The sequence below is a fragment of the Thermaerobacillus caldiproteolyticus genome (genome assembly GCF_013761245.1).
Classification (GTDB): Bacteria; Bacillota; Bacilli; order Bacillales; family Anoxybacillaceae; genus Thermaerobacillus; species Thermaerobacillus caldiproteolyticus.
This window is the reverse complement of the sequence record NZ_JACDUT010000014.1, coordinates 1-57,671: the sequence shown is the minus strand read 5'-3', so window position 1 is coordinate 57,671 and position 57,671 is coordinate 1. Positions and strand designations below refer to the sequence as shown.

47 protein-coding genes and 2 pseudogenes (1 of these 49 running past the window's edge) are annotated in these 57,671 nt (G+C 40.2%); 5 read left to right on the top strand and 44 right to left on the bottom strand.

All coding sequences use genetic code 11. The features are described from left to right. From HNR31_RS16495 to HNR31_RS16460, 7 genes and pseudogenes are all read right to left on the bottom strand, one after another. Positions 1 to 1,203, bottom strand: the 5' portion of a protein-coding gene (locus HNR31_RS16495) for an MDR family MFS transporter (protein ID WP_181557283.1). It extends 336 nt beyond the left edge of the window; only the first 1,203 of its 1,539 coding nucleotides appear in the window; its start codon is at positions 1,201 to 1,203; its stop codon lies beyond the left edge, outside the window. 18 nt (positions 1,204 to 1,221) lie between these two features. After that, positions 1,222 to 1,953 carry a polymer-forming cytoskeletal protein gene (locus HNR31_RS16490; RefSeq protein ID WP_181557282.1) on the bottom strand — a complete coding sequence of 244 codons (732 nt, stop codon included), beginning with the start codon at positions 1,951 to 1,953 and terminating at the stop codon, positions 1,222 to 1,224. 13 nt (positions 1,954 to 1,966) lie between these two features. Further along, positions 1,967 to 2,671: a polymer-forming cytoskeletal protein gene (locus HNR31_RS16485; protein WP_181557281.1), complete on the bottom strand. Its 705-nt coding sequence runs from the start codon at positions 2,669 to 2,671 to the stop codon at positions 1,967 to 1,969. A 4-nt stretch (positions 2,672 to 2,675) separates the two neighbouring features. Further along, positions 2,676 to 3,305, bottom strand: coding sequence for a YhbD family protein (locus tag HNR31_RS16480; protein WP_181557280.1), 630 nt, complete (start codon positions 3,303 to 3,305; stop codon positions 2,676 to 2,678). A gap of 142 nt (positions 3,306 to 3,447) precedes the next feature. Continuing rightward, a complete protein-coding gene (locus tag HNR31_RS16475) occupies positions 3,448 to 3,942 on the bottom strand; it encodes a ferritin family protein (RefSeq protein ID WP_220129582.1) in 495 nt (164 codons plus the stop codon). A 459-nt stretch (positions 3,943 to 4,401) separates the two neighbouring features. Then, positions 4,402 to 4,959 carry a DJ-1/PfpI family protein gene (locus tag HNR31_RS16470; protein ID WP_181557279.1) on the bottom strand — a complete coding sequence of 186 codons (558 nt, stop codon included), beginning with the start codon at positions 4,957 to 4,959 and terminating at the stop codon, positions 4,402 to 4,404. A gap of 215 nt (positions 4,960 to 5,174) precedes the next feature. Next, a pseudogene (locus HNR31_RS16460) lies at positions 5,175 to 5,812 on the bottom strand (chloramphenicol acetyltransferase). Between the two features lie 920 nt (positions 5,813 to 6,732). Here HNR31_RS16460 and HNR31_RS16455 point away from each other — a divergent pair. Then, positions 6,733 to 7,524, top strand: a complete 792-nt coding sequence (locus HNR31_RS16455; RefSeq protein WP_181557277.1) for a GNAT family N-acetyltransferase — start codon at positions 6,733 to 6,735, stop codon at positions 7,522 to 7,524. A 588-nt stretch (positions 7,525 to 8,112) separates the two neighbouring features. Here HNR31_RS16455 and HNR31_RS16450 read toward each other — a convergent pair. Continuing rightward, complete coding sequence (locus HNR31_RS16450; protein WP_181557276.1) at positions 8,113 to 8,997, bottom strand: YitT family protein; 885 nt, start codon at positions 8,995 to 8,997, stop codon at positions 8,113 to 8,115. 1,233 nt (positions 8,998 to 10,230) lie between these two features. Here HNR31_RS16450 and HNR31_RS16445 point away from each other — a divergent pair. Beyond that, positions 10,231 to 11,202, top strand: coding sequence for an alpha/beta hydrolase (locus tag HNR31_RS16445; protein ID WP_181557275.1), 972 nt, complete (start codon positions 10,231 to 10,233; stop codon positions 11,200 to 11,202). Between the two features lie 20 nt (positions 11,203 to 11,222). Further along, positions 11,223 to 11,771 (top strand): helix-turn-helix domain-containing protein, encoded by a 549-nt coding sequence (locus tag HNR31_RS16440; RefSeq protein WP_181557274.1) that lies wholly within the window; start codon positions 11,223 to 11,225, stop codon positions 11,769 to 11,771. Between the two features lie 599 nt (positions 11,772 to 12,370). Here the strand turns inward: HNR31_RS16440 and HNR31_RS16435 are convergent. From HNR31_RS16435 to HNR31_RS16425, 3 genes are all read right to left on the bottom strand, one after another. Next, on the bottom strand, positions 12,371 to 13,345 hold the full coding sequence (locus HNR31_RS16435; protein ID WP_181557273.1) for a S8 family peptidase: 975 nt from the start codon (positions 13,343 to 13,345) through the stop codon (positions 12,371 to 12,373). 672 nt (positions 13,346 to 14,017) lie between these two features. After that, entirely contained in the window at positions 14,018 to 15,346 is a 1,329-nt protein-coding gene (locus HNR31_RS16430) for an HD domain-containing protein (RefSeq protein ID WP_181557272.1), read from the bottom strand. 136 nt (positions 15,347 to 15,482) lie between these two features. Beyond that, positions 15,483 to 15,710 carry a hypothetical protein gene (locus HNR31_RS16425; RefSeq protein ID WP_181557271.1) on the bottom strand — a complete coding sequence of 76 codons (228 nt, stop codon included), beginning with the start codon at positions 15,708 to 15,710 and terminating at the stop codon, positions 15,483 to 15,485. Positions 15,711 to 15,812: 102 nt separating this feature from the next. Between HNR31_RS16425 and HNR31_RS16420 the strand changes: the two genes are divergently transcribed. Together HNR31_RS16420 and HNR31_RS16415 are read left to right on the top strand one after the other, a co-directional pair. Beyond that, on the top strand, positions 15,813 to 16,940 hold the full coding sequence (locus HNR31_RS16420) for an IS110 family RNA-guided transposase (RefSeq protein WP_181557270.1): 1,128 nt from the start codon (positions 15,813 to 15,815) through the stop codon (positions 16,938 to 16,940). A gap of 369 nt (positions 16,941 to 17,309) precedes the next feature. Continuing rightward, on the top strand, positions 17,310 to 17,942 hold the full coding sequence (locus tag HNR31_RS16415) for a LysE family transporter (RefSeq protein WP_181557269.1): 633 nt from the start codon (positions 17,310 to 17,312) through the stop codon (positions 17,940 to 17,942). Positions 17,943 to 18,661: 719 nt separating this feature from the next. Here the strand turns inward: HNR31_RS16415 and HNR31_RS19010 are convergent. The 33 genes and pseudogenes from HNR31_RS19010 to HNR31_RS16250 form a co-directional block, all read right to left on the bottom strand. Continuing rightward, the gene (locus HNR31_RS19010) at positions 18,662 to 18,844 is read right to left on the bottom strand and encodes a hypothetical protein (protein ID WP_228485616.1); all 183 of its coding nucleotides are present in this window, start codon (positions 18,842 to 18,844) and stop codon (positions 18,662 to 18,664) included. 259 nt (positions 18,845 to 19,103) lie between these two features. Continuing rightward, on the bottom strand, positions 19,104 to 20,453 hold the full coding sequence (locus HNR31_RS16405; RefSeq protein WP_181557267.1) for a YeiH family protein: 1,350 nt from the start codon (positions 20,451 to 20,453) through the stop codon (positions 19,104 to 19,106). A gap of 894 nt (positions 20,454 to 21,347) precedes the next feature. Next, positions 21,348 to 23,171, bottom strand: a complete 1,824-nt coding sequence (mutL, locus tag HNR31_RS16400) for a DNA mismatch repair endonuclease MutL (RefSeq protein ID WP_181557266.1) — start codon at positions 23,169 to 23,171, stop codon at positions 21,348 to 21,350. 13 nt (positions 23,172 to 23,184) lie between these two features. After that, positions 23,185 to 25,770: a DNA mismatch repair protein MutS gene (gene mutS / locus HNR31_RS16395; protein ID WP_181557265.1), complete on the bottom strand. Its 2,586-nt coding sequence runs from the start codon at positions 25,768 to 25,770 to the stop codon at positions 23,185 to 23,187. 84 nt (positions 25,771 to 25,854) lie between these two features. Continuing rightward, positions 25,855 to 26,400, bottom strand: a complete 546-nt coding sequence (locus HNR31_RS16390) for an outer spore coat protein CotE (RefSeq protein WP_181557264.1) — start codon at positions 26,398 to 26,400, stop codon at positions 25,855 to 25,857. 377 nt (positions 26,401 to 26,777) lie between these two features. Next, positions 26,778 to 27,206 carry a RicAFT regulatory complex protein RicA family protein gene (locus HNR31_RS16385; RefSeq protein ID WP_181557263.1) on the bottom strand — a complete coding sequence of 143 codons (429 nt, stop codon included), beginning with the start codon at positions 27,204 to 27,206 and terminating at the stop codon, positions 26,778 to 26,780. Between the two features lies 1 nt (position 27,207). Next, on the bottom strand, positions 27,208 to 28,797 hold the full coding sequence (gene miaB / locus HNR31_RS16380) for a tRNA (N6-isopentenyl adenosine(37)-C2)-methylthiotransferase MiaB (RefSeq protein ID WP_181557262.1): 1,590 nt from the start codon (positions 28,795 to 28,797) through the stop codon (positions 27,208 to 27,210). A 175-nt stretch (positions 28,798 to 28,972) separates the two neighbouring features. Beyond that, entirely contained in the window at positions 28,973 to 29,839 is an 867-nt protein-coding gene (locus HNR31_RS16375) for a 2-oxoacid:ferredoxin oxidoreductase subunit beta (protein ID WP_181557261.1), read from the bottom strand. Further along, a complete protein-coding gene (locus HNR31_RS16370) occupies positions 29,839 to 31,578 on the bottom strand; it encodes a 2-oxoacid:acceptor oxidoreductase subunit alpha (protein WP_181557260.1) in 1,740 nt (579 codons plus the stop codon). The genes HNR31_RS16375 and HNR31_RS16370 overlap by 1 nt, the downstream gene beginning before the upstream one ends. Positions 31,579 to 31,797: 219 nt before the next feature. Continuing rightward, the gene (locus tag HNR31_RS16365) at positions 31,798 to 32,721 is read right to left on the bottom strand and encodes a dipeptidase (RefSeq protein WP_181557259.1); all 924 of its coding nucleotides are present in this window, start codon (positions 32,719 to 32,721) and stop codon (positions 31,798 to 31,800) included. A gap of 83 nt (positions 32,722 to 32,804) precedes the next feature. Continuing rightward, entirely contained in the window at positions 32,805 to 33,065 is a 261-nt protein-coding gene (gene spoVS / locus HNR31_RS16360; protein WP_027408762.1) for a stage V sporulation protein SpoVS, read from the bottom strand. A gap of 131 nt (positions 33,066 to 33,196) precedes the next feature. Then, positions 33,197 to 33,991, bottom strand: coding sequence for a TIGR00282 family metallophosphoesterase (locus HNR31_RS16355; protein WP_181557258.1), 795 nt, complete (start codon positions 33,989 to 33,991; stop codon positions 33,197 to 33,199). 84 nt (positions 33,992 to 34,075) lie between these two features. Beyond that, on the bottom strand, positions 34,076 to 35,641 hold the full coding sequence (gene rny / locus HNR31_RS16350) for a ribonuclease Y (RefSeq protein WP_181557257.1): 1,566 nt from the start codon (positions 35,639 to 35,641) through the stop codon (positions 34,076 to 34,078). 417 nt (positions 35,642 to 36,058) lie between these two features. Beyond that, positions 36,059 to 36,502, bottom strand: coding sequence for a recombinase RecA family protein (locus HNR31_RS16345; protein WP_373367366.1), 444 nt, complete (start codon positions 36,500 to 36,502; stop codon positions 36,059 to 36,061). A 406-nt stretch (positions 36,503 to 36,908) separates the two neighbouring features. Further along, positions 36,909 to 37,526 (bottom strand): annotated as a pseudogene (gene recA / locus HNR31_RS16340) (recombinase RecA); the annotation flags it as partial. 501 nt (positions 37,527 to 38,027) lie between these two features. Further along, entirely contained in the window at positions 38,028 to 39,272 is a 1,245-nt protein-coding gene (locus HNR31_RS16335; protein WP_181557256.1) for a competence/damage-inducible protein A, read from the bottom strand. A gap of 30 nt (positions 39,273 to 39,302) precedes the next feature. Next, on the bottom strand, positions 39,303 to 39,881 hold the full coding sequence (gene pgsA / locus HNR31_RS16330) for a CDP-diacylglycerol--glycerol-3-phosphate 3-phosphatidyltransferase (RefSeq protein WP_181557255.1): 579 nt from the start codon (positions 39,879 to 39,881) through the stop codon (positions 39,303 to 39,305). Between the two features lie 56 nt (positions 39,882 to 39,937). Next, positions 39,938 to 40,813 (bottom strand): helix-turn-helix domain-containing protein, encoded by an 876-nt coding sequence (locus tag HNR31_RS16325; protein ID WP_181557254.1) that lies wholly within the window; start codon positions 40,811 to 40,813, stop codon positions 39,938 to 39,940. Positions 40,814 to 40,849: 36 nt separating this feature from the next. Continuing rightward, on the bottom strand, positions 40,850 to 41,641 hold the full coding sequence (locus tag HNR31_RS16320) for a DUF3388 domain-containing protein (RefSeq protein ID WP_181557253.1): 792 nt from the start codon (positions 41,639 to 41,641) through the stop codon (positions 40,850 to 40,852). Between the two features lie 195 nt (positions 41,642 to 41,836). Next, positions 41,837 to 42,085, bottom strand: coding sequence for a DUF3243 domain-containing protein (locus HNR31_RS16315; protein WP_181557252.1), 249 nt, complete (start codon positions 42,083 to 42,085; stop codon positions 41,837 to 41,839). A 71-nt stretch (positions 42,086 to 42,156) separates the two neighbouring features. After that, complete coding sequence (gene ymfI, locus HNR31_RS16310) at positions 42,157 to 42,873, bottom strand: elongation factor P 5-aminopentanone reductase (protein WP_181557251.1); 717 nt, start codon at positions 42,871 to 42,873, stop codon at positions 42,157 to 42,159. A 40-nt stretch (positions 42,874 to 42,913) separates the two neighbouring features. Then, complete coding sequence (yfmH, locus tag HNR31_RS16305; protein WP_181557250.1) at positions 42,914 to 44,206, bottom strand: EF-P 5-aminopentanol modification-associated protein YfmH; 1,293 nt, start codon at positions 44,204 to 44,206, stop codon at positions 42,914 to 42,916. 1 nt (position 44,207) lies between these two features. Further along, complete coding sequence (gene yfmF / locus HNR31_RS16300) at positions 44,208 to 45,488, bottom strand: EF-P 5-aminopentanol modification-associated protein YfmF (protein WP_181557249.1); 1,281 nt, start codon at positions 45,486 to 45,488, stop codon at positions 44,208 to 44,210. 155 nt (positions 45,489 to 45,643) lie between these two features. Continuing rightward, positions 45,644 to 46,603, bottom strand: a complete 960-nt coding sequence (locus HNR31_RS16295) for an ABC transporter permease (protein WP_181557248.1) — start codon at positions 46,601 to 46,603, stop codon at positions 45,644 to 45,646. Then, positions 46,604 to 47,650 carry an ABC transporter permease gene (locus tag HNR31_RS16290; RefSeq protein WP_181557247.1) on the bottom strand — a complete coding sequence of 349 codons (1,047 nt, stop codon included), beginning with the start codon at positions 47,648 to 47,650 and terminating at the stop codon, positions 46,604 to 46,606. Then, positions 47,650 to 49,176 (bottom strand): ABC transporter ATP-binding protein, encoded by a 1,527-nt coding sequence (locus tag HNR31_RS16285; RefSeq protein ID WP_181557246.1) that lies wholly within the window; start codon positions 49,174 to 49,176, stop codon positions 47,650 to 47,652. The genes HNR31_RS16290 and HNR31_RS16285 overlap by 1 nt, the downstream gene beginning before the upstream one ends. Before the next feature lie 368 nt (positions 49,177 to 49,544). Next, on the bottom strand, positions 49,545 to 50,630 hold the full coding sequence (locus tag HNR31_RS16280) for a BMP family lipoprotein (RefSeq protein ID WP_181557245.1): 1,086 nt from the start codon (positions 50,628 to 50,630) through the stop codon (positions 49,545 to 49,547). An 84-nt stretch (positions 50,631 to 50,714) separates the two neighbouring features. Further along, positions 50,715 to 51,446 (bottom strand): GntR family transcriptional regulator, encoded by a 732-nt coding sequence (locus HNR31_RS16275; protein ID WP_181557244.1) that lies wholly within the window; start codon positions 51,444 to 51,446, stop codon positions 50,715 to 50,717. A 227-nt stretch (positions 51,447 to 51,673) separates the two neighbouring features. Continuing rightward, on the bottom strand, positions 51,674 to 51,904 hold the full coding sequence (locus HNR31_RS16270) for a hypothetical protein (RefSeq protein ID WP_181557243.1): 231 nt from the start codon (positions 51,902 to 51,904) through the stop codon (positions 51,674 to 51,676). A 106-nt stretch (positions 51,905 to 52,010) separates the two neighbouring features. Continuing rightward, positions 52,011 to 54,302 (bottom strand): DNA translocase FtsK, encoded by a 2,292-nt coding sequence (locus HNR31_RS16265; protein ID WP_374058325.1) that lies wholly within the window; start codon positions 54,300 to 54,302, stop codon positions 52,011 to 52,013. Between the two features lie 102 nt (positions 54,303 to 54,404). Next, positions 54,405 to 54,629, bottom strand: coding sequence for a YlzJ-like family protein (locus HNR31_RS16260; protein WP_181557241.1), 225 nt, complete (start codon positions 54,627 to 54,629; stop codon positions 54,405 to 54,407). Further along, complete coding sequence (locus HNR31_RS16255; protein WP_181557240.1) at positions 54,626 to 55,366, bottom strand: ClpP family protease; 741 nt, start codon at positions 55,364 to 55,366, stop codon at positions 54,626 to 54,628. Before HNR31_RS16255 ends, HNR31_RS16260 begins: the two co-directional genes overlap by 4 nt. Positions 55,367 to 55,481: 115 nt before the next feature. Further along, positions 55,482 to 57,149 (bottom strand): ribonuclease J, encoded by a 1,668-nt coding sequence (locus HNR31_RS16250; RefSeq protein WP_181557239.1) that lies wholly within the window; start codon positions 57,147 to 57,149, stop codon positions 55,482 to 55,484. Between the last annotated feature and the right edge of the window lie 522 nt (positions 57,150 to 57,671).

Genomic DNA, 57,671 nt, shown 5'->3' with positions numbered 1-57,671 from the left:
AAGTGACCGTAAAAAGGAGCTAGTCGAGCTAGCCGCTCCTCTTTCTGTTTCTTGAAAATGGTGGATCGCCGCCATCCCTAATACGGAAAAAGAGGACCCAATCCCTAATCCCGTAATAATCATATACCACGTAACCGTAAGGCGTGACGTTTCGGTCGTAATGGTGCTAAGCAAAAACATACCAATCACAAACACCGCTGTAAAAATGATCATGACGTTGCGGTAACTCATTTTACTCGCCAAAAACCCACCTAATTGCGCAGATACGGTCGTCGCTAACATCATCGGCAACAAAATTAATCCAGAATTCGTTGCCGAACCGCCCGTCACTCCTTGAATAAAGAGCGGAATGTAGACAGTTGCGACAATAAATGTTGCTCCAGAAAAAAAGCCAACAAGATTGCTGGCGGCAAACAAACGCTTTCTAAACATATGATAGGAGACAATCGGCTCTTGTGCTTTCGCCTCCACATAAAGAAACAGCAAAAATAAAACAGCGAAAGCAGAGAATAAACTAATGATGATATGAGAATCCCATTCATATTTATTTCCACCTAGTTCAAGGGCAAACATTAAACATACAATCGCTGGAACGAGCGTCATAACTCCCAACCAATCAATTTTTTGCTTCGTATGTTTCGGTGACTCGCGATAAAAAAAGGCCAACAATAAGAATGATAGAAAACCAAGCGGGATGTTAATATAAAACACCCAGCGCCAATTCAAATAATCAGTAATATAGGCACCGAGCAGCGGACCAAATATACTGGACAAGCCAAATACCGCACCGAAAAGACCGCCCATTTTCCCTCGTTGTTCCGGCGGAAAAATATCAAACATAATCGTAAACGCAATCGGAACTAGGGCACCGCCACCAATCCCTTGAATTGCTCGAAAAATGCTAAGCTGTACAATGTTTTGGGCAATACCACATAACATCGAACCAATTAAAAAGACGATTAATCCAAATATAAAAAACCGTTTTCGCCCGTACATATCCGATAGTTTTCCAAAAATAGGCATACCCGCCATCTCAGCAACCATATAAGCGGATGTAACCCAAACAAACTTGTCAAGTCCTCCTAAATCAGCGACAATCGTCGCCATCGCTGTCGCAACAATCGTATTATCCATGGACGCCACGAAAATTCCTAATAATAAACCAACAACAATCCATCCGATTCTCGGTTCTTTCCTTTCCATAACAATCCCCTTCTAAATTTATATTTTTTTGCTTTCTCTCACCGTTGCTTTTTCATCTTGTTGAAAACTTTCTTGATATTCTACAAGCTCTATATCGCAGCCGGGACCAATGATGATGTGGTTGCCTCTTACGATTTTGGCGTTTGTATGCTCTAAATAAATCTCATCTCCTTCAATCGTTTCTACCCATAGCTTTGCCGAATCATGAGACAATCGTTTCAGAAAATGAAGAACATTAAATACCTTACTCTTTGTAACACGAATTGTTTTTCCACCAATTTCAGCAATGCGGCTATCTGCGACATGAAGATAAAGATCAATGTGTTCGGCATTTAACGTCTTGCCAACCTCAACAACTCCTTTTACAGAAAAAGAGTCCGCTTCACAATCATGGTCTATCTTTATTTCTCCATAACCATGAATCGCTCCACCCACTAAATTTTCACTAATACGAACCACTCCGCGAAGATTTAAATCCTTTATGACAGAATATCCATGTATATCCATCTCACCAAAAATTTTTATTGATCCTACTTCAGCATTCCCTCTTATATTTGCTTGACCGAAAACGTCTACCGTCTTCGCTTCGACATTTCCGCTTACATCAGCATTTCCAAATACCTTCCATTGATCACAACGCAAGTCACCATTGATTGTGCCATCTCCACGAATTTTTACTTTGTTGAACGTTCCTCCAGAAGTCATGGCCGAGCCATTCACCGTTAGATGACGCGGATGATGATTTCCCATAACTGTCTCTCCTTCATATTTTTTTATAGCTGCCGACTTTCGCTCCTTTATCACATTGAAACGCATCTTTATATTCAACAAGCTCTATGTCGCAACCAGGACCGATTATCACTTGATTACCTCTCACTACTTTTGCTTTTGTATGTTCTACATAAATCTCGTCCCCTTCGATACTTTCTGCAGTCAATCCGACATGAAGAAATAACTTTTTAAAAAACGTCATTCCTTGTTGTTTTACTTCAATCTTCTCCCCTCCAATTTCTTTTGCTCGGCAATTTCCGAACAGTTTGATATGAATGTTTCCCGCATTTAATAATCCTCCGATCGTAAAACTACCGCTTGCATCAAACACTTCTGCGGCACAATCTCCAACGATTTCCGTTTCTCCATGAATGCACACTTCTTCTGCCATTACATTCCCTTTCACGTCCCCTCTTCCGTGGAAACGAATTTCTTTACACTCTATGTCGCCATGAATGCTGGCATTTCCTTGAATTTTAATCTGCTCCGATCGCAATGTTCCGATCATATGAGCCCGACCAGATATGTTCGTAACTTTCGCTTTCACATTTCCGTGAATCGTGGCATTTCCTTGAATGTTAAAATCAATACAATCAATGTCACCGTGCAACTTTCCATGTCCAGCGATTTTTACTAAGTTGTAAACTCCTCCTGAAGCATTACCAACACCTGCGATTACTAAATCCGGCCTTTCCACCTGTTTATCCCTCCGAAATTTTCATTTTTAATTCCTCTATACAACTTGGTAAATGAAGTCGGACGACGACTTTAACCCCTTCTTCAAAGTACACATCGCTTCCATTTGCAACTAACATCCATATCGATATCCCCATCTTGCGTATGAAAAGTAACTCACAACTTCGTCCTTGAATCTTTGAGTAATGATTCTCTAATACATCTAATAAAAGTTTTCCCTCTTCTAAACTCACGTCTCCTGTTTGAAGAAGTTTTTCAAGTACATACATTTGTAATAGTTGTGCAAACGAAAATGCTCCCTGTTCTCCTTTTTGTTCTATATAAAAACGAAACGTCGTTAACGAAACAATGTTACGTTTTGTGAATTCCTCTTTACTGAGAGTAATTGCCGCAGGATTAGGAGAAAACATACTCGCTAATTCATCCAATGATAAATCATCTTTCATATTTTTAATTTTTTCTATTCTTGATAGTATTTTTTCTTTCGGAAAAAACGTTTCTTGCCCTGTAAACGTCGATTTTCGAATGAACCATTCTTCAGGAATTAATTTTTTTCTCTTCCATCGGTAAAGCTGTCCATAAGAAATCCCTGTTAATTCTAATAATTCTTTTTTCGAAATTAACTCTTGTTCCATTTTTGAACACCCCCTTCACGATAAAAATGTAACATAACAATGTTACGTTGTAAATAAAAAAATACAAACAGGAACTCCATTGTGTGCAAAATTCCCATTTGTATTATATTCTCACTATATGAGAAAACCGCGATTTGCGTATTTAGTGTGGTTTCAAAATCAAAAAACCAAAACGAATCGCATGTTCGATTTCGTCCGTAAACGCTTTGAAAAATACATCTCTTATAAGAGGATCTTGAGTTAATAAATAACTATTTCGGTATTCCTCATAAGCTTCTAATTCATCTTTATAGGCTATTTTAAGACCTTCTTCATAAGAGTGAAACGTTGTTTTTTCTACATTGTAAACAGGCTGTTGACCTGTAAGATTGATGTAAAGTTCGGTAAACTGCTTTAAATGAATTTTTTCATCTTCTAACGCATGGCGAATATCGTTTTGATGCTGTGCATTTGGTGCCAATCGAATTAGTCGAGTGTAAAAATCAATCGCTGCCGCTTCGGACTTGATTGCGTCAAGTATAGCCCGAAAAACTCTTTGCGACTTTCCCCCATGATTTCTTTCCAAAAAGCTATTTTGTTGTACGCTATAATAAGTAGAATAAGGATTATATCCGTATATTTGATGATAATGGTACAACCTTCTCCCCCTCCTTCTTGTCAATATCCGTCAGTTTATGCTATGAATCACATTAAAATAGGTGTACGTCCATATGAATGAACGTCTTACGCCTAATCAAGTGTTACCAATTTAAAAATAAAGCGCAAAACCTTGGTATAATAAGGGTTTAGCGCTTATATGTTTACCTCTTCTGTTTCATTAACGACTGTCGTATCTTAACAGAATAATTGATTTTGCACTGAATTCCAGCAATTTTGTTAACTCAAACGCTAAAAAAACCATACATCTTCATGATTTTTTAACGCTCCCGGTGCGGTCATTTGGTGGACACATAATCAAGTCGAATGACTCCTCCTTCTTTTTATTTGGATTCATCCATCTCTCTGACTGATAAAACAGCGTATCAAATGAACAAAAAAGAGCCTTCTCAAAACAATCAGGCTCAGCTTGCCAATAAAAGTTATCCCCGCAGGATAACTAAGATGTCCGATAATCCATCTGAATTCGAATTTTTTCTTTAGCTTCGTAGCCTGCAAGTTTTTCGCATAGATATAATCCTAAATCAATTGATGAAGAAACACCTCTTGCTGTGATAATATTTCCTTCATCAACAATTCTTTGATCCAAAACAGTGCAATATTTTTTTAGATCGTTAAAAGCATTCGGATGTGTAGTTGCTGTTTTCCCTTCCAAAAATCCTGCACTTCCAAGAAGCAGAGCCCCCGTACAAACGGAAGCTTTTAATTTGCAAGATTCCGACGTTTTAAGCCATTGAATAAAATCATTATCCTCAACCAACTTCCTAGTACCAAATCCACCTGGAACAATAATGATATCATAATTTTGGAGGGATTGTCCCACTTTTGTAGGCGTAAAACGCAGACCCGTACCATCTTTTACTTCTTCAGAATATGAACAGACATCCCACTCTAAGTCTGGTATAAAACCCATTGTTTTTAGTCTAGTTACTGAGTCATAGACACCAACAAAATCTAAAGCCGTTACCCCTTCAAAAATAATAAAAGACACCTTCATCTTCTTCTCCACCTTTTGTTACACTGTCGTTCATTGAATTAAGAAAACCAGCAATATCTTCAATGAAACCCTTTAAATAAAAAAACGCCGCCCCGATCGGAGTAAAACGTATGATCTGCTTCACGGGGTTCGTCATTTAAAAATCTCAACATAAATTTTGGCTCTTTTCGCAAGTGAAACCACAAACTAAATCCATCAATAAATATAAAAAATTTTTAGGCTTTATTATTCGTTAACCATTCTACAATGCCATCGAATAAATTTAATGAATAAGGAGTTTTCCAATCTGAACGATAAGATATATTCTCCATAATTGCCTCAACATTGTTATCAACACTTTCGGCCTCAATCAGTTGAACATAATTTGGTACAATATTGTTTAGAGATTCATAATATCGTTGATGCGATGCCGCAATTCCTAAATGTTTTTCAAAATTACCTCTTTTGCGAGATATATCATTTTCTTTACGATGTCTCAAATTTTCGTGATTAGTAAAAAGGTAAAAATATTTATCAGGAAACCCGATTTTCTTTTCAAGAATTTTTTTCGATAAAAATCTGCAAGGAACTCCAAACTTTGATTAAATACTTGAAAATCAAAGCACCAATTATAACTAAGCGGCTGAAAAATATCTCCATCAAAAATCACTATATCGTGTATAATGAGTTTTTCTTGAGCAATCTGCCAACGTTCAACTTGACGTTCAACATACCAAGTCCGGCTCTCGACTTTGGGTCGTTCAAATAAAAAATTCACCTCCGGAATAATGTAAGCATGGTATCTCTTTTCAATTTCGCTACACGTTGTTGTTTTTCCGACTGCACTTGCACCTTCTAAGCAAATCAAGGGCATAAAAAACACCTCCTATTTATTTTATTCTTTTTGATATACACACCCCCTTCTTCCACTAACACTCCGCTCATTAATGTAATATCGCAAATCACGATTTAAGGAAGAAAACAGACAATCTTTTCATGCATCGGATACATCAACATCCACTTTAACAACCAATCCGTTTCACTCGTTCATGCCTGTCATACCCAACATCTCCTTTTATAGAAAAATAAGAACGCCGCTCTTATGAGTGACGCCTAACCAGTCTATGGACAATATCATCGTTAAAGCAAGGGGCCTTCCGAATCCTGATAAAAACCTACCACTATTTCTTAACCTGCAAACCATGCTTTTCTTTTACCTCTTCTAACAATAAAGTTCCAAATTTGATTTACATTAGTACTAGCCCAATATATCCGTTAAAAAGACGTTCATCCATTGGACATTCCAGTCTCAAATACTTTTCGATACCTCTTTCCTTGGTATCTTTTAAACTATTTTCTGTCTTCAAAATTCAAGCATAGATGCAAGGTTTTTCTAAATGCTGCAAACACGCTATAACAAGTAATAAACATCGATTGATTTAAAGTAGAATTAAGTTCCCTTCACCTCGAGTATCTTATATTGCTTCATCCACTAGAAACGTTTTTTGAATGTTCCATTATTACTTGATGTTTCATTTTTGGCTTACAAAATTATTGAAATAATTCTATATCTTCCTCCTTCACAAGGATATCTAAGTATTTCCGGATAATTATGAAAATCATAAGCTTTATTCAATGTGAATTGTTTCAATTTATAGGTAATCCGCTCCCCCTATTATTACTGTATTTAACAAATTACATAAAAAATGAATTACACACTTCATAATTTTATGTATAATAATTCATAAAAAACAAAAATTACTTAATTTTTGTCAATACGGATGGTGAGTTGAATTGGAAGAATTAAAAGATAGTGAATTTAAAAAGGTATTACCGTTAGTAAGCAACCATGCACAGACTTGTCCAACATTTTGTTACTCTGTCTTGAATTGTATTATCCCAGGAGTTGTGTATGTAGATAACTCAGAATGTCCGAAATCAGTGTTAGTCGGAACAAAGTCTGGTATTTATTTTATTGTTGGCGATGAAACTAACAATAACTTTAATCATTCACTCCAAGCGTTTTATATAAATAAAGTACAGGAAAAGAAAGCTCGATTTACTTTATTTTCGTCCGCTAAAAAATGGGATAAAGTAATCAATAAATTATTTGAAGACGAAACAATACAAATGAAAAGATACTCATTTGCTTTTAGTCCGAATCAATATTCTTTTGAACAATTACAAATTCCCAAAGAGTTTACTGTAACAAGAATAGACGAAAATACGATCAAAAATAGCTTTGAATTTACTCATACCTACTATGAAGAATACTGGGGATCCGTATCAAATTTTCTTGCAAATGGTTTTGGGTATTGTGTTTTACATAACGAAAGAGTTGTGAGTGAATGCACATCGATATTTGTTGGTAATACAATAGCTGAAATTGATATTGCAACCCGCAAAGAATATAGGGGGAATGGTTTAGCTTCTATTTCTGCTAAGGCATTTATTGATCATTGCTTAAAAAATGATTTTATTCCAAGATGGGACTGTGACGTTAATAACCTAGCCTCAATAAAGTTAGCAAAAAAATTAGGGTTCGATACCCCTACCGAATACTCGATATTTGTTAGAAGAATGTAGTTCTCTCATTCACCGTCCAACAAACGAAAGAAATAATGAAGAAGAATGCTAAAAAAAGACCGATTAAATCGGTCTTTTTTCGGTGATCTAAAAATCGACACTGAAATGTAACAGACGCCTTACCAGCCAATATCCTTTAGATCTTAGATTTCGCCATGGCTCGGCCCATTGAACTCGATTGAGACAGATGTGTTTTAATGCAATTTTTATTAATTAATGGTTAAATATAACCGAATGTTTGGCGGAGTATGTGGTTCCGATCTCTTCTAAATGGTATCGTTCAGCACCCTTCCGCAAAATGTTGTAAGACATACTTCGGCCGATTGCTTTATTACATCCGTTACCACTTTTGATGAGATATTCTTCATCACCTTTTCCTTCTGCTATATACCATTTGAGTTACCGCTTTAATTGAAGGGCATTTAAAAGCCTTCTATATAAGCGTGTATAACATGTAAAAATTGCGAATATCTAAGTTCTATCTAAAATAAGCGAGAAGACACCCACTTATAATGTGCAGGGGAGGATTACAATGAAAGTAGGAGTAGTTCAATGGTAGTTTTGTTAGTAATTTAGGAAAAAGACACATCAATGAATATCTCTTTTCTTAAAACGTCCGCCACGTACTTCAGCCATATCTGCTATAGCTAAAAAAGCATTCGGATCATTTTCCTCGACAATTTCTTTAAGTTTTGCTTCCTCAAGACGAGTAATTACACAAAATATCACTTTTTTATCGTCACCAGAGAATGCACCTTCTCCGCTCAAATATGTAACACCGCGCCCTAATCGGTTCATAATGGCGTTCCCAATGGTTTCAGGGCTATCACTAATAATCCATGCCGATTTTGATTCATCTAATCCTTTAATGACAACATCAATCGTTTTAAAAGCGATCACATAGGCTAAAATTGAATACATCGCTCTATCCCAAGTAAAGACAAACCCGGCAGCACCAAGAATAAAAATATTAAAAAACATAATGATCTCGCCAACGGAAAAAGGGAGTTTTTTGTTCATGAGTATAGCGAGTATTTCAGTGCCATCCAAAGCGCCACCATAACGAATGACGAGACCTACTCCTATTCCGAGAATCATTCCCCCAAAAATGGTAGCTAATAAAATGTCTTCTGTGAAGGCGGGAACAGGATGAAACAGAGAGGTAAAAATGGATAAAACGGTAATCCCAAACAATGTGGAAACAGCAAAAGTTTTTCCAATTTGCTTATATCCCATAAAAAAGAACGGAAGGTTTAAAAGAAAAATAAAAATTCCAAGACGCAAACCCGTAATATGCGAAAGCATAATTGAAATGCCTGTTATTCCCCCATCAATAACCTTATTAGGGACTAAAAAGATTTCCAGCCCTACTGCCATTAGAACAGCACCGATAAAAATGGCAGTTGCCCTTTTAACGATTTTAGCTTTAGATAAGCGTTGATGTTGAATCTGTACCTTGCTCAGTTCAGTCAATTGTGTTCCTCCTTTTTATAGAATAATTCTGTACATTTTATTATAGCAAAAATTTATTATGATGTTAAAAATGTTGCACATGCGATTCTCATCGCTTCCTTTTTGTACATTTATTCCCGCTACCGCGCTTTCACTGGGAATTTCCAGCGTCTCTTCCATTTCTACAGTTAATTCAACAGGTGATTCGCAAAATCCCAATTATGTTTATAATCGCTTCGACAAGATGATTGAAAAGACAGAGGTAAGGAAAATTCGTTTCAACGATTATTCTTCAGTCGGTGGAATACCCGAAAATCGTTTCTAAACGTCTTGGCCATTCATCTATCGAGATGACCGTGGACATCTATCCTCTCGTGACTCCTGATATGCAGCTACAATAGTACAATCATGTTGAAAGAGCACTAAGAACTTCACGAAGTCAAGCGGTGTGATCAAAATATGGTCAAATCACAAAGAATAAAGCGCAAAGTCTTAGGATAATAAGATTTTTGTGCCTATATGTTTAACATCATCCGCTTGATTAACAACTTTCGCATTTTATTTTGCGCTGAATTCAAGCAATTTAACTAACTCAAACATTGTACATCTTCATTATTGTTTATCATATGTGTGGTCAGTTCGGTAGTCACGTGCTCAAAAAAACAGGAGTCCTACTCTTCCCTTCTTTTTCCTAAAAAATTTTACTCATCTCTTTCAAGATTTTCATTTGGCTTTAAAGTTCATCGTAACTCCAAAATATTGAGATGCCATTGTAAAACAAATAAATGCACACAGCTCACTTATTTCCTGATCACTAAATTTCTTTTTTATTCAAAAAGACAGGAAAAACCCGGTCATAGGCATCTTTCCGTTCCTTACTATGCGGCCGTTGATGGGGGAACCCAGTATAATTCCTGCTTATTTAGAACTATAAATGAGAAATATAATTGTCTGAATTGATGTATCAAAATAATGTTTCTAAAAGAGGATTGATTTCGTGATTCATTACATGTTCCGTAACTAAATTAAAAATCATGATAGTATTCTCTCCTTGGTTTTGGTCACTGTATATAATTTACAAGGCGGCGGGCTTTTATGGGCATGATTCATACGTTATGTGTTTGGCAACACGTTCTTATTTGCAGAGAAGTTACATTTTTTGAAAAAGGTAATTATAAAAAGTTGACTTCAAAGCAATAATCGGAATATATTATTATTATCATTATCGATAATAATAATAAAGGGGAATTTCAAATGATTGAACAATCTATTTCTTTTGAAAGCAGTGGTAACGTATTAAGAGGGACGCTATCAATGTTAAATGAAAAAAAACAAAAATATCCTGCTGTTTTGATTCTTTCTGGATCAGGTCCGTTGAACCGAGATGGTAACGATGCAAAAGGAAAGTTACAATTGAATTTGTATAAGCAATTAGCATCATTTATCACTTCATTAGGTTTTATTACTTTACGCTATGATAAAAGAGGAATTGGCGAGAGTGAGGGAGATTATTTTTCAGCAGGAATGTGGGATCTCGTCCATGATGCAAAAAGCGCTGTCCAATTTTTAAAAAACCATCCATCAGTGGACGATCAGCGAATTATTGTTTTAGGTCATAGTGAAGGAACCACGCTTGCAGTAGCATTAAACACAATCGAGCGAATACATGGACTTATTTTGTTATCTGGTGCAGGGGAACGGTTACAAGAAGCGTTATTAAGACAAAGAAAACTCGCTTACCAAGCATTAAACAATCTAAAAGGGATTAAGGGAAAGCTTATGCGAATGTTAAATATTGAACAAAAAAATGAGAAAAAGGCAGAAGCACTTTTTAATAAAATATTGCAAACAGATAAAGATGTCATAAAAGTTCAATTCCGGAAAATCAATGCAAAATGGTTTCGGGAGCATTTACAGTATGATGTTCTTCAAGATCTCGAAAAAGTAGAATGTTCAACTTTAGCGATTACAGGGGATAAAGACATCCAAGCGAATCCAGAAAAATTAAATAGACTGCCGAAATTAGTGAAGGGAGATTTAGAGTATTATACAATAAAAAATATGGATCATGGGCTAAAGAAACAAGAGGATGAAGTCAATATTTTAAAAATAAAAAAGATATATAAGGAAAACGCGAGTAAACCATTACATGATGAGCTGTGTTTTTATTTACAAAAATGGTTAAATGACCATTACAAAAGTGAACAATCGTCACTTATTGAATAAAAAACGATGAGGTGCTTTATATGAAAGAAACAAAAGCAGATCTTATTTTACATCCAATTCGAATCCGGATCATTCAATCACTTATTGGTGGGAAACGTCTAACTGTGCAAGAGATGATGGAATTTCTCCCAGAAGTTCCACAAGCCTCTTTATATCGTCATTTAAAAAAACTAGAAGAAGCAGAATTGATTAAAATCGTTGAAAAAAGAAAAATACGGGGAACGATTGAAAAAGTTTATGCTTTGCCAAATGAGTCAAGTGGATTGACAAACGAAGATTTGCAGTCATTGAGTCGTGAAGAACATATGAACATATTTATGAGATTTATCGCAAATATTTTAGCAGATTATGAAAGATATTTAAGCCGAGAGGAAATCGATTTAGTAAAGGATGGAGTGGGCTTTCGGCAAGCCCGATTTTATGCAAGTGATGAAGAGTTTTTCCAGTTTGCTAAAACCGTTAGTGAGGCGATGAAAAAGTTAATGAATAACAAACCATCGCCACAACGCAAAAAAAGAATTTTCACTTCGATTACCATGCCAGAATCAGAAGAAAGAGTAAAATATTAATAATTTAGGTTCTTTTCCAAATATAGCAGTGGATAAAATACACCAAAAATCCACTCTTTTTTTAGGCAAGTGCTCATGAAGCACTTGCCTTCTTCGTATGAAAGGACAGATGTTCTAAGTTACATTTCAGAAATAGTTAGCAAAAGGTTTGAAGCAAAGAAAGATCTTATCTTCAATTTGAAAAATGAATATTTTTGAGCATCTTCTTGAAGAGGGCTTCATCTTTGATTAAGAGTCAGCGTTGTGGGAATTTGAGGTGAATGACGGTGTTTAATTTATCGTCTATCCTAATCGGCTCCGAACATGCAGGACCACTCATTTCGCCGATAAGTTCAAACATGGGCTTACCTCCTAAATAATACTACGCAAAAAAGAAAAACCCCTGCCAAACAGCAGAGATTTAATTAAACGCCAAATTGTTCAATCTCTTTCATAAGTTGTTCCGTACCCTTCTACCCGCCTGCGCACAAAAATTCCTACTTTTTCAAGGGGGAACAGATGAAAGAAGTCGTTGCCATTACTTTCATCTTACTTGCAGTAACACTCTTTCTTATGTGAATACCGCAGTTTATTTAAAATCAAAAACTTCAAATTCTGTTTTATATGCTTGAGACTTGTGTTTTTTCATAATGTCTGCTTAAAAGATTCGGTGCTGTTAAGTAAACGAGCCCGTTTCCTTCCAATGCTTTCGGAAAGCCCAGCGGCATTGTACGTTTGATTAATTGAGCATAGAGCTCAGGCTCTGTAAGATTTCGTTCAAATTCTTTCTCAGATAATTGCTTGATTAAAGCCAAAGCTCCCGAAACATGAGGAGTTGCCATTGATGTACCACTAAAAACAGCGAATTTTCCGCCTGGAATAGTGGAAAGAATTTTTTCTCCTGGTGCAACAACATCAATTTCCTTATTGGAATTTGTAAATCGTGATATTTGACCATCGAGGCTGATGGCTCCAACTGAAATAACTTCATTGTAGGCTGCTGGATAAGAAAGTTCTTCCGTTCTTTCGTTTCCGTCTCCTTCATTTCCTGCTGCACATACAACTAAAATATTGTTTTCAACAGCTCTTTTGACTGCTTGATGTAATTCCGGCACATCGGAAGGGCCGCCTAATGACATGGAGATAATATCTACTTTTTGATCTATCGCGTAGTTAATTGCATTTACAATCCATTCATATTTACCAGTTGCTGACCCCGGGTTGTTTGGATCATTTGCCAGCACTTTTAAAATTAATAGTTTTGCTTCAGGGGCAACACCGACTACACCTTGATCATTTTCTGTTGCAGCGATTGTTCCAGCCACATGTGTTCCGTGACCGTTATAATCTGAATAATTATCAACATCACCGTTATCATCTGTAGTGAAGTTTCTACCGCCAATAATTCTATCTTTTAAATCAGGATGGTCTCTATCACATCCAGTATCAATGACAGCAATCACAATGTCTTTTCCTCTTATGCCTTCTTTCCAAATCTCAGGTGCTTGTACCATATTGACGCCTTCAGGGATTTCCTTTACACTCTCAAGCTTTTCTTCAATCTTAAACGGAATCAAACGAATAGTATTTTCCATACTAATCCCTCCTAAAAAATTAAATGGCTAAAACAGGTACAACTCCACCAACAATCAAAGAAAGAATCTGAACTTTCTGTAAATAAATAATATCATAAACATGTCCCATAAAATAGATTCTTTAGTCTATTTTTTGATGATTTGATTTATAAGCCAAAAGTTATACGAGTTTTATTAGAAGTCTGTAAACTACGGAGCGAAATTTCTTCCTCTTGAATCCATCATTAAATGAAAATGTCACCGAATTTTTCATTCTATCAGCTATTTTTTCTTCGATTGGATTGTGTCAAACAGGTATTCTCTCAAGTAAATAAGTTTAACTCTGCCCTTCTCTTTTAAAAAACAATTGGGTTACGTCTAAAACGTTATCTATGCCATATGACCTATTTTTTCCAATAATAGATGTTGCTTATCATCAACCTTGATAATGACGTTACGTGCAGGATTTATATATTAAATATCTATGGAATTACTTAATATAGAAGGTTTAACATTGTAGACTGCTGTGTGTTTTTTATCTTAACTATGAGGAATTGAAACTCATCATACCTATTCCAACCAGTTTCTAGCGCAGTCAAGTTCTTAATCTTGACTATAAGGATTCAAAGCTTCTCATTCGCATCTGCATAAGCAGCAAGAATAAAAGCCCTTGCATAGCGGTCTTTTCACACGTTAGTTGAACAATGCTTCATTAATTGCTTTAGAGGTATAAGCATAATTTAGCCAATTTGAATTAAGCATCTCTCTATTTGCTGTAATTACTTCTACAATATCCATATCTTTTAATGCTGTATTAATTGGTTTATACTTACCGTTCACTTTCGCAAGAGACATCCTTTTTGCTAAAGAAGGATTTAAAATGAAAGCAAAATCAAGTGCTGTTGAACCTTCTGACAATAAAAAAATATCCATCTTAGGTGTAAAAACAGCAATCTCTCTTTGAAATAATTCAAATGAAGCCAAATCATAAAATTCAATTGGATTATTAGAGATTGACTTTACAGCATTGATTGAGTTTCTTAATAGCGTTGAACTTACATTCCTTATTTCTTCTTGGGATAAATCCTCTTTCAATAAGCTAAATATTCCTTTTTCATTTGAAGCCCTATCAGATTCTGTTTGTATAGTGACTTTGACCTCCATACCATTAATTATTACCTTTGTTTTAAGGTATCTTGAGAAATTGCTTTTTTCGATTGCGATGTTATCTTCAAACTGACCTTTTATCGGTTTAAACAAATTATGCAGAATTCCCAAAATAGAATAACAGTTAATCGTTGAATCGGTAACAATTTTTACACTAAATAAATCAGATAACGAATGACCTTCTTGCAAAAGAGAATAAGCCTTGTATAGAGGCATTCTATCCCAATCCACTTTAGCCACAAACGAATAACCGTTACTTTCCAAATTCTCGTTACACTCATGAAAAAGCTTTATAAAAACGTTGGTATAGCTATTTATTAGTTTTTTCATTTTTTTATATTTTGGGGGATTAAGATAACTAAATCCCAAATCCTCTAATTCATCTTGAATTTTAAGTAGACCCAATTTCTCAGCTAAAGGAGAAAATAGAATTAAAGTCTCGTTCGCATAGGGAACCTTCTTTTCAACCTTTTTCACAGCGAGAGTTCTCATGTTATGAAGTCTATCTGCAATTTTTATAATTGCAACTCTAATATCCTGTTCAGACGCTGTCAGTAGTTTTTCAAAATTAATTGCATTATATTCATCCTTCTGCAAATTACCTCTTGTTATTTTTGTTAGCCCATCTACTATTAATGAAACCTGTGGACCAAAATTCCTCTCCATATCAGATAGCGAAGTATTTGTATCTCCAACAACGTCATGTAATAATGCTGAAACGAGTGATATGATATCAGCTCTATAGTCAATTAGGATTTCACAAACAGTTAATGGACGAATGAAATATGGTTCTCCAGTCGCTCTCTTTTGTCCTTGATGAGCTTCTTCCGCAAAGCTAATTGCTCTTTTTAACAACTCAATATGACTTTCAGATAAGTAATTGGATTTTTTTAAGTATCCTCTCCTTAATTATATCAACCAACTGCATCCCTCCCAGTTTTTCGATAATTATAACAACTAAGATATAATTTTCCAACACACATTTACATTTTTATCCTACCCTTCTAACCGTTAGCTGAACAAGAAAATCAACAGCATTCTTTAACACAGCCAAATAATAAAAACATCCATGAGTAATTTTACTCCCCACCCATGCATGAAAATCCATCATTCCTTCCCATAATGGATATGAACGCAAACAGTTTTGAAAGACGTTCTCTTTAATGGTGGTTCGACCCTGTAATAAAAACTGTTTGAGTCCATTTGGTGTTCCACCCATTGTCAGCCCTTTTCGTGTGAAAAGGTGACTACGAACAGAAAAATGCCTAACGTGCAAATGGACTCCCTGTTTGCGAATTTATGGATGGAAGGAGTAAGTATCATGGATGTTCTTTATCATCGTTGTGCGGGATTAGATGTCCATGCCGAAACAATTGTCGTTTGTACGCTTCTTGGAGAAGAAGAACACATTCAAAAGGAAATCGAAACATTCCCTACTTTCACGAAAGACTTGTTTCGTCTTCTGAAATGGTTAGAGGATCGTGGTGTCACTCATATCGCTATGGAGAGTACGGGCGTTTATTGGAAACCTGTGTTCAATATTTTGGAAGATTACTTTGACATTACACTTGCCAACGCTCGTCGAATCAAAAATGTACCGGGGAGAAAAACCGATGTTTCCGATGCAGAATGGATCGCCAAATTGTTGCGTTACGGATTGATTGAGAAGAGTTTCGTCCCTCCTGAGAACATTCGAGAATTACGGGATTTAACTCGCTTACGCAAAAAATGGATCGGGCAGTTAACCGCGGAGAAAAACCGCATTCAAAAAGTATTGGAATGTTCCAATATCAAGTTAAGTTCCGTGATTTCGGATGTATTTGGTGTATCTGGGCGAAAGCTACTGGAACGTTTAATGAAACAGGGATACATCGAAGAAACCGAAGTCGATGCTTGCATTCACAGGAGTATGAAGAGGAAAAGACAACAAATTCAGGATTCTCTCTTTGGTACATTGACCAACCATCAACTGTTCATGATTCGCCAATCGTGGAAGCACATCGAATCGTTGGAAAGTTTACTTCGGGACATCGAAGAACGAATCGACCAACTCTTACAAGTATACAAACAAGAGATGGAGCTTCTTGTGACCATACCGGGGGTCAAGAAGGAGACCGCTGCCGTGATTATCGCTGAAATCGGAGTCGATATGGGACAATTTCCAACGTCTCAACACCTCGTTTCATGGGCGGGAGTCGCGCCGGGAAATCATAAAAGTGCTGGAAAACGAAAAAGTACCCGAACGACGAAGGGGAATCCGCATATCAAGTCGGCGTTATGTGAGGCGGCTTGGGCTTTGTCTCGATGTAGGAATCAACGTTTGGCAGCGAAATATTGGTCATTGGCGGCACGCAGGGGAAAGAAAAAAGCACTCGTTGCGATCGCGCACCGAATGCTTACCATCATTTACTGCATCATTTCTCGAAAAGAACCGTTTCGAGAGCAGTAAATAAATCAGTATAACCAAAAAGGTTCAGAAATATACGAGATACCTAAAAATAAGGTAGCTCTGCTTTCCTATTGCCTTTTTTTTGGTCATTAATAGGGTATCCAATTTGATTGTGGGGTATACCGCTTCAGCCATGGTTAATTGATTTTCACAGAAAAAGGGTGAAAATCAACATCCATATTTAACAAATCGGAAAATAAAAAACACCACCTTGATCGGTAGAGCAGCAAGTAATCAAATAGCATAAAGTTGTTTAATGAAGAAAAACAAAGTCGCTGAAGATTTTATACTTTGATTCACAATATTCTGTTCTTGCTAACTGAAAATTTTTGTATAATTCAAATATATAAATTTTCTAGAGGTGTGCTTATGAATATAGAAACATGGTTAACCGTTTTAAGTGTCGGTATACTCATTGTGTTATCTCCCGGCCCCCAATGGGCTATCACCATTAAAACTAGCTTATCTTCGAGAGAATGTGGTTTCTATACTGTTTTAGGAATGTGTACCGGGAGTATTGCTCATATTACATATTGCTTATTAGGAATAGGTGTGATCATTTCCCAATCGATTTTATTATTTAACGTTGTGAAATGGATTGGAGCTGTTTATTTGATTTATTTAGGATTGAAATCACTCTTTACCAAAAAACAACAGAACGATTTTCTGGATAAAATTAATAATGTTTCTAATCAATTAACTAGGTGGAAATCCTATCGTACGGGTATGCTAACAAGTTTGTTGAACCCAAAAGCGACTTTATTTTATCTGTCTTTGTTTACTCAAGTTATACAACCTGGGACTTCAATCTTTGCACAGTTGTTTTACGGTTTTTCGGTTGTAGAAATCGAAATGATATGGTATTCACTCATGGTTATTTTCCTTACCCACAATTATATCCGAAAAAGATTTATGGCGATTTCCACATGGGTGGAACGCATTTCCGGTGCCATTCTTGTCTTATTAGGAATTCGTCTTGCCATTTCAAAACCAAACAGCTAATCATTTTTTAGTTTTGAAACAACTTTTTGTTGCTGATTAAGATATTTAAACTATTTCATGGAATATTAGACCATTAATGATAAACACCGTCCGGTAATCCGAACGGTGCTTTGTATGGTTATTAAATGACTTTATTGTTACTGAACAACAGGAGCTCTGCTTCAACAAAATCTCCACGATACTATCATAATACATCTAAACAGAACTATTCTGTCACCTTTCTTCCAAAAGTCTGCCACTATTTTAAAATATTTAATCAAAAGTTTACTAAGAAGCTGTGATTGGGTGAATATTCATCAATACCACTTCGATGAACATATACTGTTTCTGAATTTACATCAACATCTGCATCTATATCTGCAAGGTCATACCTATTCACTCGCTGTGAAGAAACAGATTTTTCGATAGTCAATTGTAAACTTTTATAATTAACTCCTTTTTATTCGCCATATTTCCTTAAACCGGTTAATAAATTGATTCTTGGAATTAATATATTCATAAATAATGATCTAAATTCTTATCAAAAAGATTTGAAAGAGCATTGATCCAAATTAATTTTTCGTGTTCCAATGAACCTCCTTTTGAAACTATTGAATGTAAGATTACTCCCCATTATCAAACATGATTTACTCGAGTTTGCCAACTAAAGCTCTTATCAACAATCCAAACTATTCTAAGATTGAGCAGGAATCAGAGAAAATGGCGAAAAGTCAACAGGATTAAAGCATTCCCCATTTTCGTTCATATTCCACTCTTAATATATAATCATCCTTGTTGAACCCGTGACTGGACAAAATATCGAGCGCTTCGCCAAAATCATACGTATCCGTTTCCATTATAATTTTGTTCTTTTTTCCGTAAACAATCCAATGATCATGCGCTTCCTGTAAAAGGTCCATCATGCAGGCAATCCTCTCCAAACGAACCGATAGAAAAGCATTGAGCTCTCTGACGGAGCGGGAATTCATTTGGTGAGTATGGAGCGACTTTTTTAAAGGCATTACATGACGAGGAAAAATCTCAAAAATAAAACAAATTTTCTGCTTGCAAGTGCATTGATTCTTCTTCATCGCTTCCTCCGTAACATTCATGTTTATCTAAAGGAAAGAAGGGGCTATGAAGAGGTGCACTTTCTTCCATAGCCCCTTTCTTTCATCAGTATTATAGATTTGCCCAGTAAGAGCCCAAGAGAAGAATGGACAGAATGTATCCCAAAACCACGTTCACCGCAACCCCCGAACTGAATGCGACAAAAGGTTTCCAACCAACCGATGTCAATTGTTTGAAGCGGGTTGTCAATCCAATTGATAAAAAGCAAAAAGTAAAAGCCCATGTTCGCAATTCTTTGATCGGTGCAACAATATCCGCATTAATCACATCAGCGTTGGCTGTTGAAACGCTGGCAAGAATGATGGTCACAATGGCTGAAGCGGCAAAAAAGCCAAGCACAAACTTTGGAAACCGACGCCATATTTCAGAGGTATCTGCTTTTGTTCCTTCTTCTTTCTTTTCCCACCGAGTGATAGAAATGAATGCAAGAATAAAGCACCAAACACCAATAAATATGTCTCGTCCAACAACCTTCATGAGTGTAAACGCCGTGAGCGCTTTATCACCAAATGCACTGGCTGCCGTGATTCCTGCGGCATCGGCAAATTCCGATGTGCCGATCCACGCTCCTGCCGGTCCTGCTGGTATTTTGAGCCATTTTATCATAAGTGAGAGAGCAAAAATCATGACAATCGCCCACATCACAACAAGTGATATCGAAACAGAAACGTGCTCTTTCTTTGCTTTTATGGAGCTACCTACAGCGATCGAAGCAGAGACACCGCATATAGAACCTCCTGCACCCAATGTGGCTGCAAATCGTTTATCCAAGCCTAGCTTAGATCCGACGAAGTAGATGGTAAAGAAAGTAACCAGAGCAATAATCGTCGCCTGTAGAATAGCAACAGGTCCAGCTTTTACAATAAGCGTAAAAGGAAGTGTCGCACCAAGAAGCACAATACCTACTTTCACGTAAAATTCTGTTCGCAATGCTGCTCCAAACCAGTCGGGAATCGGAATAATATTACTAATAACAAGCCCTATAGCAAGGGCAATGAGCGGCGCTTCCAAAGTATATCGTTGCGCCCATTCCCATGAACTAAAAATATTAATCAATACACTAAGTACAAATAAAACGATAAATCCAGAAATAAATTGACTAAGTTTAACACGCAAAAAAGATACGGCAATGGAAAATAAAATTAAGAAAGTGATAAATAAAAGAACAATGGATCCAAAATTATGACTTAATGCAGTCGTTAAAGTATGAATGTCCCCCCATTTAGGAATCTGTGCAGTAAGCACTTTAATAGAATTTCCCGCTGACCAAAAGGCTACGGCCAAAATGACCAGAAAAAGACCAATCCATACAGCCCACCAATCTTCTTTTCTGATGAATTCCGCCCATCCGCTTTGAATAGTCGGCAATGCTCTTTCATCTGATAAATTCGTTTTAAGCATCCATTAACACCCCCTTATCAATTTGGAAAAGCTTTAATTTGATGTAAGGTCCATTGCATCGTATGTCTTTGGAATGATAAATTTTTCTTTCAAAACACTAAAATAACTTAAATTATACCTATATGTTTACTAGGATTAAGTGCAGCAAAGAATGTTCCACCATCGGATCACTCCTCTCATTTTTTTCAATAAAAATGAGGACTTATTACACGCTTGTCGTGTACATTTAAACTTTGATTGGATTGGCGCTTGCACTTTTTTAAAGTGAAGTATAACATGATCGTGCACTGAAATCAACATAAAATTTAGAATAGATAAAAAATTAATTTCTATCTAATATATATGATGAATACGTGGTATTAGAATTTTATCAACCTTATACGGAGCGTACAACCGGCCAGGCACGTGACCGTGTTTGATGTTAGGATATTTATCTTTAGCACTCGTTATTTATCGTGTATTTTAGCGTGTGGGACAAGTTATCACCGACGGTCATCCCTTGCGCGAAAGTAGGAGGATCTTTAGAAAACCGACGATGCAGGCAATTGTTCAGTTGTTTGCGTACATGCAGGTGGTGGCCCGATCGTTGACATATAAACAGCAGCGATTGTGAAGAAATTTAAGTGGTGGGAAGGACATTTATATATAAAAAGTAATTCACCAGCGATATGGTGTGAAAACGAATCTGATTACAATTATTTATATATATTTATATGATCCCAGAAGGCGGGCCATTTATCCATCAAGATGACCATGAACCCCTGATGTACAGCAAAAATCAGCCGACCGTTTTGAAAGAGCACTGAAAAAACTTCACGAAGTTAAAGCATATAGGCAAATGACAAAAAATACAGCGCAACTCCTTGATAGAACAAGGGTGTTGCGCTGATGTCTTTACATTACCCGCTTAAACATTTTCTCCAGTTCGTAGGTCGAAAAATGGATGATAATCGGACGGCCGTGCGGACAGGTGAACGGGTCGGATGTTTTCCGAAGTGATTCCAACAGAGCAAAGATCTCGTCATTTCGCAAATGATGATTTGCTTTTATTGACTTCTTGCAGCTCATTAGAATCGCTGCTTTTTCGCGCAGCTGTTTGATGTCGACCTTTTTCATCGTTACTACTTGCTGTATCATTTCTTCAATAATTTCCGCTTCTTCTCCTTTCGGAAACCATTGTGGGTGTGAGCGGACGATGAACGTATTGTGGCCGAATGGCTCTAAGAAAACACCGCATTGGGCCAGTTCTTCACGATGGGCGTCAATAAGTACATATTCATCCGTCGGGTATTGGAACGTCAGCGGGACAAGCAGTTCTTGTACCTCGTTCGTTACTTCCCCGACCTTTTCGCGGAAATATTCGTATTTAATCCGTTCTTGGGCAGCGTGTTGGTCAATGATATAAAGTCCGTGTTCATTTTGTGCCAAAATGTAGGTGCCATGCATTTGTCCAATCGGGTAAAGCGGCGGAATTCGATCTTCGATTTTTTTTTCTTCTTCTATTTGCTCATGTACGGAGGCTGTATCATCATAATCCATCTGTTCCTGCTCTGTTTCATAATCTTCTTCTACAGCTGAAAAATCGGGCTCTTTTTCGTCTGGCAGTATCGGAACAACCGTTGTCGGGACAGCCGGTTCTTTTACTACATGTTCAAATGTAAATGTGGGCTGTTCCGCTTTTAGTTTTTCTTTTGGTTTTTCCGGACGATGAAGCGTCATAGCCGGGATAAGTGTACGTGATTGAAACGCCTGGCGAATAGCTGTTTCCACTAACTCATTTAATTCAGCTTCTTTGCTGAAACGAACCTCGAGCTTTGCTGGATGAACGTTCACATCGACTAAAATCGGATCCATGCGGATGCTTAGAAACGCGATCGGATAACGGCCAATCGGCAATAGCGTATGGTATCCTGATTCGATCGCTTTCATAAGCGGAATGTTCCGCACATAGCGCCCGTTAATAATTGTTGAAATGTAATTTCGCGAGGCGCGCGTGACTTCCGGCAGCGAAATGTAACCATCAATCGTAAAATCAAGCGATTCGGCATGAAGCGGAATCATGCTTTTCGCGATGTCCATGCCATAAATAGCCGCTAACACTTGGCGAACATCGCCATTGCCATTTGTATAAAGAAGTTGTTTTCCATGGTGGCGCAATCGGAACGAAATGTCTGGATGAGCAAGAGCGAGCCGATTGACCACGTCGGTAACGTGCCCAAGCTCTGTATGAACCGTTTTCATATATTTCAAACGTGCGGGCGTGTTGAAAAACAGATGGGATACCGTAATGTCCGTCCCTTTCCGGCTGTTTGTGCGCTCGTGCTTGATCAGCTGGCCGCCTTTCAGCACCACAAGGGTGCCCGGTCCATGGCCCGTGCTCGTTTTCATTTCAACTTCGGATACGGAAGCGATACTTGGAAGCGCTTCGCCGCGAAAACCGAGCGTGCGAATACGAAACAAATCATGCTCATCTTTAATTTTGCTTGTCGCATGCCGTTCAAAGGCAACAAGGCAATCCTCTTCTTCCATTCCTTCTCCGTTATCAATGACACGAATTCTTGCAAGCCCGGCTTCTTCAAGCTCGACTTCAATGACCGTGCTGCCGGCGTCAATCGCGTTTTCGACGAGCTCTTTGACGACGGAGGCGGGGCGCTCGACGACTTCCCCCGCAGCGATTTTGTTGGAAAGATGGTCATCGAGCTTGCGAATTTTCCCCATTGTTTCGCCCCCTTTACTTCAGTAATTTTTGAATTTCATATAATTTGTTCAGCGCTTGAAGTGGTGTCATATCAAGCAAATTCAAAGATTGGATCGATTTGATAACCTCTTTTTCTTTTTTCGAGAGAGACGGCTCTTTCGGGCTTGTCTCTTCGACAAACATGCTTAACTGCTCAAACTGCTCGTTCTTCTTTGTCGTCGTATCAGTTGACATCTCGGATGTTTCGCGATGTTCCAATTCCGCCAAAATCTCTTTTGCACGCACGATAAGGTCGTGCGGCAACTCTGCCAATTCAGCGACATGAATACCGTAGCTTTGATCGGCTGGACCGTCTTCAATTTTATGGAGAAATACGACTTTTCCGTGTTCTTCTACGGCGCTGACATGAACGTTTTTTAGCTTATGCAACGATTGCTCAAGTACCGTCAGCTCATGATAATGGGTGCTAAATAATGTTTTGGCACCAATGTTATTATGAATGTATTCAATGATCGCCTGTGCCAAAGCCATACCATCGTATGTTGACGTACCTCGACCAATTTCATCAAATAAAATGAGACTGTTTTGCGTCGCATGAACAATCGCGTTGCGTGCTTCCAACATTTCGACCATAAATGTACTTTGACCGGAAATTAAGTCATCAGCTGCACCAATTCGTGTAAACACTTGGTCAAAAATAGGCAACACCGCTTCTCTTGCCGGAACGAAGCAGCCGATTTGCGCCATGATTGCCGTCAAAGCAATTTGCCGCATATACGTACTCTTTCCCGACATATTCGGTCCTGTAATTAACAACATTTCCCGCTCTTTGTTCATATAACAATCGTTCGGAACGTATACTTGAGAGCCAAGCACTTTTTCAACAACCGGATGGCGGCCGTCTTGAATGAACAGTTCACGGTTGTCAGAAAAGCATGGTTTAACATAATGACGCTCTTCACTTACGGTCGCAAAACATTGCAATACGTCGAGCTGGCTAATCGTTTTCGCTAATGTCTGCAAGCGCGGAATGAATTGCTTCACTTGCTCGCGAATATCAACAAAAAGCTCGTATTCCAGTTCCATGCTTTTTTCTTCCGCTTCTAAAATGAGCGCTTCTTTTTCTTTTAATTCTTGGGTAATAAACCGCTCAGCGTTCGCAAGTGTCTGCTTTCGCTCATAGCGCCCTTTCGGCAATAAATGAAGGTTCGCTTTCGTCACTTCAATATAGTAGCCAAACACGCGGTTATAACCGATTTTTAGTGATTTAATCCCCGTCAATTCCCGCTCTTTGCTCTCTAACTGAGCAATCCATGATTTTCCGTTACGGCTTGCGTCCCGAAAACGATCGAGCGTTTCATTGTAGCCGTCTTTAATGATGTTTCCTTCTTTGACAGATAGCGGCGGATTATCTTGAATCGCTCGTTCAAGAAGATCGACAAGCTCGGTGCACGGGTCAAGTTGTGACGCTAGCTCTTGCGCATCTTCATTGTTCAGATTGGCGACAATGTCTTTTAAAGCTGGTATTTGTTGAAGTGATTTTTTCAATTGAATGAAGTCGCGCGCATTGACGTTTCCATATGCGACACGTCCCGCTAATCGTTCTACGTCATATACTTCGCGAAGAAGCGTACGCAATTCTTGACGTTCAAAATATTGATTCATCAGCGTTTCAACCATGTTTAAACGCCGCTCGATCTGTCTTCGGTCTAACAGCGGACGGTCCAACCACTGCTTTAATAGACGTCCTCCCATCGCTGTGACCGTCTCATCTAAGAGCCATAATAGAGAACCTTTTCTTCCTTTCGCCCGAATCGTCTCTGTTAATTCTAGATTTCGCTTTGAATATAAATCGATTTTCATATATTGATCGACTTGATACACTTGAACAGGCTGCATGTGGTCAAGGCTTCGCTTTTGCGTTCTGATTAAATAGTTCACTAATCGCGCGAAGGTAATTTTCAATTTCTCTTGTTCCAAAGCGCAGGCAATCGGTTGAAACGCTTCAGGAAGGATAACCTCTTCCTCATAGGAGAGCGTCACATCATAGCGCTCCTTCATGTTTTGACGCCATTTTTCCGGAAGCTGCGAAGAGATGACCACCTCTTTTGTGCCGATTGCATACATTTCATTCATCACATCTTCGAACGAAGATAGAAGGGTAATTCGATTTTCTCCTGTGGATAAATCTGTGTAAGCAAACCCATATGTACCATCTTCAAATGCCGTTAACGTGGCCAAATAGTTGTTCTCCTTATCAAGAAGCCGCTTTCCTTCCATAACAGTGCCCGGTGTGATAAGCTGAACGACTTCGCGACGAACGACGCCTTTAGCGGTTTTCGGATCTTCGACTTGCTCGCAAATTGCGACTTTGTATCCTTTTGCAATAAGCTGCTCAATATATCCTTGCGCCGAATGGTATGGAACACCGCACATCGGAATGCGTTCTTCTGCCCCGCCATCACGGCTGGTCAACGTAATTTCCAACTCTTGCGCCGCTTTGATGGCGTCATCAAAAAACATTTCATAAAAATCTCCTAGACGAAAAAATAAAAAGGCATCTTGATATTGTGCCTTAATGTCCAAATATTGCTGAATCATCGGCGTATACGTTGCCATGTTTCTCCTCCAACCCTAACAATCTCACTTTTTTTATTATAACAAGGGATAAAAGAAAAAACTAGGAAGAAACGCTTCCTAGTTTTATTCTTCATCACCAAGAAGTAAATCTGGACTTAAATCTTCCAACTCTTCATCATCGACATCATAATCAAAGTCATCTTCTTCACCGCGTCCATCTGGGTGAATGGCTACCCACACTTTCGTTTCACCAATCACTTCAGCGATAAATTCTCTTTCGACTTGTACGACAATTTTGTTGCCATTTGGAGAAATTGTACATTCTAAGCAATTTGGCTGTTGGATGACACGCACAACAATATCGGTGTCATCGCTAATGATGTCCTCATCATCGCGATATTTGAGTTTGACGACATCCGTATACGAGACCGTTTCTGTAACGACCTCTGTTTTTGTATTATTTTGGTATGAATACCATACGTTAATGTCGTAATGCCCGTAAATTTCGACGGTTCTGTCGCTTTTTTTTGCGTCATAGCGATGATTAATAATCCAGCAGCCTAAAATGCTTGACGGACGATTTGGAGCGGTAATGGTGTGAGTCGATTGTGTGAATTTGCGCCCTTTTCCAACAACCGCTTTTGAAATAATCTCTCTGTATTCAGACATACGAGCAAACCCTCCTCAAATGAATCTTCACTTCATCCTATGCATGACTTCGCCTAATGTGCACATAAGTTTATAAATCATTCCGTATAGTTCATTGTATGCGGGGTTGCTCCATTATGTGCCTATTTTTTCAACGTCAAGCGGCTTCGCTTTTATCTGAATAAAAAAGACGCTTTGCCTAACGACGATGGGCAAAGAGGTTTGGTTGTTGGACCGCAAACTGCTTAAATCATCTCTTGGCAAGTTATGCTTTGCATAAGGTTTGGTTTGTATGGATGTATAGTCAAAAAAACAAAACTGGTTGAGAGGGGAAGTTAGACAATGTTCTTTTAATAAAAAAAGACGCCCCTATTAAAGGAGGCGCCTTTATCGTTAACTTAGTGGCAGCCGCAGTCGTGGTTTCGCATTTGTGCACCGGTTTCTCCACGCAACAAATCGCCGCCTGTGGACGTAATGATTTCATCGGTGACCGTCTTTGAAATGGTAGAAGCGACTAGTTGAAGAAGATCATTCACTTCTAGCTGAGATTGTTTAAATTCATCGACGATCGGAATTTGTGAAAGCTCTTCGTAAATCTCGTCAATTTCGGCTTCTACTTTTTTCAAAGCTTCATGTTTGCCATAGTGTTGAAGATTAACGGCTTGCTTTTGTAATGATTTAATTTGCTGAATCATGGTACGCACTTTTTCGTTTTGATTAATTTTTTCTTCCGCCCGCTTAAAAAAATCGACTTCTTCCGTTTCGGCAATCATTTTCGCCAGTTCTTTTGCGCGTGCTAAAATGTCATCTCTCGTATATTTGGCCATTTTATTTCACCTCAATCGCTTCTTCTACCATTTCCCCGTTTAATGTCCATGTTTTCGCTTCAGTAATGCGCACTTTGACAAGTTTGCCGATCGCTGATTTCGGACCAGTGAAGTTGACAAGCTTGTTTTTGCGTGTATAGCCAGCAAGCACATCTGGATTGTTTTTGCTTTCGCCTTCTACTAATACTTCGACAACTTTACCTTCATATTCCTTCAATTTCTTCGCAGAAATTTCATTAACAAGCGCATTTAAGCGTTGCAAACGCTCTTTTTTCACTTCCATCGGCACATTGTCCACCATTTTTGCGGCCGGCGTTCCTTCGCGCGGTGAGTAAATGAACGTATAAGCAGAGTCAAACTCCACTTCGCGGTATAGAGATAACGTTTCTTCAAATTGCTCATCGGTTTCGTTCGGGAAGCCAACGATAATGTCAGTTGTTAGCGCGACATCCGGAATTGCCGCTTTAATTTTGCGAACAAGCTCTAAATATTGCTCACGCGTATATTTGCGAGCCATGAGTTTTAAAATTTCAGTGCTTCCCGATTGAACTGGCAAATGGATATGTTCAACGAGATTGCCGCCTTTTGCTAACACTTCGATTAAGCGGTCGTCAAAGTCGCGCGGATGGCTTGTTGTAAAACGAATGCGGGCAATATCAATTTTGCGAAGCTCATCCATCAAATCGCCAAGGCCATATTTCATATCGGTAAAGTCTTTGCCGTATGCGTTCACGTTTTGGCCAAGAAGTGTAATTTCTTTATAGCCTTGCGCCGCTAAATGACGCACTTCTTGAATGATGTCTTCTGGACGACGGCTGCGCTCTTTTCCTCGCGTATACGGAACAATACAGTACGTACAGAACTTGTCACAGCCGTACATGATGTTGACCCATGCTTTAATGTTGCCTTTGCGTACTTTCGGAAGGTTTTCGATGACATCTCCTTCTTTTGACCATACTTCAACAACCATTTCCTTAGACATGTATGCTTCTTTTAAAATGTAAGGCAAGCGATGAATATTGTGCGTACCAAAAATCATGTCGACATATTGGAACTGTTTTAAAATTTTGTTGACGACTGATTCTTCTTGAGACATACAGCCGCAAACGCCAAGTAACAGATCCGGATTTTTTTGTTTCAATGGCTTTAAATGACCGATTTCTCCGAATACTTTGTTTTCCGCATTTTCACGAATCGCACAGGTATTTAACAGAATAACGTTCGCATCTTCTGGCTGGTCAGTTGGCTCATAGCCTAACGCCATAAAAATACCAGCCATGACTTCTGTATCATGCTCGTTCATTTGACAGCCATATGTGCGAATATAAAACTTACGGCCGATTCCCATTCCCCTGAACTCTTCTGGAATGGTGAAATCCTTATGATACTTGACTTCTTCTTTCCCACGTTTTTTTGCTTCTTTTAAGCTTGGTGGGATAAAGACCGTTGAAAAATATTTTTCATAGTCTTTGCTTGTTTTTTGTTTTAAACGGTTTAAATTTTCTCCTGCATCCAAAGCGGATTTTTTGTCCGTTGGATGATCAGCTGTTTGAATGTGTCCTGTTTGTTCTAAACGTTGTTTTTCGTTCATAACAATCTCCTTTCTATAAAAAAACGAATGTCTCGTTTCATATACACATTATCATAGTATATAATTTGTGACAATTTTAAACAATACTTTTCTTGTTCGAATTCATTTCGAACAGTTTATCATAACAAAATCACTCCCAATCAGGCAATATCTGATTGGGAGTGAATGATTTCCATTACATAAATTCAGAGATTAATTCATCAAATTTCTCTTTGCTTAATTGAAGATCGGCATGGGCAAGCGGAGTTTCACTATAACCATGAATTAAGTCTTGGTACGATTTTTGTTCTTTATTTTGATAAATGAGCCCTGTTACTAAGCCTTTATGTTTCATTAACGTTTGCATTGCTATGTCGCGATCAGATGGATCGTACCCTTCAATCGTGCTTAAGTTGACTAAGTTTTCTTTGAACCAATCATAAGTGTTCACTTTATTGTAAGTGACACATGGGCTAAATACGTTAATGAGAGAGAATCCTTTATGTTTAATACCTTCTTCAATTAAATGTGTCAATTCTTTTAAGTCGCTCGAGAAGCTTTGGGCAACAAATGTCGCACCAGCGCTAAGCGCCATTTCCATAATGGAAAGAGCTGGTTCAACAGAGCCCTGCGGCGTACTTTTTGTTTTAAATCCAACATCGCTTCGCGGTGATGTTTGTCCTTTGGTTAAACCGTAAATTTGGTTATCCATAACAATATATGTGATGTCGATGTTGCGACGAATCGCATGAATCGTATGCCCCATTCCAATCGCAAATCCGTCACCGTCACCGCCGGCGGCAATGACCGTTAAATCACGGTTTGCCATTTTGACACCTTGAGCAATCGGTAACGCGCGCCCATGAATGCCATGGAATCCGTAAGAATGAATGTAACCGGAAATACGACCAGAACAACCGATACCAGAAATAACAGCTAATTGATGTGGCTCTAAACCAACGTTTGCCGCGGCGCGTTGAATCGCTGCTTGAACGGAGAAATCGCCACAGCCTGGACACCAGTTCGGTTTCACATTGTTACGGAAATCTTTAAATGTCGCCATTATTGAAACAACTCCTTGCATTTTGTATGAACTTCGTGCGGTAAGAATGGGTTGCCGTCGTATTTTAATACGCTATAAATTTTATCAGCATGTCCCACATTCATTTTTAAGAGGTTCGCAAGCTGTCCCGTTGCATTATGTTCCACGACGACGACTTTTTTCGCCGATTGTACTAATGGTGATACTTCCTCTGTCGGGAACGGATGAATGAGACGAATATGCGCATGGTTCACTTTTAAGCCGTCTAATTCTAGACGACCGATAGCCTCTTCAATGGCTCCGCGCGTAGAGTTAAAACCAATAATGAGCAAGTCCGCTTCCTCATGTTTCACGTTTTTATGGACTGGCGTATTGAAGCGAACATGTTTTAGTTTACGTAAACGTTTATCCATTTGTGTTTTTCGGTTTGCTGCTACTTCAGACGGTTTTCCTGTTTCATCATGCTCAACGCCCGTTACGTGGTGAATGCCGTTTGGCATACCAGGCAGCACGCGCGGTGAAATGCCGTCTTCTGTCACTTCGTATCGTTTGAAGTATCCTTTATTTTCAAGTTGTGGAAGTTCTCCTTTTACTAATTTACCGCGACGAATTTCAATTTTGTCATACTCCAGCGGCTCTACCGTTTGTTTACCAAGCGAAAGTTGCAAATCCGATAGAACAATAACTGGGCATTGATATTCTTCAGCAAGGTTGAACGCTTCTACCATATCGTAAAATGCTTCTTGCACCGTGCTTGGCGCCATGACGATTTTCGGAATTTCTCCGTGCGTTCCATAGATTATCGCCATTAAATCCGATTGTTCTTGTTTCGTTGGTAATCCTGTACTTGGGCCGCCACGCTGCGTATCCACAATCACGACTGGCGTTTCCGTAATCCCCGCAAGACCGATCGCTTCCATCATTAAGGAAAGACCCGGTCCCGCTGATGCAGTTAATGTACGTACGCCCGCATAGTTAGCACCAATCGCCATCGTACAGGCAGCAATCTCGTCCTCAGTTTGGATAACCGCACCGCCTAATGCAGGAAGCTTTTTAATTAAGTACTCCATAATTTCGGATGCTGGAGTAATCGGATATGCAGCCATAAAGCGGGCACCGCCAGCAAGAGCGCCTAACGCAATCGCATCGTTACCAATCATGTACATGCGCTTTTTTCCGTCTGCTTTTTCTAATTTCATCGTTTGGATGCTATCGCCAAGTTGCTCTTTCATAAATTGAGCGCCTGCTCGAATCGCTTCCATGTTTTTCTCAACAACTTGTTGCCCTTTGCGACCGAAAATTTCCTCCACCACTTCTTGATAAACGCCAATATCAAGATCAAGTACGGCACTTGATGCACCGACCGCCACCATGTTTTTCATCAACGATGTCCCTAAATTCGTTGCAATATCTGTAAATGGAACCGCATACAATGTCACGTTCGATCCTTCCGGAATGGTCGGGTTAAACTTCGAGTCTGCAATGACAATACCTCCATCGCGAAGCTCGTGAAAGTTAAAATCGATGGACTCTTGGTCAAATGCTACTAATATATCAAGATCGTCGGCAATCGAACGAACTTGTGTTGTGCTAACACGAATTTTATTGTTCGTATGGCCGCCTTTAATACGAGAAGAGAAATGCCGATAGCCATACAGGTAATAACCCAGGCGGTTTAATGCAATGGAGAAGATTTCACCGGTACTTTCAATACCTTCCCCTTGTTGTCCTCCAACTTTCCACGAAAGTTGACTAATCATTTCTTACACCCCTTTAAATTGCGTCAATGATAGCATGTGTTCTACGATTATAAGTGTAGCACTTTTCCGATAAAATCACTAGAATTTCAACTTGTGATTTTTTAAAAAATTTCATCATATGGGAATATACTAAACATATAGGAATATACTAAACGATTTCATTCTAGACCCATCAAAAAGAAAATGCAACCCTTTACGAAAAAATTATTCTTTCCTACTCTACCGCGGCAAGTGTTCATAGAAATTCCAAAAAAGAAAACGTTCCACTTCCGTCTCAGAATAATGTTTTTGCAGCTCATTCACTAAATTCTCATAACAGCGGACATTTTCAAGTCCGGCTACCGTTTCTTCAATTCCGTCAAAATCGGAGCCAAAACCGACATGATATTCCCCTCCAAGAGAACAAACATGCTCTAAATGGCGAAGCACATCCGAAATCGTTGCTTTTTCTTTTTCTTTCTTTACAAAGTATGGGACGAACGTGATTCCAATCATACCATTTTTATGAATCAACGCACGAATTTGTTCATCACGTAAATTGCGGGGATGCGGGCATAACGCATATGTATTTGAATGAGATGCAATAGGAAATCGCGCCATTTCGAGAACGTCCCAAAACGCTTTTTCCGATAAATGTGACACATCGACCCAGCAGTTCGCTTCGTTCAGCTGTGTTACTACTTGCTTGCCAAATCGAGTCAAACCGGCACCTCGCTGTTCCCATGCTCCATCGGCTACAGAATTCGCCCAATTCCATGTAAGACCGACCGATGAAACCCCCAGACGAAGCAATGTTTTTAGTTTAGCAAGGTTTGTCCCAATCGCCTCGCATCCTTCAAGCGTTAACATCGCGCCAATCTCGTTGTCTGCTAATGCCTTAATCTCTCGTTTCGACTGAACAAATTTCATATTTGGAAAACGATTGATAATCTGTTCAAAAAAAATGTCAATCATTTCTAAAGCGGCTGTAAAACGGGCTTCCTCTGGGACATTTTCCGGTATGTAAATCGCAAAACATTGCACTTTGGTTTTCGCTTCGACAAGCGACTGAAATGTGACATGGAGACTTTTTCCATCTTGAAACGATAGGGTTCGATCCATCCATAGCTTCATTAATGCATCGCAATGAGCGTCAAAAATCATAATGATCCCCCTCAAAATGAATAAAATAACCTGCTTGCTGTATGGAAACTGCAAACAGGTTACATGCATATCATGTCACTAAATTAGCGAGGTTCGACGATTAATTTAATCGCCGTACGCTCTTCACCATCAATGATAATATCCGTAAATGCAGGAATACAAATAAGGTCAACTCCACTTGGTGCCACAAACCCTCGTGCGATAGCTACTGCCTTAACGGCTTGGTTTAATGCACCTGCGCCAATGGCTTGAATTTCGGCAGCTCCTCGTTCACGCAACACACCAGCAAGTGCACCAGCTACAGAGTTAGGATTAGACTTTGCTGAAACTTTTAATATTTCCATTTCTAGTTCCTCCTTAATTCCCCTAATGGTTCATTCATGATAAAGTTTGTTCCATTGTTACTATATTCACTGTTTTCGGGGAGTATTCCTGCTATAATAAAAAATATTTTAAAAAATTCTCAAAAAGTAGATTATTCAAAATAAGGGTGATCATCGTTAATGATAATGCGCTCGATCGCGTTGGCTCGTCCCGTTTTTGGATCAATATCAATCATGACCGCATTCAGTTGTGTTCTTCCCTCGGTCACCTCAAATCGGACGGGAAGGGCTGTCAAAAATTTTCTTAGCACCGCTTCTCGATCAACACCTAAAATTCCATCGTATGGTCCCGTCATGCCAACATCGGTAATATAAGCAGTTCCTTTTGGTAAAATGCGAGCATCAGCTGTTTGCACGTGCGTATGCGTACCAACAACCGCGGAAACTCGTCCATCTAAATACCATCCCATCGCTTGTTTTTCGCTCGTGGCTTCCGCATGAAAATCGACAAAAATGATCGGCGTTCTCTCGGATGCTTCAGCAATCAGTTCATCGGCTTTTTGAAACGGACAATCAATCGCCGGCAAAAATGTCCTTCCTTGTAAATTGATAATAGCTACTTCAAATTGATCAATTTGTACGTATACAATTCCCCTCCCCGGCGCACCAGACGGAAAGTTGGCAGGCCGAACTAGAGCTTTTGCATTGTCAATAAATTCGAATATGTCGCGATTATCCCATGCATGATTACCAAGCGTCACCGCATGCGCTCCCTGCTCGAGAAAACCGCGATATATTTTCCCTGTAATTCCTTTTCCTCCTGCGGAGTTCTCACCGTTGATAATAATGACATTAGGCTTATGCTTGTCCTTTAATTTTGGCAGATATTGTTCTACCATTTTTCGTCCCGGTGAACCGACGACATCGCCAATAAACAATAGTTTCATCGTATAACCCTTTCTAAATGTAAAATTCCACTAATTCAAGTTTGGCATAAAACGATAAAAAAATAAAGTGGCAATACCGCCACTTTATTTTGCATATTCAACCGCTCTCGTCTCACGAATTACCGTAATTTTAATATGTCCCGGGTAATCAAGCTCTTCCTCAATTCGCTTGCGAATATCGCGCGCTAATCGATGCGCTTCGAGATCATCAATCGCATCTGGTTTTACCATGATACGCACTTCTCGCCCCGCTTGAATCGCATAAGATTTTTCCACACCTTCATATGATTCCGCAATTTCTTCAAGTTTTTCAAGGCGGCGAATATAGTTTTCTAACGTTTCGCTGCGCGCTCCCGGTCTCGCTGCAGAAAGAGCGTCTGCCGCTGCCACTAATACGGCAATCACAGAAGTCGGTTCGGTATCCCCATGGTGAGAGGCAATACTATTAATGACAACCGGATGCTCTTTATACTTCGTCGCGAGCTCTACTCCGATTTCCACATGGCTTCCTTCGACTTCATGGTCGATTGCCTTTCCGATGTCATGAAGCAAGCCAGCGCGTCTTGCTAACATTTCATCTTCACCTAATTCTGCAGCCATAAGCCCTGCTAAAAAGGCGACTTCCATTGAATGTTTAAGCACGTTTTGACCGTAGCTTGTCCGGAATTTCAACCGACCTAAAATTTTGATTAAGTCTGGATGTAAACCGTGAACACCAACTTCAAACGTCGTCTGCTCTCCAACTTCGCGAATATGTTCGTCGACTTCGCGTCTTGCTTTTTCAACCATCTCTTCAATTCGTGCCGGATGAATGCGGCCATCTTGAACAAGTTTATCTAACGCAAGTCTAGCCGTTTCGCGGCGAATTGGGTCAAATCCAGATAAAATGACTGCTTCCGGTGTATCGTCAATAATTAAATCGATACCGGTCAATGTTTCGAGCGTGCGAATGTTTCGTCCTTCACGACCGATGATGCGTCCTTTCATTTCATCATTCGGTAAGTTGACGACAGACACGGTTGTTTCAGCGACATGGTCAGCCGCACAGCGCTGAATCGCAAGCGACAGAATTTCTTTCGCCTTTTTATCAGCTTCTTCTTTCGCACGTGTTTCTGCTTCTTTAATCATAACAGCAATTTCATGCGATAGCTCTTTTTCAACACGCTCTAAAATAATTTGTCGAGCCTCTTCGCGTGTTAAGCTAGAAATACGCTCCAGTTCCGCTTGCTCTTTTTGAACGAGTTCTTCCACTTTGCTTTCCATCTCTTCAATATGCTGTTGTCTTTTGTTAAGAGAATCCTCTTTCTTCTCTAAAAGCGCCTCACGTTTATTAAGCGCTTCGTCTTTTCGGTCGAGATTCTCCTCTTTTTGCAATAAACGGTTTTCCTGTTTTTGTAGCTCACTTCTTCGGTCACGAATTTCTCGTTCTGCCTCTGTACGAAGCTTATGAATTTCATCCTTTGCTTCAAGAAGCGCCTCTTTTCTTAGCGCATCAGCTTCACGTTTTGCTTCTTCAAGAATTTGGTTCGCAGCCATTTGTGCGCCACCAATTTTCGCTTCCGCAATGGATTTACGAACAAAAAAGCCAACAACTGCACCGACGACTAGGGCAAGCAAAGCGGAGATGACTATGACTGTAATGACATCCATCCATTTCACCTCCTCTTGCTATGAACTTGTTTGTTGCTAAATGAATGTCGGCATGTACATTGTTACAAACGTTTCAATATACAGCACAAAGGCTCTTCACAGTTTCGATGAATCTCTACACAACCGAAGCCAGCAAGTCTTGGTGTACAAAAGTGCTTTTTCTGTATGTCCCCACAGACATTGACTCTTGTTCCACAAGACTTTCATCTAGGGAGATCCGTTACCCCTTTATGCCCGATTCAAGATCCATCTCAATGACTGAGATCATAGATTTCCATAGTTAGTTTTTTGTAAAATATACATGTTAATTTTAAAGGTGGCAAAATTTATTGTCAAGATAATAGGTTGTCCAATAGACAGAATGTTAGAAAAATAAAAGAAGAGACAATGCACGCATTGTCTCTTCTTTTCATGAGCTTATTCATCAAAGATGCTTAATTCTTCTTGCGGCTCTGTATCCGGATCAGATACACGTGCTGGAGAATCGATACCATAATGCTTGCGAATCTCCTGGGCAATCTCTTCCATGACATGCGGATTTTCTTTTAAAAACTGTTTTGCATTTTCACGGCCTTGACCAAGGCGTTCGTCTTTGTATGAATACCAAGAGCCGCTCTTTTGAATGATATCTAACTCTGAGGCCATGTCAATAATTTCACCTTCACGGGAGATTCCCTCACCATACATAATGTCAACATCCGCCGTTTTAAACGGAGGAGCGACCTTGTTTTTCACGACTTTAATTTTCGTTTTGTTTCCGACCATGTCGTTGCCTTGCTTAATTTGCTCAGCGCGGCGCACTTCAAGACGAACAGAAGCATAGAATTTTAATGCTCGTCCACCGGGAGTTGTCTCTGGCATAAACCTATAGATTTACCATCTCTATAGCTTGGACTATATCTTCATCTCCAAATTGGAGAGCCTTGCGCTTCCAGCAGTAGCCTATCCTCTGCTGTACCCTACTCAGTGACAAACGCACTTTTCGGTAGTCTCTACACCTTCCTTACTATAAGTAGTAAGGCTTGGCACGGTATTACCCCTTGAACATGATTGGAGGGCTCCACCGTTAGCACGAAATGACTTCGCACACCCCTAGGCAATCGGGTTCACAAGGTTTTTTTCTTGCTATCACTAGCAAGGGAAACCCAGAGTAAACTCCTTAATCTGCTGAATTACACGTTCTATATTCTGTAGCTCTCTTTCGTGGTCAATCTTGATCAATTTAAAGCTACAGAACCGTGTAAAACTCAGATTAAGCAATTACTCTCTGTTGATTTCCAAACATAACTCCCACTTTTTCACGAATTTGGTTAATGAAAATCGCAATCGTTTTTGATTTATTAATGGCCCCTGATAATTTACGCAACGCTTGTGACATTAAACGAGCTTGTAAACCAACGTGAGCGTCTCCCATATCACCATCGATTTCTGCCTTTGGCACAAGCGCCGCGACAGAGTCAATGACGATAATATCGACCGCGCCGCTTCTCACTAACGCTTCGGCGATTTCTAACGCTTGCTCCCCTGTATCTGGTTGGGAAAGCAACAGCTCGTCAATGTTCACTCCTAATTTTTGGGCATAGACCGGATCAAGCGCATGTTCTGCGTCGATAAAAGCAGCTTGACCACCTAATTTTTGCACTTCAGCAATCGCATGAAGCGCAACGGTCGTCTTACCGGAAGATTCGGGACCATAAATTTCGATAATGCGGCCGCGCGGATATCCTCCAACACCTAATGCAATATCTAACGCTAGTGAGCCACTTGATATCGTTGAAATTTGTCGGTCAGTTTGCTCTCCTAGCTTCATAATGGATCCTTTACCAAATTGTTTTTCAATTTGTTTTAACGCCTGTTCCAAGGCCGCTTGACGATCTTGATTCACTGATTAATTCCTCCTTTTTCTCATCTACTTATACTATACCGTTTTTTCACGTTCCTGCCAAGAAAAAAATCGAACGTTCATTCGTTTTTTCTGTGGTGAAAATAGCAATTTTATCCTAAGGAAATAAAGAGAAAGGGAAGATATGATGATGCGGAATGAGGGGAAAGCAGCCACTATGAACTGCTACCATTTACGCTAACGATGAGAAATGGGAGCTTCCCAACTCCCCGAAGAAAGCAGCTTTTCTCCTCCTTGGGAGCTCCCTGCCCTAGATGTCGACAAAACAGAGTTCTTTCATACCTCGAGTCTTTTACACATGGAAGGGTTAGCTTGGTTTTCGCATTTTTATTTTCCATACAACCTCTTATATTCAGTTGTCAAAGAATGTTTCATAACAGAAATTATAGCGCATATGTTCGCTTTCGCCAACTAAAATTCATCTCCCACTTCAAACAAAACGTTGTCATCTTTTTGAAGCAGGAGACTTTTTTCAAGATTATACTAGAAAGCAGCTGCAAGTTTTTTTAATACGGCAAAACAGCCGTATTTGGCAGTGCGGGTGCGAATCGTTTCACGGTCACCGCCAAATGTTAAGCTATACACTTCTGTTTCACGTCCATCCATTGCGATCCCTACGTATACAGTCCCGACTGGCTTTCCTTCAAGAGAACTCGGTCCTGCCACTCCAGTAAAGCTAACACCGATATCTGCTCGACAAAGAGTGCGGACATGTTCTGCTAACAGTTTCGCACATGGCTCACTAACCGCTCCGTCTGTTTCTAACACGGAATGAGGAATGCGGAGAACATGCTCTTTCACTTCGTTTGTATAACAGACAATCCCTCCACGTACAACTTCAGAGGCGCCGGAAATGGCAGTCAATTCCGCTAAAAATCGCCCACCAGTAAGGCTTTCCGCTGCGGCAATCGTTTTATTATTCCGCTTTAATTGCTCGATGACTTTTGTAAATAACGTATCATCGTTATAACCGTAAAAGTAATGGCCTACGCGCTCGAGAATCGCTTTTTCTATTTTGTCTAAGCTTTTTTTTGCCTCAACAGCCGAGTGATGTTTTGCTGTTAGACGCAACGTCACTTCTCCGTCTCCTGCAAGCGGTGCGATCGTCGGATTCGATTGACCATCAATGAAATCTTCAATCTCTGTTTCTAGCTGTGATTCTCCGATACCAAAGAAGCGCAACACGCGCGATTCAATACGTTCTTGTCGTTCCAGCCTGTTCATAAGAAGCGGGCGCCCGTATTTCAGAAACATCGGTTGCATCTCTTTCGGTGGTCCGGGAAGAAGCATGTAAGTGATGTCATCGATTGTCACCACCATTCCTGGAGCCATTCCATGTTCGTTTTTCAATACTTCGGCTCCTTTTAGCACAAGTGCTTGCTTTTTGTTATTTTCGGTCATCGTCCGATTCGTGCGGGCAAAATATTCTTCAATCGAACGAAGCGATTCTTCATCGATAACAAGCTCCCGCTGTAATATGCGAGCGATTGTTTCTTTCGTTAAATCATCTTTTGTCGGACCAAGCCCGCCGGTGAAAATAATAAGATTTGCGCGCGTTTGTGCGATTTCAATCGCTTTTTGCAGCCGTAAAGCATTGTCGCCAACGACCGTATGAAAGTACACATTGATGCCCAGCTCGGCCATTTGCTGTGATAAAAATTGCGCATTTGTATTGGCGATTTGTCCAAGTAACAATTCTGAACCAACCGCAATAATTTCTGCGTTCAACAAAAGCGCCCCCTTTGTTTTTTGCCCGTCTTATTTTGAATGTAAAAAAGCATGCTTATTTTTCGCAAAATAGTCCCAGCCAGACCAGATTGTAAATATGACTGCCACCCAAAGCGCTAAATCAGCAAACGGAAATGAGATAAGAGAAAATGGTAAATTATGAAGGAGAAGGGCGGAAATTGCGACGATTTGTGTCCATGTTTTAATTTTTCCAAGCATATTCGCAGCGACGACTTCTCCTTCTCCAGCTAACACAAGGCGCAGCCCTGTTACTGCAAACTCGCGACTAATAATGACGATGACCATCCAAGAAGGCGCATAATGAAGCTCAACAAGAACGACGAGTGCTGCTGACACAAGCAGTTTATCAGCAAGCGGATCTAAAAACTTTCCTAGATTCGTAACGAGCTGATATTTTCGGGCATAGTATCCATCAATCCAGTCGGTTGCCGAAGCAACAATGAAAATCAGCGCCCCAACAAGATGAGAAATAGGGAGTGACTCCGTTCCTATTTGTATACTCCCCCAATGAAATGGAACTAACATTACCACTAAAAATAGAGGAATTAACATAATGCGTGCTACTGTAATTTTATTAGGCAAATTCACTACAAATACCTCCGCTATCTAATCAATATGTAAAAGCCATCTACAAAATAGATGACTTACGATTCTTTAAATATGATTTTGAGCTTTTGGTATACTTCATCTTTTGGATCAAACGGGTACGTAAATGGTTGTCCATTAATTTTCATGTCCACATCCAATGTTCGTCCAATTTTTACGAACACTTCAGATTCTGACGTTAAATCAAACGTCTGTGTTTGCCCGTTTGTTAAATTTCCTCTAAAGAAGAAGTGACCTTTTCCATTAAACACTTCTACCCAAGACGCACCTTTTGAAGTTAATTCGATGGTGAATTGATCTGCATTCGTTAATTCAATTGTTGCTGTGTTCCCTTGTTTCTCGGTGACCGTATACGTTGGAGTCGATGGCTCAGCCGTCTCCTCTTTGCCGTTATCTTTCTGTTTTTTCTCGGTCTCTTTCTGTTTTTCCTTTTCCGTTGCCTTTTCCAACGGTGAATTTTTTGAACGCTCTACTTCTGTTGTCCGATTCATAATTTGTCCTTGTGATTCGCTTCCAGCATCGCGATGCTGTAAAAATAACCAAAGAACCACTGCTATACCAATGATTACAACAGCAATAAGCAATTTCGGAAGCAAATCAATCCATTGTAAACTTTTTGAAGAAATTTGTTGTCTGCTTTTGACACGAGATAACTGTTCCGGCAATTCCTCATGCTGCGATTGAGGAATTTCATGTTTGTACTCCTCGAACAGCTCCTCTGAATCGAGCCCTACAGCTTCAGCGTACTGCTTAATGAAAGCACGCACGTAAAAGTTCCCTGGCATAATGTCATAGTTGCCTTCTTCAATCCCGATAAGATAGCGCTTTTGAATTTTGGTCATATGTTGCAGTTCATCTAAACTAATATTTTTCGCTTCTCTCGCTTCTTTCAATCGTTTACCTAACTCTGTCAACGATAACACCTTCCACCTTTTTATTAAACTTTTTTATTAAAAATCAAAATCAGAAAATCCATCATTGGAAAAGAATGATTGTTGATCAACTACATCATATGTAATCTCTTCTGCTGGATCATTGCGCAATTCAATAATATAATCAAAATCATCAAGTGTATACTCCGTGTGCCGGACAAAAATATCTGGATGCTCGACAACTTTCGTCGCTTGAAGACGCATTAATTCGCGAATGAGCTGCCAATGCCTCTCGTTGGCCCGGCGCGTTGAAACGATGCCATCAATGATAAAGATATTATTTTCATTATACTCGTCTTCAATTAATTGACTGCGCACGGTTTGTTTAATGAGTGTCGATGACACAAACAGCCAACGTTTATTCGCGCAAACACTAGCAGCGACAATCGATTCGGTTTTGCCGACGCGCGGCATTCCACGAATGCCAATTAGCTTATGCCCTTCTTGTTTAAAAATCTCTGCCATAAAATCAACAAGCAAACCAAGTTCATCGCGAATAAAGCGAAATGTTTTTTTATCATCGGCGTCACGCTGAATATACCGCCCATGTCTAACGGCAAGACGATCCAACAGCTTTGGCTGGCGCAGCTTCGTAATCGTAATATTATCCATTGTTCGTAAAATGGAGGCAAGCCGTTCGATTTGTTCGTTATTGTCACAAAGAAGGAGCATACCGCGCCGCGAATCATGAACACCATTAATCGTAACGATGTTGATGGATAACATGCCTAAAAGCGAAGAAATGTCTCCTAATAAGCCTGGACGATTGATATGTATCTCATATTCCAAATACCACTCCTGTTTCCCCATCCCATTTTCCTCCCTTACGGTTAAGGAGCCACGTAGCCTATGATAAGTTCATACTACTATAATATCGAACTGAAACGCAACAGAAAAGGGAACTAAATAGTTAAGAAAAGCAGTGACGAGCATCTCATCACGATAAGCAAATCGCCTCTATAGTTTTTTAGTCATAAAAAAAGAGAGGAAATCCCTCTCTACTTGTTATTTTTTCTGTACTAATTTTACCATCGCGTTGGCAATTGCGTGTTGCTCTTGCTCATCAGCCACGCTCCAAAGATCAGCAAGAAGGCGTTCCTCAGGATTTTTTGGATCGACTTGTTGAGCTAAGTAATCACCAATTTGATAAGCGACATCAGAGATGACCTGCTGATTTAGACCCTGTTGCTGCGCCTGCTCGAGACGCTCACCTAAAAAGTCCTTCCATTGTTCAAAGTTGTCTAATACAGACATGGCTTCTACCTCCTTCATATTCAGCTTCAACGATAGTTTGCCTACTTTTTGCTAAAATATACCCCGTCTCATTAACAATACCATCCTCCATTGACGGAAATGACTTGTCCGGTAATATAGGAAGCCGATTCGGAAATTAAAAACGAAACAGTTTTTGCCACCTCATCCGCGGTACCGATTCTCCCTAATGGAATATCCTCTGCGATCTGTTGCAGCTCCTCATCACTAAATGATCCTAACATCGCGGTTTGAATCGCTCCTGGAGCAATGGCATTGACTCGAATACCGCTTGGCGCTACTTCTTTCGCTAGGGCTTTCACAAATGCATTTTGTCCCCCTTTAACCATCGAATAGACGACTTCGCAAGAGGCGCCCGTGAGTCCCCAAATGGATGAAATGACGACAATATTTCCACGTCTTTTTGCGATCATAGGCGGAAGCAGTCTTTTTGTTAACAAAATAGGACTTGTAACGTGAAGCTGTACCATTTGTTGAACAAGCTGATCACTCATATCAGTAATCAACCCGTAATAACTATTGCCGCTATTATGCACTAGAACATCAATCGGGCGATCAAGCTGTGAAACGAGTGTATCAACACCTGTTGCCTCGGAAAGATCCGCTTGAACAATGGAAACATGAACGTTCGTTAGTTCTGCTTTCAGCTCATCAAGGCGATCGCGATGACGATAATAATGCAGCACAAGACCGTAGCCGTCATGGGCAAGCTGACGAGCAATTGCCGTACCAATTCCTCCACTTGCCCCAGTAATTAACGCATACTTCATTTTAATCCCCCTAAAAAAGCATCCTTCTTAAGAAGGATGCCTAGTTTCTTTCTTTTGGAACAACTTGACAGATAGAAAACTGCGATTCCCGGAAACATTCTTTTGCTACTTGAACGATATCATCTGTCGTTAAAGATTGTAATACAGAAACAGCCTCAAACAAGCTAGCTTCATGAAACGCATACCGCGTAAACTGGTTCGCAATGTATTCTGGCGAGTTAAGCGAACGCAAAAACGCGCCAATTTTTTTCTTTTTCACCCGCTCTAACTCTTCTGTCGTCAGGGATGAATCAAAAAATGTCAGCATCGTCTGCTTTAGTTCTTCTGCTAATCGATCAGGATCACTTGTATCCCCGCCGACAATCGCAAAGCCGAATTGTTGCTCTTCTGTGTACTCATACGCAAACGTCTCGTCAATGAGCCCAAGGCTATACAGCCGCTCATAATGTGGAGAGCTTTTGCCAAATAAATAATCCAATAGCACATTCATGGATAATTCGTGCTTTAATTTGTCTTTTCCTTTCGCTGTTACGTTCGTCCCTTTAAGTCCGACAAGACATTTACTCGTTTGTACATGCATTGGAATGACTTGTTTTTCTTTCGCTACTTCAGCGGGCTCGTCATAGACAAAACGCTGAATCTCCACTGCTTTAGGAAATGTTTTTTTCGCTTGATTATCCCGAATTTGCTGCATGATTTTTTCTTGATCGACCGGTCCGACGATAAATAATAACATATTGCTTGGATGATAAAACGTTTCGTAACATTCGTACAACAGTTCTTTCGTGATATTGGAAATCGATTCAATCGTTCCTGCAATATCAATTTTTACAGGATGATTTTGATACATGCTTTCAATTAACCCAAAGTAAACGCGCCAATCAGGGTTATCATCATACATGCGAATTTCCTGACCAATAATGCCTTTTTCTTTTTCGACGGTTTTATCGGAGAAATACGGCGTTTGTACAAAATCGATTAGCGTTTCTAAATTTTTTTCAACATTCGCTGTGCTTGAAAATAAGTAAGCCGTTCTTGTAAACGACGTAAACGCATTCGCTGACGCTCCTTGCTTGCTGAATTGTTGAAACACATCTCCATCTTCTTTTTCGAATAATTTATGCTCTAGGAAATGGGCGATTCCGTCCGGCACCCGCTTCATTTCTGTCTTTCCAAGCGGAACGAATTGATTGTCGACAGAACCGTATTTCGTCGTAAACGTCGCGTATGTTTTGTTAAATCCTTTTTTCGGCAAAATGTACACATCCAACCCGTTAGGCATTTTCTCGTAAAACAGCTGTTCTTGTAATTGTTCGTATACAATTTTCTCCATGTTATTTCGTTCCCTCCATTCCTGTGAGGAAATAAATCGTATCTAGCTCGATATTGTTCGCCACGCGTACGACCTCTTCTCGAGACACGCGGTCGGTTTCCGAAAGCCATTCTTCAATCGGACGTTTTCGTTTGGAAACGACATTATGATAGAGCACTTCCACGAGCCCTCGCGGCGTATCGATGGTTTCGAGCAGTTGATTGCGAATGACTGCTTTCGTTTGTGTCATTTCGTCATCGGTAAAATCGCCTTTTTTCATTCCTTCCATTTGATCGCGAATGATTTGTACCGCTTTTTCATAGTTCACCGGCTCAACTCCTGCCATGACCATCATCAATCCTTTATGGCTTTCTAAGCGTGAAGCAGCATAGTAAGCAAGGCTTGCTTTTTCGCGGACATTGATAAACAACTTGGAATGGGAAAAACCTCCGAAAATGCCGTTAAACACTTGGAGTGCATAGTAATCATCATCTTCATACGTCACATTCGTTCGATATCCAATATTGAGTTTTCCTTGTTTCACATCTTGTTCCTCTTTTACTTCATTCACGTTGGTAATTGTCTTTTTCTCTGTCAGCTGATTGATGACAGGGCGAGTAGTACGCGCCGGAAAAGAAAAATGCGATTGCACCAATTCAAGAACGCGCTCTTCAGGAATACTGCCAATGATGTATAAGTCGATTTCATCTTCTTGTAACGCTTTTTGATAATAGTCAAACAAATTTTCCGGTGTAATGTGATCAACATCCTCCAACTGTCCGTCTGTATGAAGTGCATACGGTTCTCCTTTACACATTTCCTCAACTAGCCGCAAGTTCGCATAACGCATTTTATCATCATAAACGGACTGAATGCGTTGCTTTAGTGAGCGTTTTTCTTGTTCCACGATTTTTTCGACGAAGCGGCCCTTTTCTAAAGCAGGTTGGAGAACAATTTCACTTAACAGTTGCACTGCTTTGTTTAATAGCGGCGTTTGTTCTTTTAAAAACTTCTCATTGGCGACATCAAGGCGAATCGTAATAATATGATGTTCACCTTTCTTCGTTAAATCCACATTCAATGTTGCTCCATATAGCTCATCTAAATATGTTCGTAATTGTTTTGCGCTTGGATACGTCGTTGTTCCGCTTTGCAATACATACGGCAATAGCGCACGAAATGTAACCGTTTCTTTCGATAAAGGTGCTTTCATTTTTAATACAAGCGTATTTGTTTTATATTTGTCCGTCTCAATGGTGTGTACGCGAAATCCTTGGACGGCTCTTACTTTTTCATTGATCAAAGAGACTCCTCCTTTTCAACATCAACATCGATACTTTTATTGTTTACGTTGCAAAGCTTTTTAGTCTTATCATCAATAATACCGTTTAACGAAAATAAAATGCAAATGACGAGCAAAAAAAGAACTCGACAACAAAAGTCGAGTTCTCATAAGAATTATCGTTTTCCTTTAATATAAGGCGTACCTAACGCCTTTGGCGCTTCGGCGCGGCCGATGAAGCCTGCTAATGCTAAAATGGTTAACACATATGGAGCGATTAGCAAATAGACAGTCGGGACATTTTTCAAAAACGGAATCGATTGCCCTACGATACTTAAGCTTTGCGCAAGACCAAAGAACAAAGCAGCCCCCATTGCCCCAATTGGATGCCATTTTCCAAAAATCATCGCGGCGAGTGCCATAAATCCATGGCCGGAGATCGTTGCATGGCTAAAGTCGCGCGAAATAATGGTCGCGTACACCGCTCCACCAATTCCACCTAAGGCACCGCTAATCATGACAGCAATATAGCGCATTTTTGTCACATTAATTCCCATCGTATCCGCCGCCATCGGATGCTCACCAACTGCACGCAGGCGAAGACCAAATGGCGTTTTATAAATGACATACCAAGCAACAAAGGCAAAAATAATTGCAATATAAGACGGAATATAAGTATTTGAGAAAAATAACGGACCAATAACCGGAATATGACTTAAAACAGGAACATCAATTTTATCAAAACCCACTTGAATTTGATCCGTCTGGCCTTTGCCATACATTTTTTTCACTAAAAAGAGCGATAAACCCAGTGCTAAAAAGTTAATCGCCACACCGCTGACGACTTGGTCAGCGCGGAACGTAATCGATGCAACGGCATGGAGAAGGGAAAAAATCGCCCCAACCACCATCGCAACGATGAGCGCAAGCCACGGAGTGAGCTCTCCGAAACGATCAGCAAACGTTAAGTTGAACACAACGCTGACAAATGCTCCAATAACCATTAATCCTTCTAAACCGATATTCACGACGCCGGAACGTTCGCTAAAGACACCGCCAAGTGCAGTGAAAATAAGTGGAGCTGCAAAGAAAATCGCCGAAGGAATAATAATTTGTAAAACTTCATAAACGCCCACTTATTTTCCCTCCTTTTTGAAACGAGATAGTAATAAACGAATCAAATAACTAGATGCAACAAAGAAAATAATTAATGCGATAACAATATCAACAAGTTCCGTTGGGACGTCTGCACTCGACGGCATCTCAAGCGCCCCCACTTTTAATGCGCCAAACAGAAGCGCCGATAACAGAATACCAAAAGCATTATTTCCTCCGATTAAAGCAACGGCAATTCCATCAAATCCGATACCGGTAAACCCAGCTTTTACAGAAATATTCCCGAAAGTACCGAGACCCTCCATTGCGCCAGCAACCCCAGCAAATGCTCCGGATATAACCATTGCCAAAATAATATTTCTTTTTACGTTCATGCCGGCGTAATGGGAAGCGTGTTGGTTGAAACCAACAGCACGCAATTCGTATCCTTTCGTCGTTTTTTCAAGTAAAAACCACATAATGATGGCACCGATAACGGCTACAATAATGCCGTAATGCAATGTCGAGTAATCCGTAATCGACTGTAAAAATTCTGACTGCAACGAAGCTGTTTCATGAATTTTTTCTGATTTAAAGCCTTGATTAGACAAAACGGAACGAATAATTGCGTTGGATACATGAAGAGCAATATAGTTCATCATAATGGTAATAATGACTTCGTGCACTTTAAAATGAGCCTTTAAAAACCCTGGAATGAATGCCCACAATGCACCGGCAACAGCGGCAGCTAAAATCGCTAACGGTAAATGGATGACCTTTGGCAGATCAAATGCCACCCCTACCCATACAGAAGCAAGCCAGCCGATGATGAGCTGTCCTTCAACCCCGATATTAAAGAGCCCCGTGCGAAACGCAAACGCAACCGCAAGCCCTGCAAGAATATAAGGAGTCGTTTGCCGAATCGTTTCTCCAATATAATAATTGTCACCAAACGCTCCATATAAAAGCGCGGAATAACCAGCAATCGGGTCATAGCCGCTCACAAGCATGACGATTGAGCCGACAAGAACCCCAAGCAACACCGCTAATACTGGAACGAGAAAATTCGTAAGACGACTTGAACTCATTAAGAAACACCCGCTTCCTTCCGTTTACTTCCTGCCATCAATAATCCAAGCTCTTGTTCTGTTGTTTCTTTTGGATCGACGATGGCCACGATTTTTCCTTCGTAAATGACAGCGATGCGATCGCTTACGTTCATGACTTCGTCTAATTCAAACGAAACGAGAAGCACCGCCTTACCTTGATCACGTTGTTCAATCAAGCGTTTATGAATAAATTCAATCGCTCCGACATCAAGACCGCGCGTTGGCTGAGCAGCAATAAGCAAGTCGGGATTGCGGTCAACTTCACGGCCGATAATTGCCTTTTGCTGATTGCCGCCAGAGAGGGCTCGCGCTTTCGTATATTCATCCGGCGTGCGTACGTCAAACTCTTGAATAAGCTGGCGAGCTTTTTCATAAATAGTTTTAAAGCTAAGAATCCCTTTTTTGGAGTACGGCTGCTTATAATACGTTTGCAACACCATGTTCTCCCCGATTGGAAAATCGAGCACAAGCCCATGTTTATGACGGTCCTGCGGAATATGGCCGACGCCGGCTTCGATGATTTTGCGCGGAGGGAGATTCGTAATCTCTTGACCGTTCAACGTAATTGACCCAGACTCAGCCTTCACAAGCCCCGTAATCGCCTCAATTAATTCCGTTTGACCGTTTCCGTCTACCCCAGCTATTCCAACGATCTCACCAGCGTGAACCGTTAAATCCAAATGATTAACTGCAGTAATACCGCGCGCATCTTTTACGACTAAGTCCTTAATTTCTAACACTGGTTTTCCTAGTTGGACTGGCTTTTTATCTGTTTTAAACTGAACCTCACGTCCTACCATCAGCGCAGCAAGTTCACTTGGATTCGTATCAGCAACATTTAATGTACCAATGCCTTTCCCGCGCCGAATAACGGTGACACGGTCGCACACTTCCATAATTTCTTTGAGCTTATGGGTAATTAAAATAATTGATTTTCCTTCTTTCACAAGCGCCTTCATAATTTGAATCAATTCTTGAATCTCTTGTGGAGTAAGCACTGCTGTTGGCTCATCGAAAATTAAAATATCCGCACCGCGATACAGCGTTTTTAAAATTTCGACACGTTGCTGCATTCCGACGGAAATATCGGAGATTTTCGCTGTCGGATCAACCGCTAAGCCGTAGCGTTCCGACAATTCACGCACCTCTTTTTCAGCGCGTTTAATATCGATCATGCCACCCGTTGTCGGCTCGCTTCCTAAAATGATGTTCTCGGTAACGGTAAACGTGTCGACAAGCATAAAATGTTGGTGCACCATTCCAATGCCGAGGTCATTGGCGACATTCGGATCAGAGATGTTGACCGTTTTCCCTTTAACACGGATCTCGCCGCCATCTGGTTGATAAAGTCCAAATAACACATTCATAAGTGTCGATTTTCCTGCCCCATTTTCTCCAAGAAGGGCATGGATTTCTCCCTTTTTGACTTGGAGAGTGATGTTGTCATTGGCTACGAAGTTCCCAAATACTTTTCGAATATTGAGCATCTCAATTACGTATTCCAAACAAATTCACTCCTTAAATGAGCATATTAAAATCATGAAATGAAAAGCTACAATGTTCCATATTGTACCTTTTCATTTCATGATTTCTCGGCGATACGAGATACCAAGCAGCCCAATTCCACCTAAAAACTACCACGTCTTGTGGGCAACAGCAAAATGCCGCTATCCTAACTTTAACAGCCAATGTTCTTGACCCACAAGACGGGCTTGTCCTCGGGGGAATTTTGTTTGACCTCACAAGTTTCTTAAATCATCACACATCGATGCTTATTCAAGAAGCAAACTGGTTAGGCGCTTATGCCAGACAGTCTGCTTTGAAACATCTTTCATTGTAAAAAGGCTAGCATATCACTAGCCTTTTTATTCAGTTATTTTAATGTCGCTTCAAACTGTTTGTATTCTTCACGAGTTTTTGGTACTTTCACTTCGCCTTTAATGATTTTTTGCTTCCACTCATCAACAGCTTTTAATACTTCTGGCTTAATGTTATCTTGTGTCGGAGCAATGCCTACACCGTTTTCAGGAAGGCCGTACTCGATCGTTTTTCCGCCCGGGAAATTTCCTTCTTTTGTTTTCTTCGCCACGTCATAAACGGCAACGTCAACGCGTTTAACCATTGAAGTTAATGTGACGTTATATGTTTTTCCACCAGCTTTGACAACACCTTCTGGAGCTTGGTCTTTGTCAACGCCGATGACCCAAATTTCGCGATTTGGATCTTTCGTTTTTAAGTCTTTTGCTTCTGAGAACACACCGTTACCAGTCGCACCAGCTGCATGGTAAATAATGTCAACACCAGAAGCATACATGCTAGAGGCAATCGCTTTTCCTTTATCTGCTTGGTCAAATGCGCCTGCATACTGTACTTCTACCTTTGCTTTTGGATTAACAGCTTTGACCCCAGCACGGAATCCGCTTTCAAACTTCTCAATTAGCGGAATTTCCATACCACCGATAAAGCCGATTTTGTTCGTTTTTGTTGTTAAACCAGCAACAACACCAACAAGGAACGATCCTTCGTTCTCTTTGAAGGTAATGCTCGCTACGTTCGGTTTATTAACAACACTGTCAACAATAGCAAATTTTCCTTTTGGTTTTTGTTCGGCGATTTGTCCAACTGCATCAGCCATCAAATAACCAATTCCATAAATTAAATCATAATCGCTTCGAACAAGTTTGTTTAAGTTAGTCGCATAATCAGAATCGCTTTGAGATTGCAAATAGTCATAGCCGCCTCTGCCTTTTTTCAAGCCATTATCCTCACCAAACTTTTGCAATCCTTCCCAAGCGGACTGGTTGAACGATTTGTCATCAATACCGCCAACGTCAGTTACCATCGCTACACTAAAACCTTTCTTGTCACCTGCTTTGTCACCGTTGTTGGCACACGCACTTAATAGTGTTCCAGCAGCTAGCACAAGCGAAAGAGCTAGCCCAAAACGTCTTTTCTTCATCGCGTTTACCCCCTAATCCATGAAAATGTATACTTTCTTATTATTGAGAAGATCCTGTGTTTCTATGTATGAAATGTCACCCCCTTAAAAATTGATACGCTTCCTTAATACATGAAAGCTAAATTTATCAGACTTAAAATAGTTAATAGAATACAAAACGGGCTCGTCATTTTTATCGAAATGCATTTGTTTTAACACAAGTAATGCCGTTTCTGGTTCACATTGTAAAATGGGCGACACTTTCTCATGATAGCCGAGCGGTTCAATATGGGCCACCGCATATGCGATATCACGATTCGTTTGATTATGTAAGTTTTCAAATAGGGATTCATACTCATAAGAAATACCTTTAGGTAAGTATTTACAAGGAATTTTATCGAGACAATATACAACAGGCTCGCCATCGGCTGTCCGTACTCGTTCAACAAGAAGAATTTCCTCATCCGGTGAGCATTGAAATCGGCGCATATCTTCTTCGGTCGAACCTTGAACCGTAGAAGAAAGAAAAATCGTTCCTGGTTTTCTCCCCGCTTGTTCAATCATATCGGTCACACTACTTAATTGTTCAATACCGGAAGTAAACAGTGGTCTCGCATTTACAAATGTACCGACGCCGTGTCGGCGAATAATGACATTTTCCTCTTCCAAAATGCGGAGTGCTTCACGCAATGTCGCTCGGCTTACTCCTAATTGTTTCGATAGTTCAAATTCGGATGGGAGTTTTTGTTTTTCTTTATAAACACCGGTTTCAATATCATGTTTAATTCGGTCGATCACTTGCAAGTACAAGTGGCGATTATCTGACTTAATGGACATTCCGAAAGCCTCCAATTAGTCACAATTTCACAATTTACAGATATCAGACCTCTGATGTTAGACAATTTAACCTAGTCGAAATTACTATAACACTTTTTTTTTAATAAATAAATAGGAAATAAATATTTTGTCGAAAAAAGCAAAAAAATGATGAAAACGTTTTCAATGTGACATTCTTATTTTTTATTAAGATATCCAAAGCACGCTGCAACTACAAATATTATAAGCTAATTAGGAGTAGCTACTCGACGTAAAAACATTTCCAATTCACCCAATATTTTCTCTTTTGGATTATTTAGCTTCAGCGCCTCGCTTTCTGCCAAGCTCACTCCTTTGATGTGACCGTACCTCTTCAGGTGAGGATTGGCTTTGAAAGCTAATCGCGGCGCTGCCGTTTTTCTTGACTGTCTAGCTCCGGTGACCATCCCCTTGCGACGTTTCGGGGATAGGCCGGTCACCTTCGCTTTTCTTATTTAGCTTGGCTTGTAGCTCCTTTGCTCCGCCGAGGTACAAGCTATCGGAAGAACATTTTTCTTTGGAGCTAACCGTCCGCCTCCGCTTTTCTTATGAAGTCTTTGCATTTTCTTTTGAAATGAGCACAGCTCTCGGTTTGCTTCCTTCATAAGGCCCGACAACCCCACGTGCTTCCATCGCATCAATAAGGCGGGCAGCTCGGTTATAACCGATTCGAAAGCGGCGCTGCAACATCGAAACAGAAGCACTTTGCATTTCAATAACAAGCTGAACCGCTTCATCATACAACTCATCGTCAAATTCGTCGCTTTCCTCCACCGTATCATTGAAAATCATTTCTTCTTGATATTGTGCTTTTTGTTGCGAAATCACAAACTTAACGACTTCTTCCACTTCCTCATCGGACACGAACGCTCCTTGCACACGAATCGGCTTGGATGCTCCCATCGGCAAAAATAGCATATCACCGCGACCGAGTAGTTTTTCGGCTCCGCCCATATCTAAAATGGTACGCGAATCCGTCTGTGACGAGACGCTAAAAGCGATGCGGGACGGAATGTTCGCTTTAATGACTCCCGTAATGACGTCGACGGAAGGGCGTTGGGTCGCAATAATAAGATGAATTCCAGCTGCGCGCGCCATTTGCGCAAGCCGCGTGATCGAATCTTCTACATCCGATGAAGCAACCATCATTAAATCTGCCAACTCATCGACAATGACAACGATATAAGGCAGAAGCGGCTGCTTCGCATCGGATTGTTGATTATGACGTTGAATATATTCGTTGTATCCTTCAATGTTTCGTGTTCCCGTATGCGAAAACAGTTCATAGCGTCGCTCCATTTCGCTGACAACTTTCTTTAACGCTTGCGACGCTTTTTTTGGATCGGTAACGACAGGAGCTAATAAATGGGGAATGCCGTTATACACGCTTAATTCCACCATTTTTGGATCAATCATCATCATCTTTACTTCATGAGGTTTTGTCCTCATTAATAAACTTGTAATAATGCCGTTAATACAAACGCTTTTGCCGCTACCGGTAGCACCTGCTACTAACAGATGGGGCATTTTATTAAGCTCAGCCACGACTGCCTCTCCGGAAATATCTCTTCCTAATCCTATTAATAATTTGGCATCCGGTTTATAATTCTCCGTCGCCTCCAGCACTTCTCGCAACGAAACAGTCGCTATTTCTTCATTCGGCACTTCGATCCCGATTGCCGATTTTCCTGGAATCGGTGCCTCAATTCGAATATCTTTTGCGGCTAGCGCCAATGCTAAATCATCGCTTAAACTAACAATTTTGCTTACTTTTACCCCAACATCGGGATAGACTTCGTACTTCGTTACCGCTGGCCCAAGGTGAACTTGAGTCACTTTTGCTTTTACACCAAAGCTTTGAAATGTTTTTTCCAGCTTTCGTGCGTTCGCATAAATGTTGGCATGATCTTTTGCTTGATTCGTCGGTTTTGGCAATCGCAATAACTCAAGCGGCGGCAATTGATAATCGGCATTTTCCATTTCGGAAAACGCCATCGGCGGATTTGCTTCTTCTTCGTTGTTTTCTTCCGCCACTTCAGCCACTTGTTCGACCTCTTCTGTCCGTACAACTGTAAAGTCGGAAATAATCGGCGGAGGTGATAAACGCTCCTCCTCATCTTCATCTTCGTCTTCTTCATCGCGACTCTCTTCGACGTTTTGTTTAGGAGTTTTCGGTACAGATGGTTTCTGTTTTTTTCTCATGGCGAAAAACTGCTTCATATCTGCGACAAACTCACGCCACTGTTGATAAATGAATGAAACAATGAGCGCTATAGCTTTTCCGATCGTATCATGCAGCGATTTTCCGGTAATAAGCACCGTACCAACGATAAAAAGAAGAAAGCAAATCCATTTCGTACCAAGCTCATCAAATAACTGGTAGCTTGCTGCAAATAAAACGGCACCTATCATCCCGCCTCCTAAATCAGTAGACGAATGCTCCCCACGTACTTCCATCCAAAATAATTCCCATGTCGTTCGAATAATGCTTGGGTCGACAAATTGTCCTTGTCTGGATAACAAACGAAACAACGTTTCATGACTAAGCAATAAAAGCGCAGCGCTTATCGTATACAAGCCGATAAAAATTCTATTTACAAAAGAAGGCCACGTCCGTTTCCAAATAAGATAAAGAGCTAAAAGAAACCAAACGATGAACGAAAGCATGTACCATTCCCCAAGAAAAAAGCGAGAAAACAGCACAAGCGTCCTTCCGACTAAGCCTAGATTTGCCATGGCAATAACGGAAGCGGCCAGCATCGTAAGACCAATCAGTTCAAAACGGAACGTTTCTTTCCATTGTTGCTTATTTCGTTGTCGTTTACGTTTTGCCACAATTATTCACTCCAATTGACAAACTGAAAAGGCGGAAAAAAGCAGCCAAGTTTGGCTGCTTTTTTCTGTCTAGTGTTATTATATCATGAATGGACGAGGAATTCATTACGATGTTACAACGGAAAGCGGAAATCTTACTCCCGGAGCGTATTTTTGCTCTAAAAAATGAAATGGATTTGTGCTTAAATTACGCACGATTTCATACTCTTTTGTTTCTGTTTCTTGAACGATAAACGGAATGCCGTCGTAATAAACGATTTTTTGCTTCGTATATTCATCCATATCCGTCTGAAAAATGAGATGTTCTGGCATAATGGTATATAAAATCATTGAACTATTTTCTCTCCCTTCGTTTCGTTAAGATCAATGAGTTCACGCAACTTTTGCATCGCTTGAGCGACGCCGCCTACTTCGTCAATCAATCCATACTGTACGGCGTCAGGACCGACAACATTGGTACCGATATCACGCGTTAAGTTCCCCTTTGAGAACATGAGCTCTTTAAACTTTTCCTCGGTAATTTTCGAATGTTTTGTAACAAAACGGACAACTCGTTCTTGCATTTTATCTAAATACTCAAACGTCTGAGGAACGCCGATCACAAGCCCCGTTAAGCGAATAGGGTGAATGGTCATCGTTGCCGTTTCGGTAATAAACGAATAGTCGCAAGAAACCGCAATTGGCACCCCGATTGAATGCCCGCCCCCTAACACAATGGAAACAGTCGGCTTAGATAGTGAAGCTAACATTTCAGCAATCGCTAATCCGGCTTCTACATCCCCCCCGACCGTATTTAAAATCACGAGTAACCCTTCAATATTTGGATTTTGTTCAATCGCCACAATTTGCGGGATGACGTGTTCATATTTCGTTGCTTTATTCTGGGGAGGAAGCTGGATATGGCCTTCAATTTGTCCAACGATCGTTAAGCAATGAATGTTTGTATCCTGCGTCAATTGCGGAATATTGGTTTGTCCGAGCTGTTGAATCATTGTCGTTACTTGTTCTTCTTTTGATGGTTCTTGCTTTTCCTCTGACTCTGATGCTATATACCGTTCTTTTTCCATTGGTCTACCCCTTTCCTGTCATCATATTGTTAGTATGTTCTATAGATAAAATAAAAATGCTGATGGAACATTTCTATTCCATCAGCATCCTCGGTTGACTTTGAGCACGATCGTATTAAATTTCCATAATAATTGGTAAAATCATCGGCTTTCGCTTTGTTTTTTCAAATAAGAATTGATTAAGTGCTTCGCGAATATTCAGCTTTAACGAAGACCATTCAATAATGTAGTCTTGCATGCATTGGTTCACGATATTGGTGACCATTTTCGTTGCCTCATCAAGCAATGTTTCTGATTCCCTGACGTATACAAAGCCGCGCGAAATAATTTCAGGACCAGCAATAATTTTTTTTGCTTCTTTGCTTAATGTGACAACGACGATTAAAATGCCGTCTTGGGAGAGTAAGCGGCGATCGCGCAAAACAATATTTCCGACATCCCCGATTCCTAAACCATCAATTAAAATGTTGCCATACGGTACTTTTCCGCCAGATCGAGCCTGACCGTTGCGAAATTCAATAACATCTCCTTTATCGATTAAAAACGTCCTTTCTTCAGAAATACCAACCGCTTTGGCAAGATTCGCATGTGCCTTTTGCATGCGGTATTCTCCATGAACCGGTATGAAATATTTCGGTTTCATTAAGTTAAGCATAAGCTTCAGTTCTTCTTGGCAACCGTGTCCGGATACGTGAACTTTTCGCTGTCCGTAAACGACGTTCGCTCCAGCGCGATATAACGCGTCGATCGTTTTGGAAAACAGCAGTTCATACCCAGGCATGACAGAGGCGGCAACAATGACCGTATCTCCTTCTTTAATATTGATTTGTTTATGCGCTTGCTTGGCCATGCGCGCCAATGCTCCCATCGGCTCACCATGCCCGCCGGTCGTTAAAATCAGTAACTCCCGGTCTTCATAACGCTCAATGTCATGAATAGAAATGGTCAGCTTATCCGGTAAATATAAATATCCTAAGCGCACTGCAATATCCATTACTTTATGCATACTTTTCCCGACAATGGCCACTTTCCGTCCGCTTGCCTTTGCTGCATGCAATACTTGCTGGATTCTCGTAATATTGGACGCATAGCATGCAACAATGACGCGCCCCTCTGCATTGTAAACGACATCGGCAATTTCTTGAGCAACGAGCGTATCCGAACCCGTATATCCCGGTTTTTCCGCGTTTGTACTATCGGATAGTAAACATAGTACCCCTTGTTCACCGATTCGTGCCATTTTCCCTAAATCCACTCGGTTCATTCCGTATGGTGTTTGATCAAATTTAAAATCGCTTGTGTAGACGATGGCACCTTGAGAAGTATGGATACTAATTCCAACTGAATCGGGAATGCTATGAATTGTTCGGAAAAACGTCACCTTCGCCTTTTCAAACACCACTTCCGAATCGGAGCGAATTTCAACGAACGGAGCGCTCGAGGTGACTCCGTGTTCCCGTAATTTTTCTTCTGCTAATCCGAGCGTAAGCTTTGTTCCGTACACTGGAGCCGTAATTTTCTTTAGCACATAAGCTATGGCACCTATATGCTCTTCATGTCCGTGCGTCAAAAAAATCGCTTTAATACGCTCTTGCCGTTCAACAAGATAGGTGATGTCAGGGATAACTTTGTCGATTCCAAGCATTTCGTCTTCCGGAAACATTACCCCTGCATCAATGACAAAAATATCATCATCGATTTCAACGACATACATATTTTTTCCAATTTCCCCTACTCCCCCAAGGGAAAACACTCTTATTTTCTCTACTTGTTTCGTCCTCAATGCTACGTCCTCCTATGATGAAACTAACCCGCTCAAAGTCACTTGATTTTATTATAACTGATGTAAGATTTTCAACACAAGACAATTTGTCACAAGCTCTCTATAAATGGAGGGAATGGCAGTTTCTTTTCTCACAGAAGGGTTTAACGTGCCTAAAACCAAATAGCCCTCCAATTTCGCCTAAGAAGAGCCCTCCTCCTGTGGACAAACAGTGAAATGCCGCCATCTTGGTTCCCTGCAATAGACAATGACCTTCACCCGCAAGACAGCTTGCATCCCGAGGAGTCTGGTTTGATTACAGAGCTCTCAAATACTACATTTCAAGTCATACTTTGCACAAGTTTCGCATCGGTGCCGATTCAAGCAGCAAGCTGGTTGGACACTGGCGGAAAATAAATCCCGTTTCCCATTTATACTTTCTTAATCTTGAACGTGTTGCAAAACGCATAGTGAATGCATAAATGTACACAAAAAATCCACCCGTCTTGGAAATCATATACAGTGACCTAAAAAACACATTTC

What these genes read in the sequence shown, in the direction of transcription:
- mutL (WP_181557266.1), bottom strand. Translation starts at nt 23,171, where the DNA reads ATGGGGAAAATTCGCAAGCTCGATGACCATCTTTCCAACAAAATCGCT.
- HNR31_RS16480 (WP_181557280.1), bottom strand. Translation starts at nt 3,305, where the DNA reads ATGGAACAAGAGTTAATTTCGAAAAAAGAATTATTAGAATTAACAGGG.
- rny (WP_181557257.1), bottom strand. Translation starts at nt 35,641, where the DNA reads ATGGATGTCATTACAGTCATAGTCATCTCCGCTTTGCTTGCCCTAGTC.
- HNR31_RS16420 (WP_181557270.1), top strand. Translation starts at nt 15,813, where the DNA reads ATGGATGTTCTTTATCATCGTTGTGCGGGATTAGATGTCCATGCCGAA.
- HNR31_RS16290 (WP_181557247.1), bottom strand. Translation starts at nt 47,650, where the DNA reads ATGAGTTCAAGTCGTCTTACGAATTTTCTCGTTCCAGTATTAGCGGTG.
- HNR31_RS16260 (WP_181557241.1), bottom strand. Translation starts at nt 54,629, where the DNA reads ATGATTTTATATACCATTATGCCAGAACATCTCATTTTTCAGACGGAT.
- HNR31_RS16435 (WP_181557273.1), bottom strand. Translation starts at nt 13,345, where the DNA reads ATGGAAAATACTATTCGTTTGATTCCGTTTAAGATTGAAGAAAAGCTT.
- HNR31_RS16365 (WP_181557259.1), bottom strand. Translation starts at nt 32,721, where the DNA reads ATGATTTTTGACGCTCATTGCGATGCATTAATGAAGCTATGGATGGAT.
- HNR31_RS16280 (WP_181557245.1), bottom strand. Translation starts at nt 50,630, where the DNA reads ATGAAGAAAAGACGTTTTGGGCTAGCTCTTTCGCTTGTGCTAGCTGCT.
- HNR31_RS16275 (WP_181557244.1), bottom strand. Translation starts at nt 51,446, where the DNA reads ATGTCCATTAAGTCAGATAATCGCCACTTGTACTTGCAAGTGATCGAC.
- HNR31_RS16375 (WP_181557261.1), bottom strand. Translation starts at nt 29,839, where the DNA reads ATGGCGACATTTAAAGATTTCCGTAACAATGTGAAACCGAACTGGTGT.
- HNR31_RS16445 (WP_181557275.1), top strand. Translation starts at nt 10,231, where the DNA reads ATGATTGAACAATCTATTTCTTTTGAAAGCAGTGGTAACGTATTAAGA.
- ymfI (WP_181557251.1), bottom strand. Translation starts at nt 42,873, where the DNA reads ATGAAGTATGCGTTAATTACTGGGGCAAGTGGAGGAATTGGTACGGCA.
- HNR31_RS16370 (WP_181557260.1), bottom strand. Translation starts at nt 31,578, where the DNA reads ATGATTAGTCAACTTTCGTGGAAAGTTGGAGGACAACAAGGGGAAGGT.
- HNR31_RS16415 (WP_181557269.1), top strand. Translation starts at nt 17,310, where the DNA reads ATGAATATAGAAACATGGTTAACCGTTTTAAGTGTCGGTATACTCATT.
- HNR31_RS16320 (WP_181557253.1), bottom strand. Translation starts at nt 41,641, where the DNA reads ATGGGGAAACAGGAGTGGTATTTGGAATATGAGATACATATCAATCGT.
- HNR31_RS16490 (WP_181557282.1), bottom strand. Translation starts at nt 1,953, where the DNA reads ATGGGAAATCATCATCCGCGTCATCTAACGGTGAATGGCTCGGCCATG.
- miaB (WP_181557262.1), bottom strand. Translation starts at nt 28,797, where the DNA reads ATGAACGAAAAACAACGTTTAGAACAAACAGGACACATTCAAACAGCT.
- spoVS (WP_027408762.1), bottom strand. Translation starts at nt 33,065, where the DNA reads ATGGAAATATTAAAAGTTTCAGCAAAGTCTAATCCTAACTCTGTAGCT.
- HNR31_RS16355 (WP_181557258.1), bottom strand. Translation starts at nt 33,991, where the DNA reads ATGAAACTATTGTTTATTGGCGATGTCGTCGGTTCACCGGGACGAAAA.
- mutS (WP_181557265.1), bottom strand. Translation starts at nt 25,770, where the DNA reads ATGGCAACGTATACGCCGATGATTCAGCAATATTTGGACATTAAGGCA.
- HNR31_RS16440 (WP_181557274.1), top strand. Translation starts at nt 11,223, where the DNA reads ATGAAAGAAACAAAAGCAGATCTTATTTTACATCCAATTCGAATCCGG.
- HNR31_RS16315 (WP_181557252.1), bottom strand. Translation starts at nt 42,085, where the DNA reads ATGTCTGTATTAGACAACTTTGAACAATGGAAGGACTTTTTAGGTGAG.
- HNR31_RS16255 (WP_181557240.1), bottom strand. Translation starts at nt 55,366, where the DNA reads ATGGAAAAAGAACGGTATATAGCATCAGAGTCAGAGGAAAAGCAAGAA.
- HNR31_RS16345 (WP_373367366.1), bottom strand. Translation starts at nt 36,502, where the DNA reads ATGCCAGAGACAACTCCCGGTGGACGAGCATTAAAATTCTATGCTTCT.
- HNR31_RS16385 (WP_181557263.1), bottom strand. Translation starts at nt 27,206, where the DNA reads ATGGCCAAATATACGAGAGATGACATTTTAGCACGCGCAAAAGAACTG.
- yfmH (WP_181557250.1), bottom strand. Translation starts at nt 44,206, where the DNA reads ATGGAGAAAATTGTATACGAACAATTACAAGAACAGCTGTTTTACGAG.
- HNR31_RS16425 (WP_181557271.1), bottom strand. Translation starts at nt 15,710, where the DNA reads ATGGGTGGAACACCAAATGGACTCAAACAGTTTTTATTACAGGGTCGA.
- HNR31_RS16405 (WP_181557267.1), bottom strand. Translation starts at nt 20,453, where the DNA reads ATGCTTAAAACGAATTTATCAGATGAAAGAGCATTGCCGACTATTCAA.
- HNR31_RS16470 (WP_181557279.1), bottom strand. Translation starts at nt 4,959, where the DNA reads ATGAAGGTGTCTTTTATTATTTTTGAAGGGGTAACGGCTTTAGATTTT.
- HNR31_RS19010 (WP_228485616.1), bottom strand. Translation starts at nt 18,844, where the DNA reads ATGATGGACCTTTTACAGGAAGCGCATGATCATTGGATTGTTTACGGA.
- HNR31_RS16390 (WP_181557264.1), bottom strand. Translation starts at nt 26,400, where the DNA reads ATGTCTGAATACAGAGAGATTATTTCAAAAGCGGTTGTTGGAAAAGGG.